Origin of the sequence: Acidovorax sp. YS12 (genome assembly GCA_021496925.1) — a bacterium.
In the GTDB taxonomy this organism is placed as follows: Bacteria; Pseudomonadota; Gammaproteobacteria; order Burkholderiales; family Burkholderiaceae_C; genus Paenacidovorax.
Map to the genome: position 1 here is coordinate 56045 of CP053915.1, position 56642 is coordinate 112686.

At 69.0% G+C, this 56642-nt stretch carries 51 protein-coding genes, 2 tRNA genes and 1 pseudogene (2 of these 54 running past the window's edge); 36 read left to right on the forward strand and 18 right to left on the reverse strand.

The genetic code is table 11. The features are described 5' to 3' along the window. On the forward strand, window positions 1-352 hold the 3' portion of the coding sequence (locus YS110_00285; GenBank protein ID UJB63312.1) for a hypothetical protein. The gene continues 269 nt to the left of window position 1, outside the view; 352 of the gene's 621 nt are visible here — the last part of the coding sequence; its start codon lies beyond the left edge, outside the window; it ends in the stop codon at window positions 350-352. A gap of 61 nt (window positions 353-413) precedes the next feature. Next, entirely contained in the window at window positions 414-1055 is a 642-nt protein-coding gene (locus YS110_00290; GenBank protein UJB63313.1) for a hypothetical protein, read from the forward strand. Window positions 1056-1059: 4 nt separating this feature from the next. Here the strand turns inward: YS110_00290 and YS110_00295 are convergent, their stop codons facing one another. Both YS110_00295 and mfd read right to left on the reverse strand, forming a co-directional pair. Further along, complete coding sequence (locus YS110_00295; GenBank protein UJB63314.1) at window positions 1060-3660, reverse strand: helix-turn-helix transcriptional regulator; 2601 nt, start codon at window positions 3658-3660, stop codon at window positions 1060-1062. 8 nt (window positions 3661-3668) lie between these two features. Then, the gene (gene mfd / locus YS110_00300; GenBank protein UJB63315.1) at window positions 3669-7139 is read right to left on the reverse strand and encodes a transcription-repair coupling factor; all 3471 of its coding nucleotides are present in this window, start codon (window positions 7137-7139) and stop codon (window positions 3669-3671) included. A 70-nt stretch (window positions 7140-7209) separates the two neighbouring features. Between mfd and YS110_00305 the strand changes: the two genes are divergently transcribed. Both YS110_00305 and YS110_00310 read left to right on the forward strand, forming a co-directional pair. Next, entirely contained in the window at window positions 7210-8034 is an 825-nt protein-coding gene (locus YS110_00305) for a 2-C-methyl-D-erythritol 4-phosphate cytidylyltransferase (protein UJB63316.1), read from the forward strand. A gap of 10 nt (window positions 8035-8044) precedes the next feature. Beyond that, window positions 8045-8536: a 2-C-methyl-D-erythritol 2,4-cyclodiphosphate synthase gene (locus YS110_00310; GenBank protein UJB63317.1), complete on the forward strand. Its 492-nt coding sequence runs from the start codon at window positions 8045-8047 to the stop codon at window positions 8534-8536. Between the two features lie 81 nt (window positions 8537-8617). On the opposite strand, the gene YS110_00315 is transcribed toward YS110_00310, so the two are convergent. Both YS110_00315 and ompR read right to left on the reverse strand, forming a co-directional pair. Beyond that, complete coding sequence (locus YS110_00315; protein UJB63318.1) at window positions 8618-10114, reverse strand: HAMP domain-containing protein; 1497 nt, start codon at window positions 10112-10114, stop codon at window positions 8618-8620. 65 nt (window positions 10115-10179) lie between these two features. Beyond that, window positions 10180-10911, reverse strand: coding sequence for a two-component system response regulator OmpR (gene ompR, locus YS110_00320; protein ID UJB63319.1), 732 nt, complete (start codon window positions 10909-10911; stop codon window positions 10180-10182). Between the two features lie 217 nt (window positions 10912-11128). On the opposite strand from ompR, the gene YS110_00325 reads away from it, so the two are divergent. Next, complete coding sequence (locus YS110_00325; protein ID UJB63320.1) at window positions 11129-11845, forward strand: SIMPL domain-containing protein; 717 nt, start codon at window positions 11129-11131, stop codon at window positions 11843-11845. Between the two features lie 70 nt (window positions 11846-11915). On the opposite strand, the gene YS110_00330 is transcribed toward YS110_00325, so the two are convergent. Next, on the reverse strand, window positions 11916-12698 hold the full coding sequence (locus tag YS110_00330; GenBank protein UJB63321.1) for a 3-hydroxybutyrate dehydrogenase: 783 nt from the start codon (window positions 12696-12698) through the stop codon (window positions 11916-11918). A gap of 70 nt (window positions 12699-12768) precedes the next feature. Here YS110_00330 and YS110_00335 point away from each other — a divergent pair, with 70 nt between their 5' ends. From YS110_00335 to YS110_00350, 4 genes and pseudogenes are all read left to right on the forward strand, one after another. Then, window positions 12769-13698 carry an alpha/beta hydrolase gene (locus YS110_00335; protein UJB63322.1) on the forward strand — a complete coding sequence of 310 codons (930 nt, stop codon included), beginning with the start codon at window positions 12769-12771 and terminating at the stop codon, window positions 13696-13698. Then, window positions 13695-15923 (forward strand): bifunctional (p)ppGpp synthetase/guanosine-3',5'-bis(diphosphate) 3'-pyrophosphohydrolase, encoded by a 2229-nt coding sequence (locus YS110_00340; GenBank protein ID UJB63323.1) that lies wholly within the window; start codon window positions 13695-13697, stop codon window positions 15921-15923. The genes YS110_00335 and YS110_00340 overlap by 4 nt, the downstream gene beginning before the upstream one ends. A gap of 55 nt (window positions 15924-15978) precedes the next feature. Further along, a tRNA-Val gene (locus tag YS110_00345) sits at window positions 15979-16055 on the forward strand. A 429-nt stretch (window positions 16056-16484) separates the two neighbouring features. Beyond that, window positions 16485-16733 (forward strand): annotated as a pseudogene (locus tag YS110_00350) (ATPase). 79 nt (window positions 16734-16812) lie between these two features. Here the strand turns inward: YS110_00350 and mnmC are convergent. The 3 genes from mnmC to YS110_00365 all read right to left on the reverse strand — a co-directional run bounded on the left by mnmC (window position 16813) and on the right by YS110_00365 (window position 19746). Continuing rightward, window positions 16813-18696: an FAD-dependent 5-carboxymethylaminomethyl-2-thiouridine(34) oxidoreductase MnmC gene (gene mnmC, locus YS110_00355; GenBank protein UJB63324.1), complete on the reverse strand. Its 1884-nt coding sequence runs from the start codon at window positions 18694-18696 to the stop codon at window positions 16813-16815. 96 nt (window positions 18697-18792) lie between these two features. Then, on the reverse strand, window positions 18793-19461 hold the full coding sequence (locus tag YS110_00360; GenBank protein UJB63325.1) for a trimeric intracellular cation channel family protein: 669 nt from the start codon (window positions 19459-19461) through the stop codon (window positions 18793-18795). Between the two features lie 12 nt (window positions 19462-19473). Then, window positions 19474-19746, reverse strand: coding sequence for an oxidative damage protection protein (locus YS110_00365; GenBank protein ID UJB63326.1), 273 nt, complete (start codon window positions 19744-19746; stop codon window positions 19474-19476). Between the two features lie 132 nt (window positions 19747-19878). Between YS110_00365 and YS110_00370 the strand changes: the two genes are divergently transcribed. The 12 genes from YS110_00370 to sufS all read left to right on the forward strand — a co-directional run bounded on the left by YS110_00370 (window position 19879) and on the right by sufS (window position 30469). Next, window positions 19879-20907 (forward strand): sulfate ABC transporter substrate-binding protein, encoded by a 1029-nt coding sequence (locus tag YS110_00370; GenBank protein ID UJB63327.1) that lies wholly within the window; start codon window positions 19879-19881, stop codon window positions 20905-20907. 79 nt (window positions 20908-20986) lie between these two features. Next, window positions 20987-21586: an NADPH-dependent FMN reductase gene (gene ssuE / locus YS110_00375; GenBank protein ID UJB63328.1), complete on the forward strand. Its 600-nt coding sequence runs from the start codon at window positions 20987-20989 to the stop codon at window positions 21584-21586. A gap of 113 nt (window positions 21587-21699) precedes the next feature. Continuing rightward, a complete protein-coding gene (locus YS110_00380; GenBank protein ID UJB63329.1) occupies window positions 21700-22692 on the forward strand; it encodes a sulfonate ABC transporter substrate-binding protein in 993 nt (330 codons plus the stop codon). Window positions 22693-22699: 7 nt separating this feature from the next. After that, window positions 22700-22840, forward strand: a complete 141-nt coding sequence (locus YS110_00385) for a hypothetical protein (GenBank protein ID UJB63330.1) — start codon at window positions 22700-22702, stop codon at window positions 22838-22840. Next, window positions 22837-23691: an aliphatic sulfonate ABC transporter permease SsuC gene (gene ssuC / locus YS110_00390; protein ID UJB63331.1), complete on the forward strand. Its 855-nt coding sequence runs from the start codon at window positions 22837-22839 to the stop codon at window positions 23689-23691. The genes YS110_00385 and ssuC overlap by 4 nt, the downstream gene beginning before the upstream one ends. A 55-nt stretch (window positions 23692-23746) precedes the next feature. Further along, a complete protein-coding gene (locus YS110_00395; protein ID UJB63332.1) occupies window positions 23747-24559 on the forward strand; it encodes an ATP-binding cassette domain-containing protein in 813 nt (270 codons plus the stop codon). Between the two features lie 33 nt (window positions 24560-24592). Continuing rightward, entirely contained in the window at window positions 24593-24808 is a 216-nt protein-coding gene (locus YS110_00400; GenBank protein UJB63333.1) for a TOBE domain-containing protein, read from the forward strand. A gap of 82 nt (window positions 24809-24890) precedes the next feature. Continuing rightward, window positions 24891-25859: a CysB family HTH-type transcriptional regulator gene (locus tag YS110_00405; protein ID UJB63334.1), complete on the forward strand. Its 969-nt coding sequence runs from the start codon at window positions 24891-24893 to the stop codon at window positions 25857-25859. Between the two features lie 104 nt (window positions 25860-25963). Continuing rightward, window positions 25964-26428 (forward strand): rhodanese-like domain-containing protein, encoded by a 465-nt coding sequence (locus YS110_00410; GenBank protein UJB63335.1) that lies wholly within the window; start codon window positions 25964-25966, stop codon window positions 26426-26428. 93 nt (window positions 26429-26521) lie between these two features. Beyond that, window positions 26522-27463 (forward strand): serine acetyltransferase, encoded by a 942-nt coding sequence (locus YS110_00415; GenBank protein ID UJB63336.1) that lies wholly within the window; start codon window positions 26522-26524, stop codon window positions 27461-27463. A 53-nt stretch (window positions 27464-27516) separates the two neighbouring features. Then, complete coding sequence (locus tag YS110_00420) at window positions 27517-28452, forward strand: hypothetical protein (protein UJB63337.1); 936 nt, start codon at window positions 27517-27519, stop codon at window positions 28450-28452. Between the two features lie 70 nt (window positions 28453-28522). Then, complete coding sequence (gene sufS, locus YS110_00425) at window positions 28523-30469, forward strand: SufS family cysteine desulfurase (protein UJB63338.1); 1947 nt, start codon at window positions 28523-28525, stop codon at window positions 30467-30469. A 19-nt stretch (window positions 30470-30488) separates the two neighbouring features. Here the strand turns inward: sufS and YS110_00430 are convergent, their stop codons facing one another. Next, on the reverse strand, window positions 30489-31715 hold the full coding sequence (locus YS110_00430; GenBank protein ID UJB67300.1) for an IS110 family transposase: 1227 nt from the start codon (window positions 31713-31715) through the stop codon (window positions 30489-30491). Between the two features lie 438 nt (window positions 31716-32153). Between YS110_00430 and YS110_00435 the strand changes: the two genes are divergently transcribed. Then, complete coding sequence (locus YS110_00435) at window positions 32154-32393, forward strand: hypothetical protein (protein UJB67301.1); 240 nt, start codon at window positions 32154-32156, stop codon at window positions 32391-32393. A gap of 7 nt (window positions 32394-32400) precedes the next feature. Here the strand turns inward: YS110_00435 and psd are convergent, their stop codons facing one another. After that, window positions 32401-33264 (reverse strand): phosphatidylserine decarboxylase, encoded by an 864-nt coding sequence (psd, locus tag YS110_00440; GenBank protein ID UJB63339.1) that lies wholly within the window; start codon window positions 33262-33264, stop codon window positions 32401-32403. Between the two features lie 133 nt (window positions 33265-33397). On the opposite strand from psd, the gene YS110_00445 reads away from it, so the two are divergent. From YS110_00445 to rlmD, 4 genes are all read left to right on the forward strand, one after another. Beyond that, complete coding sequence (locus YS110_00445; protein ID UJB63340.1) at window positions 33398-34549, forward strand: HPP family protein; 1152 nt, start codon at window positions 33398-33400, stop codon at window positions 34547-34549. 237 nt (window positions 34550-34786) lie between these two features. After that, a complete protein-coding gene (gene infA / locus YS110_00450; GenBank protein UJB63341.1) occupies window positions 34787-35038 on the forward strand; it encodes a translation initiation factor IF-1 in 252 nt (83 codons plus the stop codon). A 78-nt stretch (window positions 35039-35116) separates the two neighbouring features. Beyond that, window positions 35117-35193, forward strand: a tRNA-Pro gene (locus tag YS110_00455). 443 nt (window positions 35194-35636) lie between these two features. Beyond that, window positions 35637-37106: a 23S rRNA (uracil(1939)-C(5))-methyltransferase RlmD gene (gene rlmD / locus YS110_00460; protein ID UJB63342.1), complete on the forward strand. Its 1470-nt coding sequence runs from the start codon at window positions 35637-35639 to the stop codon at window positions 37104-37106. Between the two features lie 48 nt (window positions 37107-37154). Here the strand turns inward: rlmD and YS110_00465 are convergent, their stop codons facing one another. Together YS110_00465 and YS110_00470 are read right to left on the reverse strand one after the other, a co-directional pair. Then, the gene (locus YS110_00465) at window positions 37155-37505 is read right to left on the reverse strand and encodes a hypothetical protein (GenBank protein ID UJB63343.1); all 351 of its coding nucleotides are present in this window, start codon (window positions 37503-37505) and stop codon (window positions 37155-37157) included. A gap of 75 nt (window positions 37506-37580) precedes the next feature. After that, a complete protein-coding gene (locus YS110_00470; GenBank protein UJB63344.1) occupies window positions 37581-38132 on the reverse strand; it encodes a TetR/AcrR family transcriptional regulator in 552 nt (183 codons plus the stop codon). 154 nt (window positions 38133-38286) lie between these two features. Between YS110_00470 and YS110_00475 the strand changes: the two genes are divergently transcribed. The 4 genes from YS110_00475 to YS110_00490 all read left to right on the forward strand — a co-directional run bounded on the left by YS110_00475 (window position 38287) and on the right by YS110_00490 (window position 44950). Next, entirely contained in the window at window positions 38287-39474 is a 1188-nt protein-coding gene (locus YS110_00475; GenBank protein ID UJB63345.1) for an efflux RND transporter periplasmic adaptor subunit, read from the forward strand. A 3-nt stretch (window positions 39475-39477) separates the two neighbouring features. Next, complete coding sequence (locus YS110_00480) at window positions 39478-42591, forward strand: multidrug efflux RND transporter permease subunit (protein ID UJB63346.1); 3114 nt, start codon at window positions 39478-39480, stop codon at window positions 42589-42591. A 5-nt stretch (window positions 42592-42596) separates the two neighbouring features. Next, the gene (locus YS110_00485) at window positions 42597-44033 is read left to right on the forward strand and encodes an efflux transporter outer membrane subunit (GenBank protein ID UJB63347.1); all 1437 of its coding nucleotides are present in this window, start codon (window positions 42597-42599) and stop codon (window positions 44031-44033) included. A 152-nt stretch (window positions 44034-44185) separates the two neighbouring features. After that, entirely contained in the window at window positions 44186-44950 is a 765-nt protein-coding gene (locus YS110_00490; GenBank protein ID UJB63348.1) for a DUF1624 domain-containing protein, read from the forward strand. A gap of 74 nt (window positions 44951-45024) precedes the next feature. Here YS110_00490 and YS110_00495 read toward each other — a convergent pair whose 3' ends face one another. The 6 genes from YS110_00495 to YS110_00520 form a co-directional block, all read right to left on the reverse strand. Continuing rightward, window positions 45025-45810: a peptidylprolyl isomerase gene (locus YS110_00495; GenBank protein UJB63349.1), complete on the reverse strand. Its 786-nt coding sequence runs from the start codon at window positions 45808-45810 to the stop codon at window positions 45025-45027. Window positions 45811-45876: 66 nt separating this feature from the next. Beyond that, window positions 45877-46149, reverse strand: a complete 273-nt coding sequence (locus tag YS110_00500) for a BolA family transcriptional regulator (protein ID UJB63350.1) — start codon at window positions 46147-46149, stop codon at window positions 45877-45879. Then, a complete protein-coding gene (locus YS110_00505) occupies window positions 46146-46700 on the reverse strand; it encodes a septation protein A (protein UJB63351.1) in 555 nt (184 codons plus the stop codon). The genes YS110_00500 and YS110_00505 overlap by 4 nt, the downstream gene beginning before the upstream one ends. A gap of 1 nt (window position 46701) precedes the next feature. Beyond that, window positions 46702-47115, reverse strand: a complete 414-nt coding sequence (gene msrB / locus YS110_00510) for a peptide-methionine (R)-S-oxide reductase MsrB (protein ID UJB63352.1) — start codon at window positions 47113-47115, stop codon at window positions 46702-46704. Further along, window positions 47112-48602 carry a YdiU family protein gene (locus YS110_00515; GenBank protein UJB63353.1) on the reverse strand — a complete coding sequence of 497 codons (1491 nt, stop codon included), beginning with the start codon at window positions 48600-48602 and terminating at the stop codon, window positions 47112-47114. Before YS110_00515 ends, msrB begins: the two co-directional genes overlap by 4 nt. 43 nt (window positions 48603-48645) lie before the next feature. Continuing rightward, the gene (locus tag YS110_00520) at window positions 48646-49332 is read right to left on the reverse strand and encodes a Crp/Fnr family transcriptional regulator (protein ID UJB63354.1); all 687 of its coding nucleotides are present in this window, start codon (window positions 49330-49332) and stop codon (window positions 48646-48648) included. Between the two features lie 135 nt (window positions 49333-49467). On the opposite strand from YS110_00520, the gene YS110_00525 reads away from it, so the two are divergent. From YS110_00525 to YS110_00550, 6 genes are all read left to right on the forward strand, one after another. After that, window positions 49468-50616, forward strand: coding sequence for an ABC transporter substrate-binding protein (locus YS110_00525; protein ID UJB63355.1), 1149 nt, complete (start codon window positions 49468-49470; stop codon window positions 50614-50616). A gap of 51 nt (window positions 50617-50667) precedes the next feature. Next, window positions 50668-52305, forward strand: a complete 1638-nt coding sequence (locus tag YS110_00530) for a fatty-acid--CoA ligase (GenBank protein ID UJB63356.1) — start codon at window positions 50668-50670, stop codon at window positions 52303-52305. Between the two features lie 149 nt (window positions 52306-52454). Then, window positions 52455-53690: a branched-chain amino acid ABC transporter substrate-binding protein gene (locus YS110_00535; protein UJB63357.1), complete on the forward strand. Its 1236-nt coding sequence runs from the start codon at window positions 52455-52457 to the stop codon at window positions 53688-53690. A gap of 232 nt (window positions 53691-53922) precedes the next feature. Further along, complete coding sequence (locus tag YS110_00540) at window positions 53923-54876, forward strand: branched-chain amino acid ABC transporter permease (protein ID UJB63358.1); 954 nt, start codon at window positions 53923-53925, stop codon at window positions 54874-54876. Between the two features lie 148 nt (window positions 54877-55024). Continuing rightward, window positions 55025-56341, forward strand: coding sequence for a branched-chain amino acid ABC transporter permease (locus YS110_00545; GenBank protein UJB63359.1), 1317 nt, complete (start codon window positions 55025-55027; stop codon window positions 56339-56341). A gap of 3 nt (window positions 56342-56344) precedes the next feature. Continuing rightward, window positions 56345-56642: the 5' portion of an ABC transporter ATP-binding protein gene (locus tag YS110_00550; protein UJB63360.1), read on the forward strand. Its footprint extends 485 nt past the window's final position; only the first 298 of its 783 coding nucleotides appear in the window; it begins with the start codon at window positions 56345-56347; its stop codon lies off the right edge, out of view.

Below are 56642 nucleotides of genomic sequence, written 5' to 3' on the forward strand. Positions count from 1 at the left end.
CGCCACCTCTGCAGGCTGCAATACCTATAGTGTTTCTACTGCCCACCTGAACTTCAGCAATATCGGCATTCCTGTCGGTGCTACCTGCCAGATCACCTATGAAATCACGGCCAATGCGGCGGGTTCCTACGTCTATAACGACGCTGGCAATGTGTTCAGCGCCAGTGATCCCGATGTGGTGATCGGCGCGGTAGCCAATTTGACCGTCACCGCTACCGGCGCAACCGCTGTCCAGCCCGTGCCCACGCTGTCTGAATGGGGGGGGCTGCTCACGGGCGGCTTGCTGGCTGCCGTGGCGCTGTGGGGCGCGCCCGCGCTGCGCCGCAGGAAAATGGCGAAAAAATCAACATGAAATTGGCTTCCGGCGCTTATATGGCAAGCGCTGGTAGCTATCATTTTTGAGTTTTATGGCAATGACAGAACTCAAGGGAATGGGCGGGCACCGGGCATGCCTGTGGGGGGTGATGGCGCTGTGGGCTGTGTCTGCCGGGGCGCAGGATGTGCGCGTGCAGCTGCACGATCTGGGCCAGCGCGCCTGCCACCGGGTGTGGGATGCGGGCGGTTTGGGCGGTATCCCCTTTGCTGCGCAGGCAGTGAAGGCCGGGCGCGAACGCGGCGCGTACTGCGCCTGCGTGGGTGAATTTTTCGAAACGCAGACCGGCGGGCCGGGCAAGGAGGATACCGAGGTGTTCATGGCCCGCCTCATCCGCAACGCCATGACGGCCTGCCTGGAGCCGCCTGAGAAGGTCCGCAAAGCAGAGGTGACGGATGGCGATCTGGCCCCGGAGCGTGTGGACTATGACCGCAGCGATGCCGACATGTGCGCAATGGCCTTGCGCGACGATTTCCCCATGCCGGGGTTCGACGCCAACGCGGTGCGGGCCCAGCTTCGGCGCACCGGGCAAAAGCGCGATGACCTGTGCGTTTGCGCGGCCCGCTACTTCACCGCAGGGGGCGAGCCGCTGCAACAAGCCTTGCAAAGCGCCAACAACCCCGCCGTGGTGTACGGCAGCACGATGGCCGGGGCCATCAACGCCTGCCTGCGTGTCAAATAGCGCGTCAAATAAGCAGCAGCTCACGCGCGCGGCGAATGGCCTGCGAGCGGGTGGTAACGCCGAGCTTTTCGTGGATGCCCTTGCGGTGGGTTTTGACCGTGCCCTCGGAGATGCCCAGGCGCGTGGCAATCTCTTTGTTGATGAGTCCCTCGGCCATCAGCGCAATGATCTGGCCCTCGCGCGGACTCAACGCGCCGTGGGGCTGGCAGCCCCGAGGGGAATCCAAAGCGGCTTGCGGGGCCAATTGCGGTTTGATGAGCGGTTTGAGCACTTCGTCCACATAGCGCATTGCGCTGTCGGGCAGCGCATGCGCCGCAGCCGTGCAGTTGGCGAGGATGTCCACCACCCGGTGCGCATCCTCCAGCATCTGGCGCAGCAGGCCGCCCAGCCGGGCGATCTCCACGGCCTCACGCAGATGGGCCAGGGCCGCGCCGGTGCGGCGCTGGGCATGGTGCGTGCGCATCAGCAGCACATGGTGGCGCAGCCTCAGGCGGTTGCTGGCCCCGCCGATGAAGGCTGCGGGCATGCGCGCCAGATGGCGCTGCGCCTCGCGTGGCTGGCCCAGCTCCAGCATCAGCTGTGCCGCTGCATGCAGCGCGGGGGCACGGGCCAGCATGGCGCGGCCATCTTCGTCATCGGATGCCAGCAGCGCCGCCAGCGGTTCGGTGTCTAGCCATTGCCGGGCGGGCTGCCATTGGCCGCTGCGCGTCAGCTCGCGCAGCCGGATGACGGCCAGCGCATCGCGCAGGCGGGGCAGGTGGCGTTCGTGCGCGAAGGCTTCGCCTGCCCGCAGGATGGCCTCTGCCGCTTCCCATCCTCCTTGCTGGCAGGCCATGGCAGCGGCTGCGGCGTAGCTGTCGGCATACAGCCTGACCCAGCCGTTGACGGTGCGGATGCGTGCCAGCGCCGGGGCGATCAAGGCCATCGCCGCGTCGGGCTGGTTGCCCTCGTACAGCACGATGCCCTGGTGCAGTTGGGTGCTGAGGACTTCATAGCTTTCAGGGTGGCCCTCGATGTGCGCCAGACGCCAGGCGTCTTCGATGCAGCGCTGCGCATCGGCCACGCTGTGCAGCGCCAGCATGGCCGATGACTGGTGTTGGCGCACCCACATTGCGGCCTTGTTCCGCACGGGCTGGGGCAGGGCGGCCATGCCCGCGTTGCATACGTCCAGCGCCTCGGCGTAACGCGCTGCATCCAGATGCGCCAAGGCCAGCACCGATGCGATGCTGGCTGCCAGCACGGGCTGCGGGTCTTGGTGGCGCTCCATCGCCTGCGCCAGTTGCGACAGGCCGCAGGGCGCGACGGGTTCATCGAACACCAGCCGGAAGACGGCGCACATCATGTCCGCCCACGTTTTGGCGGTGGCGGCGTCGCAGCCTGCATCCAGCCGGGTGAAGCCATCGGTCAAGGCCCACGCCTGCCGGAACGCGGTGTGCGCCTGCCGCTGTCTGCCGCGCCGGATGCGCTGGTAGGTCTGCCCCAGAAACAGCAGTGGCCACTGCGCCGCGCTGGCCGGGGGCAGCAGGCGCGGTGCGAGTGTGTCGGGTCCGTCGTCCACATCGACGTTGATGGCGCCGACATGTTCGATGATGCGTGCGGCCTGCTGCGGGTCATCCAAAGCAGCGGCATGGCGCACGGCCTCTGCGCCAAAGCCGTGCTGGCGGAACCAGTCGGCGGCGAACTGCTTGAGCTGGGCGTGCCGCGCAGGGCGGCTGCGCCGCAGGCGCTGGCGCAGGTGCTGGCCGAAAGCCGGGTGGAACATGGCCCATTCGCGGGCGGCATCGCGCCAGCGCAAAAACAGCCCGGCGCGAATGTGCGCGTCCACCAGTGGCCAGGCGCAAGGCGGCTCGGGCAGGGCGTGGAGCAGGGCGGGGGTGAAGCGTTCCAGCACCGCCAGTTGGGCCAGTGCATCGAGCGTGGGCGGCGCGATGCGCAGGCACACCACGTCGTCGAAGTACTCGGCCATCGCTGCGGGCAGGGGCCAGTCGCCTTCCGCGCTGGTGTCGATGGCGATGGGCCATTCAGTGAAAAACCGCAGGCCCGCCGCCCAGCCTTCCAGAAAGCGGTTCAGGTGCCGCGCCTGCAGAGCGTTGTACGCGGGCGCCAGCAGCGCGGCTGCCTCGTCATCGTCCAGCCGCAGCGCATCGGGGCCGATGGCGCGCACCAGCCCGCGCAGGCGCGCATCCTGCAGCGCCGCACCGCGCAGCGGCAGGCCAGCGGCGATCACGCGCGCCGTGGGCGGCAGGCCCGCCAGCAGCCCTTCCACCAGGGTTTGCGCGGCGGGCGCGGGCAACTGGTCCAGTCCGTCGATGAAGGCGCTGGCGCCTGCGGCCAGGGGCGTGCACAAGGCCTGGTGCAAATCCGCCTGCAGCCGCGCCGGGTCGCCGTGCGCAGGCGAGAGCATCAGCCACGCCACGGCGGCGCCCTCGGCATGCAACTGGGCGTGGGCGTTGGCGAGCAGCACTGTCTTGCCGCTGCCCGGCAGGCCGTGCACCAGCGTGAGCCGACCCAGGCCGCCGTCCAGCAGTTGCCGGGTCAGTGCGGGCCGGGGGAGGGTGGCGGCTGCCAGCGCAGGGGGCGCCAGGTGCGATGCGGTGAGGGGCACGGGGTGTTTCAGCCGCTAAAAACGGTAAGCGGCTGCCCCAGGCTGCGCAGCAGGTCGCGCACCATCTGCGCGCGCGCGGCGGGGTCGGGCAGGGCGCGTTCGATGCGCAGCTTCTCGTTGCCCGCGAGCTTGATGTGCTTGTTCTTCTGGATCAGCCCGATGATGGCCATCGGGTCCACCGGCGGCTGCGGCTTGAAGGTGATGGTGATGACGCCGGGCGCCGCGTCCACCTTCTGCACGCCGTAGGGCTGGCTCAGCACGCGCAGGCGGTGCACGTCGATCAGGGTCTGCGCCTGCGCGGGCAGCTTGCCGAAGCGGTCCACGATCTCTTCGAGCAGCGCGTCGATCTGCGCGCTGGCCTTGGCGGTGGCCAGCTTCTTGTAGAACGACAGGCGCAGGTGCACGTCGCCGCAGTAGTCGTTCGGCAGCAGCGCCGGGGCGTGCAGGTTGATGTCGGTGGCGGCCTGCATGGGCGCCAGCAGGTCGGGTTCCTTGCCGGCCTTGAGGCTGTTCACGGCCTCGGACAGCATCTCGTTGTAGAGCTGGAAGCCGACTTCCAGCATGTTGCCGCTCTGGCTCTCGCCCAGCACCTCGCCGGCGCCGCGGATCTCCAGGTCGTGCATGGCCAGGTAGAAGCCGCTGCCCAGCTCCTCCATCTGCTGGATGGCTTCCAGGCGCTGCGCGGCCTGCTTCGTTAACCCCTCGGTGTCGGGCACCAGCAGGTAGGCGTAGGCCTGGTGGTGGCTGCGGCCCACGCGCCCGCGCAGCTGGTGCAGCTGCGCCAGGCCGAACTTGTCGGCGCGGCTGATGACGATGGTGTTGGCGCTGGGCACGTCGATGCCGGTCTCGATGATGGTGGAGCACAGCAGGATGTTGTAGCGCTGCGCCACGAAGTCGCGCATCACCTTTTCCAGCTCGCGTTCGGGCATCTGGCCGTGGGCCACGGCGATGCGCGCCTCGGGCAGGAATTCCTCCAGCTTCTGGCGCCGGTTCTCGATGGTTTCGACTTCGTTGTGCAGGAAGTAGCACTGCCCGCCGCGCTTCAATTCGCGCAGCACGGCTTCGCGGATCACGCCCTGGCCTTCGTTGCGCACGAAGGTCTTGATGGCCAGGCGGCGCTGCGGCGCGGTGGCGATGACGGAGAGATCGCGCAGGCCCTCCAGCGCCATGCCCAGCGTGCGCGGGATGGGCGTGGCGGTGAGTGTGAGCACGTCCACCTCGGCGCGCAGCTGCTTCATGGCCTCCTTGTGGCGCACGCCGAAGCGGTGCTCTTCGTCGATGATGAGCAGGCCCAGGTTCTTGAACTGGGTGGACTCGGAGAGCAGCTTGTGCGTGCCCACCACGATGTCCACCGAGCCGTCGGCAATGCCCTTGATGGCGGCATTGATCTCCTTGCCCGAGCGGAAGCGCGAGACCTCGGCGATCTTCACCGGCCATTTGCTGAAGCGGTCCACCAGCGTCTGGTAATGCTGCTCGGCCAGCAGCGTGGTGGGCGCGAGGAAGGCCACCTGCCTGCCGCCCGTGACGGCGACGAAAGCGGCGCGCAGCGCCACCTCGGTCTTGCCGAAGCCCACGTCGCCGCACACCAGGCGGTCCATGGGGCGCGGCGAGACCATGTCCTGGATGACGGCATGGATGGCGGCGTTCTGGTCCGCCGTTTCCTCGAAGCCGAAATCGGCCACGAACTGCTCGTAGTCCTGCGGGCTGTAGCGGAAGGCGTGGCCTTCACGCGCGGCGCGGCGGGCGTAGATGTTGAGCAGCTCGGCGGCGGCGTCGCGCACCTGCTCGGCGGCGCGGCGCTTGGCCTTGTCCCACTGGCCGCTGCCCAGCTTGTGCAGCGGCGCTTCGTCGGCGGACACGCCCGTGTAGCGGCTGATGAGCTGCAGTTGGCTCACGGGCACGTAGAGCGTGGCCTTGTCGGCGTACTCCAGGTGCAGGAATTCCTGCAACGCGGGCGAGCCGTCGGGGTTCTGCTGCCCCATGTCCATGTGCACCAGCCCGCGGTAGCGGCCAATGCCGTGCTGGCTGTGCACCACGGGGTCGCCCACGTTGAGCTCGGACAGGTCCTTGATCAGCGCCTCGACGTCGCTGACCTGCTCCTGCTTCCTGCGCCGGCGCGTGGTGGGGCCGGCGGCGAACAGCTCGGTCTCGGTGACGAAGTCGATGCCCTGCTCGGCCCAGGCGAAGCCCTGCGCCAGCGCGGCGGTGGCGATGCCGGTCTTTTCGTCGCCATGGGCCTCGAACTCGGCCAGCGAATCGAAGGCGGGCGGGTTCAGGCCCGAGGCGCGCAGGAAGTCCAGCAGGCTCTCGCGCCGCCCGTTGCTCTCGGCCAGCAGCAGCACGCGCTGCGGCGTGGCGCGGATGTGCGCCTGCAGCCGCGCCAGCGGGTCCTCGGCGCCGCGCACCACGGTCAGCTCGGGCAGCTTCTGGGCGAAGGCGTTGTCCTCCACGTCGGCCGTGCCCTCGCGCAGCGCGAGCTGGGCGCAGTCGCGCGCGCGCTGGTAGAACTGCTCGGCGCTGAGGAACAGCGCATCGGGCGGCAGCGCGGGGCGCTCGGGGTCGCCGGCCAGCATGCGGTGGCGCTCGCGCGTGTCCTGCCAGAAGCGCTGGAAGGCGCCCTCCAGCTCGCCGTGCAGCACCAGCGTGGCGTGTTCGCCCAGGTAGTCGAACACCGTGGCGGTTTCGTCGAAGAACAGCGGCAGGTAGTACTCGATGCCGGCCGTGGCCACGCCGTTGCCCATGTCCTTGTAGATGCGGCTCTTGGTCGGGTCGCCTTCGAGCAGCTCGCGCCAGCGGTTGCGAAAGCGCGCGCGCGCCGCGTCGTCCATGGGGAATTCGCGCCCGGGCAGCAGCCGCACCTCGGGCACGGGGTAGAGGCTGCGCTGGCTGTCGGGGTCGAAGGTGCGGATGGAGTCGATCTCGTCGTCGAACAGGTCCACGCGGTAGGGCTGCAGCGAACCCATGGGAAACAGGTCGATCAGCCCGCCGCGCACCGCGTATTCGCCGGGGCTGACCACCTGGCCCACGTGCTGGTAGCCCGCCAGCGTGAGCTGGGCGCGCAGCTTGGCTTCATCCAGCTTCTGCCGGGTCTTGAAGTGGAAGGTGTAGCCCGCCAGGAACGACGGCGGCGCCAGCCGGTACAGCGCCGTGGTGGCGGGCACCAGCACCACGTCGGCCTCGCCCTGGGAGATGCGCCAGAGCGTGGACAGGCGCTCGCTGATCAGGTCCTGGTGCGGCGAGAAGGCGTCGTAGGGCAGCGTTTCCCAGTCGGGGAACATGGCGCAGCGCAGTTCGGGCGCGAAGAACGCCATTTCGTCGATCAGGCGCCGGGCGTCGGATGCGTCGGCGGTGACGATGGCGACGGTGCGCCGCGCGGCTTTTTCGCGCTCGCCCAGGCGGGCGAGCAGCAGGGCATCGCTGCTGCCTGCCGGGCGGGGCAGGGCGAAGCGTTTGCCGGGGGAGAGTTTGGGCAGTTGCATGCGGGCGGCCTGGTGCGCGCGCAAGGGCGGCAGGCGTTATTTGGAGCGGGGCAATTCTAGAATGGCGCGCATGACCGAGATGCCAGCACCGCCATCCTTCGCCCCCGGCACGCCCGGGCGTTTCTGGGCCCTGGTGCCCTGCGCGGGCACGGGCTCGCGCGCCGTGCCCGCGGGCGCGGCGGCAGATTTGCCCAAGCAGTACCAGGTGGTGGCGGGCCACCCGCTGGTGCTGCACACGCTCACGGCGTTCGCCGGCGTGGCGCGGCTCGCGGGCACGCTGGTGGCGGTGGTGCCGGGCGACACATTCCTCGACGCCTACCCGCACGCCAGCTACGCCACCGAACCCTGCGGCGGCCCGACGCGCGCGGCCACGGTGCTGGGCGGGCTGCGCGCGCTGCTGGCGCGCGGCGCCGTGCCCGCCGACTGGGTGCTGGTGCACGACGCGGCGCGCTGCCTCATCACCGCCGAGCGCATCGACGCGCTCATCGACGCCTGCGCGCACGATGCCGTGGGCGGCCTGCTGGGCCACAAGCTGGCCGACACGCTCAAGACCGCCACCGACGGCCCGGGCGGTGTGCGCGTGGCCAGCACCGTGGAGCGCAGCGACAAGTGGCTGGCGCAGACGCCGCAGATGTTCCGCATCGGCACGCTGCTGGGCGCCATCGAGCGCGCCGGGCTGTCGGTGACGGACGAGGCCAGCGCCATCGAGGCGGCGGGCCTGCACCCGCGCCTGGTGCCGGGCGGCGCGCAGAATTTCAAGGTGACCTATCCCGACGACTTCGCCCTGGCCACGGCGGTGCTCATGCTGCGCATGCACAGCGGCACGCTGGAGCGCTTTGGCGGCGGGCGTGGCGTGGCGGCGGGCGATCCGCACAACAATCCTTTTTTCTCCTGAGTTTTTTCCAATGACCAATTTCCGCATAGGCGAGGGCTGGGACATCCACGCCCTGGTGCCGGGGCGCCGCCTCGTGCTGGGGGGCGTGGAGGTGCCGCACGCCCTGGGCCTGCTCGGCCACTCCGATGCCGACGTGCTGCTGCACGCCATCACCGACGCGCTGCTGGGCGCGGCGGCGCTGGGCGACATCGGCACGCACTTTCCCGACAGCGATGCGCAATTCCGTGGCGCCGACTCGGTCGTGCTGCTGGCCGAGGCGCTGCGGCGCGTGCGCGCGGCAGGCTGGGAGGTGGGCAACATCGACAGCACCATCGTGGCGCAGGCGCCGCGCCTGGCGGCGCACATTCCGGCCATGCGCACGCGCATCGCCGACGCGCTGGGGCTGGAGGCGGGCCAGATCAACATCAAGGCCAAGACCGCAGAGCGCCTGGGGCCCGTGGGCCAGGGCCTGGCGATCGAGGCGCGCGCGGCCGCGCTGCTGGTACGGCGCGGGGGCGGCTGAGGTTTTGCTATCTATCGGATAGCTCCTGGCGCTTTCTGGGTAAGGGCTGGAGGCCGTTTTTGCTGAAAATCCGGTGCGTCCTCAGTCCTTGTCCTCGGCGGGCGGGCGCCGGGGCAGGTGGCGCTTGATCTGCGGGCGCTGCAGGCGCTGCTTGGGGTCCTCGCCCTTGGGCTGGTTGCGCGCGCGCTCCAACTGGATGTGCGCCGCCAGCCCGCCGGTGCTGGAATTGGCCAGCGCGAACATGCCGCCCATGCGCTGCACCGTCTTGTCCACGATCGACAGGCCCAGGCCCGCGCCCGCGGCGGCGGTGCGCGCCGAGTCGCCGCGGAAGAAGGGCTTGGTCAGGTTGGCCAGTTGCTCGGGCGGCACGCCCTTGCCCCGGTCGCGGATCTTGATGAGCACCCAGTTCTCGCGCCCCTTGGCGGCGATGTCCACGCTGGTGATGTCGGTGTCGGGCGTCTTGCCGTAGCGGCGCGCGTTCTCTAGCAGGTTGGAGATGACGCGCGCCAGCTCCACCTCGTCGGCCATGACGTTCAGGTCCTCGGGCACGTTCATGGTGATCTGCAGCTCGCGGTGGTCCTGCACGGCGTAGACGCAGGACGACACCACGGCGTGCAGGTTCACCGGCGTGAGCGAGACGTGGTCGGGGCGCGCGTAGTCGAGGAACTTGTCGATGATGGCGTCGAGCTGCACGATGTCGGCCACCATGTGCTCGCGCGCCACGTCATCGTTCACGCTCATCTCGGTTTCCAGGCGCAGGCGCGCCAGCGGCGTGCGCAGGTCGTGCGAGATGCCGGCGATCATCACGGCGCGGTCCTGCTCCAGCTTGGCGAGCTTTTGCGCCATGCGGTTGAAGCCGATGTTGACCTCGCGGATCTCGCTGGTCACGGCCTCTTCGTCCAGGTGGCTGGCGGCGAAGTCGCCCTCGCGCACGCGGTTGGCGGCGTTGGAGAGCTGCTTGAGCGGCCGGTTGATGAGCCCGGCGATGGCCGCCGCGCCCACCAGCGACAGGATGGTGGCCGTGGCCAGCCACACCAGCCAGGTCTTGCCGCCGGCGGGGCTGAAGCGCGAGCGGTCCATGAGCAGCCAGTTGGGGTCGTCGTTGATGGTGAAGCCCACCCACAGCCCCTCTTCGCCGTTGACGCTGCGCGCCACCACGGTGCCCGGGCCCAGGCGCTCGGTGAGCGCCTCGGTCAGGCGCAGGCCCAGGTCGGTGGCGTCGAGCAGCTCGAAATGGTCGCCCGGCTCGCGCGGCAGGATGCGCACGCCCTCCTGGTCGGCCATGGTCTTGATGAGCGAGACGCGCGCGATGGCGTCGGCGTGCACCAGCGCCGCGCGGCTCAGGTTGACCATGGAGGCAATCTGCTGCGCCGTGTGCAGCGTGCGCGGCTCGAACTCCAGCGCGCGCAGCGTCTGCAGCCACGCCAGGATGGAGCCCACCAGCAGCAGCGCGAGCAGGAAGAAGGTTCGCCAGAACAGGTTCAGCCCCATGCGCGACCCCTGGACGGGCGCGTGCACGGTGGACTCCAGCGGGGCCGGGCTGGTGGCTTCGGAAGCGGCGTCTTGGGTGGCGTTCATGGGGTGCGCGGTGGAACGGGCGCCCGCCTGCGGGCGGGCGCCGCAGGCGGTTCGGGGTGGGGGCGTCAGTTCGTTCCGTCAGGGACGAACACGTAGCCCACGCCCCACACGGTCTGGATGTAGCGCGGCGCGGCGGCGTCGACCTCGATCAGCTTGCGCAGGCGCGAGACCTGCACGTCCAGGCTGCGGTCGAAGGGCTCGAACTCGCGTCCGCGCGCCAGCAGCGCCAGCTTCTCGCGCGACAGCGGCTGGCGCGGGTGGCGCACCAGGGCCTTGAGCATGGCGAATTCGCCCGTGGTCAGGGGCAGCTCCTCGCCGTTCTTCTGCAGCGCGCGCGTGCCCATGTCGAAGGTGAAGGGGCCGAAGCTGACCACCTCGTTGTCGCCCGAGGGCGCGCCCGGCGCCTCCTGCGGCGGGCGGCGGCGCAGCACGGCGTGGATGCGCGCCAGCAGCTCGCGCGGGTTGAAGGGCTTGCCCAGGTAGTCGTCGGCGCCCACTTCCAGACCGACGATGCGGTCCACGTCCTCGCCCTTGGCGGTGAGCATGATGATGGGCGTGCGGTCGTTGGCGGCGCGCAGGCGGCGGCAGATCGACAGGCCGTCCTCGCCGGGCATCATGAGGTCGAGCACGATGAGGTCCACTGTCTCGCGCAGGAGGATGCGGTTCAGCGCCTTGCCGTCTTCCGCGATCATCACCTCGAAGCCTTCCTGCGTGAGGTAGCGGCGCAGCAGGTCGCGGATACGTGCATCGTCATCCACCACAAGAATCTTGTCGGTACGGTTGGCGGTTGTGGCCATGGTTCTTCCCCAGTCCAATTTGTAACAGAGCCGATTCTGACCAGCTTGCGCCGGGAAGTTCATTCATTCGGCCCGTACCTGACCAACTGTTACATGTTTTGCCCGGGTGCGCCAGCGTGTTGCGGGGGCTTTGCACAGACAGCGGCGGGAGCGGTTAACGTGGCGTCCATGCCGTGCGCGGGGTGCGCGCGGGTGCCATGAAAGGATGCTTCCGCCCATGCGAAAAATATCGAAAATCATAGCTGCTGGCGCAATGCTGGCATGCGCTGGCGCCAGTTTTGCTCAGTCTTCGACGGTGCAGCCGCCGCAGAACGTGCTGCAGTTGTCGGCCACCGGCAGCACCGAGGTGGTGCAGGACTGGCTGGTGCTCACGCTGGCCACCAGCAAGGAGGGCAACGACGCCGCGGCCGTGCAGGCGCAACTGCGCCAGGCGCTCGACGCCGCGCTGGCCGAGGCCAAGCGCCAGGCCCAGCCAGGGCAGCTTGACGTGCGCACCGGTGCGTTCGGCCTGTACCCGCGCTATGGCAAGGACGGCAAGATGTCCGGCTGGCAGGGCCGCGCCGAGCTGGTGCTGCAGGGGCGCGATTTCGCGCGTATCACCGGCGCGGCGGCCAAGGTGCAGAGCATGGCCATCAGCCAGATCGGCTTCGGGCTCTCGCCCGAGGCGCGCACGCAGGCCGAGGGTGAAGCCCAGGCCCAGGCCATCGAGCAGTTCAAGGCGCGTGCGGCCACGCTGGCGCGCAGCTTCGGCTTTGGCGGGTACACGCTGCGCGAGGTGGCTGTGCAGAGCAGCGAGGGCGCGTCCGGGCCGCACCCGCGCATGATGGCCATGGAAGCCAAGGCCATGGCACTGGGCGATGCCGCCCCGGTGCCGGTAGAGGCGGGCAAGGCGCAGGTGGAGGTCAGCGTCTCGGGCTCGGTGCAGATGCGCTAGTTCTTGAGGTGAAAAAAGGCTCTGGCGCTTGCCAGGTAAGCGCCAGCAGCTATGTTTTCAGGAGCGGCGTTTACTGCGCGGCCCAGCCGCCGTCCATGTTCCAGGCCACGCCGCGCACGTTGTTGCCAGCGGGGGAGCAGAAGAACACCGCCAGCTCGCCCAGTTCCTCGGGGGTGGTGAACTGCATTGACGGTTCCTTCTCGCCCAGCAGCACCTTCTTGGCCTCCTCGTTGGAGACGCCCAGTTGCTGCGCCTTGGCGTCCACCTGCTTTTGCACCAGCGGCGTCAGCACCCAGCCGGGGCAGATGGCGTTGCAGGTCACGCCGGTGGGGGCGGTCTCCAGCGCGGTCACCTTGGTCAGGCCGATGATGCCGTGCTTGGCCGCCACGTAGGCCGACTTCTGCGCCGAGCCCACCAGGCCGTGCACCGAGGCCACGTTGATGATGCGGCCCCAGTTGGCCGCCTTCATGGCGGGCAATGCCAGGCGCGTGGTGTGGAAGGCGCTGGTGAGGTTGATGGCGATGATGGCGTCCCAGCGCTCGACCGGGAAGTCTTCCACGCTGGCCACGTGCTGGATGCCGGCGTTGTTCACCACGATGTCGATACGGCCGAACCGGTCGGCGCCGTACTTCATCATGTCTTCGATGTCGGCCGCGCGACTCATGTCGGCCGCGTGGTAGGCCACCTGGATGCCCGCCGCCTGGCCCGCGGCCAGCACTTCGGCGCGCGGGCCGTCCACTTCGCCAAAGCCGTTCATGACGATGTTGGCACCCTGGCGCGCCAGCGCCTTCGCGATGCCCAGACCGATGCCACTGGTGGAGCCGGTGACCAGCGCCGTTTTGCCTTTCAGCATAAGAGACTCTCCGGATGAATTAGGATGGAACCCGGCAATTATTGAGCCATGCTTCCCCGCTCACGCACCCATGATTGAACCTAGGCTGAACTACGTATGGTGCGCAGGCGCTGCGCACACCGCCACCGCAGGGCACGAGGCCCAGCACCGCATGGCCTATTGGGAGTGGAACGCCACCGGCGACGCGCGGCATCCCCATGTCATCGTCTGCGTGCACGGGCTGACGCGCCAGGGGCGCGACTTCGACGTGCTGGCACAGCGGCTGGCACGCCAGGCCCGGGTGGTCTGCCCGGACGTGGCGGGGCGCGGCCACAGCGATTGGCTGGCCGACCCGATGGCCTACCAGGTGCCGCAATACGCCGCCGATATGCTGGCCCTGCTGGCGCAGGTGCACCAGGAGGCCCCCATCGGCACGCTGGACTGGGTGGGCACCAGCATGGGCGGACTCATCGGCATGGCCATTGCCGGGCAGCCCGGGCTGCCCCTGCCGGTGCCGGTGCGCCGCCTGGTGTTGAATGACGTCGGCCCGGCCATCGCCTGGCAGGCGCTGCAGCGCATCGGTCAGTACCTGGGCCAGCCGGTGCGCTTCGATTCGCTGGAGCAGGGGGCCGCCGCGCTGTGGGCCATCTCCACGCCGTTCGGGCCCCACACGCCGGAGCAGTGGCTGGCGCTGTCGCGGCCCATGCTGCGGCCGCTGCCCGGCGGCGGCTTCGGACTGCACTATGACCCGGCCCTGGCTACGCCGTTCAAGGCCATGACCGAGCAGGCCGCCCAGGCCAGCGAGGCGGTGCTGTGGCAGCTGTACGACCAGATCCAGGCGCGCACGCTGCTGCTGCGCGGAGCGGACTCCGACCTCCTCGCCGTGGCCACGGCCGAGGCCATGGCGCAGCGCGGCCCGCGCGCGCAGCGGGTCGAGTTCGCCGGTGTCGGCCATGCCCCGACGCTGGTGGCCGACGACCAGATGGCGGCCGTGCAGGCCTTCTTGGAGGAGGCCGCATGAGGAGCATTGCCGCCGGGACGCCATCCTCGGGCGCCACGCAGGGGGGCGAGGCGGTCTCGCCGCTCATCGCCGCCACGGCGCAGTCGCTGCCCGAACAGGCGCACGCGCTGGTGCGCGCGCGCGCCTTCGCCGAGCCGCTGCTGGCCAACGAAACCATGGAGACCGGAGAGAACACGCTGGCGCATGCCGATGCCGTGGCCTCCATCCTCAAGGGCATTGGCGGCTCTGAGGCCATGCAGGCGGCCAGCTACCTGGTCCATGCCTGCGTGCACCTGAACCGGCCCGAGGAGGTCATCGCCAAGGCCTTCGGCGAGAACTTCGCCACGCTGGCGGTCGAGACCACCAAGCTGATGCGCGTGCAGGAGCAGGCGCGCGGGGCCGAGACCTCGGGCCAGCGCCTGGACGACGTGGCGCTGCAGACCGAGAACGTGCGCAAGATGCTGCTGGGCTTCTCGCGCGACCTGCGCGTGGTGCTGCTGCGCCTGGCGTCGCGCCTGCAGACGCTGCGCTTCTACGCCGCGAGCAAGCGCGCCGTGCCGCCGAGCCTGGCGCGCGAGGCGCTGCACGTGTTCGCGCCACTGGCCAACCGCCTGGGCATCTGGCAGATGAAGTGGGAGCTGGAGGATCTGTCGTTCCGCTTCCTCGAACCCGAGACCTACAAGGAGATTGCGCGGCTGCTCGATGAAAAACGCATCGAGCGCGAGGTCTACATGGAGCAGCTGCGCGGCCGGCTGGAGTCGGAGTTGCGCGCGCGTTCGATCAGCGCCAGCGTGTCGGGGCGGCCCAAGCACATCTACAGCATCGTCAAGAAGATGCGTGGCAAGTCGCTGGGTTTCGACCAGGTGTTTGACATCCGGGCGCTGCGCGTGATCGTGCCCTCCGTGAAGGACTGCTACGCCGCGCTGTCGTGGGTGCATGCGCAGTTCGAGTCGATCGAGGAGGAGTTCGACGACTACATCGCCAAGCCCAAGCCCAACGGCTACCAGTCGCTGCACACGGTGGTGCGCGACGAGTCCGGGCGCGCCATCGAGATCCAGATCCGCACCCAGGCCATGCACGACCACGCCGAGCACGGCGTGGCCGCGCACTGGGCCTACAAGGAGGCGGGCACCAAGGGCTACGCCGGGGTTTCCGCCAGCGGCGAGTACGACGCCAAGATCGCCGTGTTGCGCCAGCTCCTGGCCTGGGGGCGCGACATGGCCGACTCCAGCCACAGCGACCTGTTCGACGACCGCATCTACGTGCTCACGCCCGATGCCGCCGTGATCGAGCTGCCCAAGGGCGCCACGGCGGTGGACTTCGCCTATGCGGTGCACACCAGCCTGGGGCACCGCTGCCGTGGCGCGCGCGTCGATGGCGCCATGGTGTCGCTGAACACGCCGCTGCAAAGCGGGCAGACGGTGGAGATCGTCACCGTCAAGGAAGGCCGGCCCTCGCGCGACTGGCTCAATGCCGAACTGGGCTACCTGGTGAGCCCGCGCGCGCGCGCCAAGGTGCGCGCCTGGTTCAACGCGCAAGCCACGCACGAAACCGTGGCGCGCGGGCGCGAGGCGGTGGAAAAGCTGCTGCAGCGCGAGGGCAAGACGGCGTTCAAGCTCGACGACCTGGCGGTGCAGCTGGGCTTCAAGACGGCTGACGCCTTGTTCGAGGTCGTCGGCAAGGACGAGTTTTCCCTGCGCAACATCGAGAACCTGCTGCGTCCGCCTGAGCCCGAGCAGCCGCTGGACGAGCAGATGCTGATCCGCAAGGCGCGGCCCGATGCGGCGCCCAAAGGGGGGGTGCTGGTGGTCGGCGTCGATTCGCTGATGACGCAACTGGCCAAGTGCTGCCGCCCCGCGCCGCCCGATGAGATCGCTGGCTTCGTCACGCGCGGCAAGGGCGTGAGCGTGCACCGCGCGGATTGCAGCAACTTTCGCGAGATGGCTGCGCGCAGCGCCGAGCGCGTGATCGAGGTGACCTGGGGCCTGCCCAAGCCGACGGCCGTGGCCTCCATCGTCTATCCCGTCGATGTGGCCGTGGAGGCGGCGGACCGCCAGGGCCTGCTGCGCGATATCTCGGAAGTGTTCGCCCGCGAGAAAACCAACGTGATCGGCGTGCAGACCCAGTCGGTCAAGGGCACGGCCTGGATGACCTTCACCGTCGAAGTGGCGGATTCCGGCCGGCTTAACAAGGTGCTGGCGATCGTGGCCGGTGTGTCCGGCGTGCGCTCCGCGCGCCGGCGTTGACGGATTCTCGGAGCGTGCCGTTTTACTGCTATACTCTTGCTTCTCGAACAAACACAGGCGCGTAGCTCAGCTGGTTAGAGCACCACCTTGACATGGTGGGGGTCGTTGGTTCGAGTCCAATCGCGCCTACCAATAAAATCAATAGATTACGCAAGTTTCTTTCGATTTTTTGGTCCATACAGAAAAGTACGGAAATCAAAGTAGCCCCGCAAGGGGCTATTTTTTTGTCTGCACGCATCCTGGCTCGGGTTTTCCGTGCATCGCCGGGCCGTGCTGTACGTGCTGCGCATCGAGCCGACTGCGTTGTCTCGCCCCTTTGGCTCTCATCACTGATGCCTCCGCGGCAAGGCTGCTGCGCGCTGCGCTTGTTGCCAATGCAAGCGAGGTGCGTGGTGGACTGGCTTGCTGGTTCCCGTCATCCTTGCACACCGTTCTCGCGCTCACGGCCTGCGTGTGCCTTGCACGCGGGCGTCCTGTTGGCCGTCTTTGAACCTCTGACCGCTGCGCTGCGCTGCGGCGTGCCGGTCCCGGGCAATTCCGCCCGAGCAACCGGAGATCATCATGGAAGAGAAATCGCACGTTTCGCTGGAACAACATGCATGCCTGGCATGTGGTGTCAGCTTCGGTACCGGCAGCATCCTGCTGGACAAGTGTCTGCGCGCGACCATGAAGCGCTGCACAGGGATGGGCTGGGGCCTGTGTCCTGAACACCAGAAGCTTTCCGATGACGGCCTTGTCGCGCTGATCGAATGCGATCTGCAGCGCAGCGGTTCGCCGTCCGGCAACGGCAATCTGACGCCGGACCAAGCGCCAAGTGCGCCGTTTCGCGGGGCTGCGCACTTCGTGGGCTGCGGGTGACGCTATGGATAACTGGAACGCCCCGGGCCGTCTACCCCCGCAGCCGCTGCGCCGCCAGCGCCTGCGCCACCTTGGCCTCCAGCGGCAGTGGCTCGGCGTGCACCTGCGCGGCCAGAAGTTCGCCGCACAGCAGCGCGTTGGTCAGCCCGCGCGCGCCCAGCGCGGTGCTGATGCACAGGCCCGGCAGCGCCTGCGGGTCGATGGGGCCGACGACGGGGCGGCGGTCGGGCGCGGCGCAGCGCACGGCGGACCAGTCGTGCACGGCGCCGGGCGTCTGGAAGCGTTGCGCCATCGGCGCTCGCAGGCCCGGCAGCAGGCCGCGCAGGCGCTCCAGGTTGTAGGCGCGGCCGGCGGCCAGTTCGTCGGCAGTCTTGGGCAGTGCTGTCTGGCCGCGCTCGAAGGTCGAGCCCAGCACCCAGATCGGGCCGTCCGCGTCCGGCACGCAGGGCACCAGGTTGCCGTGGCCGTTCACGGGGAAGGGGGGCAGGGCGGGCGCGTCGGCGCAGCGGCCCCAGCTCACCTGCCCGCGCAGCGGGCGCAGCGACGCGGCGGGCCAGTAACCGGCGCACAGGCCGATGCTGCCCGCGCCGGTGGCGATGACGGCCAGCGGCACCTCGGCCAGCAGGGCGCCCTGCGCATCGAACAGGCGCCAGGCGCCATCGCCCGCGCGCGTGATGCGCGCCACCGCCGCGCCGCCGCGCCAGGTGATGCCGGGCCGGGCCAGCAGCGCCGCGATGAGCCGCGCGGGCCGTATCCAGCCGCCGCGCGCGTGCCAGTGGCCGACGGCGGCGGCGGGCAGGCCTGCGGCGGCCAGTTGCGCCGCATCGGCGTAGCGGCACCAGTCGCTGCCGGGGTCTTCGCTCCAGGCGGCGGGCAGGCCGCGCTTCCCGTCTACGCAGTGCTCCAGCACGCCGCTGGGCGCCCAGTCCACGCCTTCGGCGAGCAGGTCCTGCGCGGTCTGGCGCGTCAGGCGCAGGCCGGCGCGGCTCAGGCGCGATTGCGGGGCGTCGTCGGGCGAGACGTGCAGGCCGAACACCCCGGCGGGCAGGCCCGAGGCCCCGGCGGCGGGCGCCGCGCCCTGGTCCAGCACCTCGACCTGCCAGCCGCGCCGCGCCAAGCTGGCGGCGGCGCCCGCGCCCGCCAGGCCGGCGCCGATGACGACGCAGCGCGCGGGCGCGCTGAACAGCGGCGCGGGTGCGTCGGCGGCGCCCCGGGGCTGCCAGGGCGGGTCGAAGGTGGCCTGCAGGTTGTCGCGCTTCGGATGTACGCCGGGCACCTTGCGCACTTCGAAGCCGCACTGCGCCAGCCCGGCGCGCACGGCGCTGGCCACGCTCCAGGTGGCCAGGCGCGTGCCGCGGCGGCAGCAGCGCGCCACGGCCTTGAGCAAGCCTTCGCCCCACATGTCGGGGTTGCACTGCGGGCTGAAACCGTCCAGGTACACCGCGTCGGCCACGGGCTGCTGCTGGCGCAGCATGGCCTGGGCGTCGCCGATGTAGAGCGTGAGCAGCACCTGCCCGCCCTCGAACGAGAGGCGATGCACGCCGGGCAGCAAGCCCCAGAACTGCGCGGCCAGTTGCTGGGCCAGCGGCTGCAGTTCGGGCGCCTGCGGCGCGGCGCGCAGCAGGTCGGCCGCGGCCACGGGCCAGGCCTCGCACGAGACGAAATGCAGCACGCGCGGGCGTGCCGGGTCGGCGCGCCAGGCCGCCCAGGTCACGAGGAAGTTCAGTCCCAGTCCGAAGCCGGTTTCCAGGATGCGCCACTGCGCCTGCCCGGCCCAGGCGGCGGGCAGGCCGCAGCCGCCGAGGAAGGCGTCGCGCGCCTGGTCCACGCCGTGGTTGGCGCTGCTGTGGTAACGGTCGCCGAAGCGCGGGCTATAGGGGGCTCCGTCAGGGAGCCAGTCGATGGGTTCGGGCATGGGGGGCGATTGTCCACGCCCTGCGCGCGGCGGCCAGGGCCGCGGGAGGGGTCTTTGCGCCGCGTCAGCAAGAGCCTTCGCGCCTTGCAGGGCCGGTCACTCCTCCCAGCGCCCCTGGTACGAGAAAACCGGCAGGCGCCAGTGAAAACGGATGGCGAGCAGCCGCAGCGTCAGGCCGCTGGCGAAGCAGAGGGCGATGCCGAGGTCGGAACCCACGCCGAGCCGCTGCAGCGCCAGGAACAGCAGGCACACGGCCAATGACACGCTGGCATACAGCTCGCGCCGGAACACCACCGGCACCTGGTTGCACAGCACGTCGCGCAGGATGCCGCCGCTGATGCCGGTGAGCATGCCGGCCATCACCACCACCACGGGCGGGTAGCCCAGCTCCAGCGCCACGTTGCAGCCGATGAGCGAGAAGGCGATCAGCCCCATGGCGTCGAGCACCAGGAACACGCGCTGGAGCCGGTGCATGTAGCGCGCCACCAGCGTGGTCAGCAGGCCCGCCGAGATCACCAGGTAGACGTATTCGGGGTGCTGGGTCCAGCCGATGGGGTAGTGGCCCAGCACCATGTCGCGCAGGGTGCCGCCGCCCAGCGCGGTGACGAAGGCGATCACGGCCACGCCGAAGATGTCCATGTCGCGCCGGCCCGCGGCCAGCGCGCCGGACATGGCCTCGGCGGTGATGGCCACGAGGTAGATCACCAGCAGGGCGCTGAGCTGGGAGGCCTGGAACGAGTCCAGCAGCGAAGCCGACGGCAGCACGTTTCTTTTTCTTTATGCGCTGGGCGGGACATATCCCGCCGCGGCGTCCGCGCCGCCGCCGAAGAAATGGTTCTCCATCTGCCGGGCCAGGTACTGGCGTGCGCGCGCGTCGGCCAGGTTCAGGCGGTTCTCGTTCACCAGCATGGTCTGGTGGCGCAGCCAGTCGGCCCAGGCTTGCTTGCTGACGTTTTCATAGATGCGCTTGCCCAGCTCGCCGGGGTAGGGCGGGAAGTCGAGGCCTTCGGCTTCCTGGCCGAGCTTGATGCATTGAACGGTGCGTGCCATGGGGCAATTCCTTTGTGATCTGGGGTTCTTAGTTGATTTTCGAATAACGAACTGAAATCTTATTGGTTCCAGTTTTTATGGGCTGCTTCCAGAATGCGCTGCATCGACACATTCACCGCAACGGAAGCACCCATGAAAAATCGCCGCCACTTTATCAAGTTTCCCCTCGCCGCCGCCCTGGCGGCCACGCTCGGGTGGGGCTTTTCGCTGCCCGCCCTGGCACAGCAGCCGGTGACGCTGCTCAACGTCTCCTACGACCCGACGCGCGAGCTGTACGTGGAGTTCAACGCGGCCTTCGCCAAGTACTGGAAGGCGCAGGCGGGGCAGGACGTGGCCGTGAAGCAGTCGCACGGCGGCTCGGGCAAGCAGGCGCGCTCGGTGATCGACGGGCTCGACGCCGACGTGGTGACGCTGGGCCTGGCGCCCGACGTGGACGCGCTGGTGAAGAACGGCGGCCTGGTGGCGGCGGACTGGCAAAAGCGCCTGCCGCACAACTCGGCGCCCTATACCTCGACCATCATTTTCCTGGTGAAGAAGGGCAACCCCAAGGCCATCAAGGACTGGGACGACCTGGTCAAGCCCGGCGTGGCCGTGATCACGCCCAACCCCAAGACCTCGGCGGGCGCGCAGTGGAACTACCTGGCCGCGTGGGAATACGGCAAGCGCAAGAGCGGCAGCGAGGCCGGCGCCAAGGAGTTCGTGGGCAAGCTCTACGGCAACGTGCCGGTGCTCGACACGGGCGCGCGCGGCTCCACCATCACCTTCGCCCAGCGCGCCGTGGGCGACGTGCTGATCGCCTGGGAGAACGAGGCCTTCCTGGTGCTCAAGGAGTTTGGCAAGGAGAAGTTCGAGATCGTCGTGCCCTCGGCCAGCATCCTGGCCGAGCCCACGGTGGCCGTGGTGGACAAGAACGTGGACAAGAAGGGCACGCGCAAGGTGGCCGAGGCCTACCTGCAGTACCTGTATTCCGACGAAGGCCAGGACATCGCGGGCAAGAACTACTACCGCCCGAGCAGCGAGAAGGCGCGCGCCAAGTACGCCGCGCAGTTCCCCAAGCTGACGCTGTTCACCATCGACCAGGCCTTTGGCGGCTGGCCCGTGGCGGGCAAGACGCACTTTGCCGACGGCGGCACCTTCGACCAGATCTACACCAAGCGTTGAGATCGGCACGAAAAGCGGCTCCGGCGCTTGCCAGTCAAGCGCTGGAAGCTATCGAAACATGAGCATGCAGGAACCCACCATGTCCACCTTGCTGTTGGCCGGAAGCCCCTCGGAGCGCTCGCGCTCGGCGGCGCTGCTCGACGCCGTGGCCCTGCGCCTGACGGTGCGGGGCGTGCGCGCGGCGCGCCTGCACATCCGCGACCTGAACCCGCAGGCGCTGCTGCTGGCCGACACCGGCCACCGCAGCATCGCCCAGGCGGTCAGGCAGGTGGAGGACGCCGGCCTGCTCGTGGTCTCCACGCCGGTCTACAAGGCCGCCTACAGCGGTGTGCTCAAGGTGTTCCTCGACCTGCTGCCGCAGGCCGCGCTGCAGGGCAAGACCGTGCTGCCGCTGGCCACGGGCGGCAGCCCGCACCACATGCTGGCGCTGGACTACGCGCTGCGGCCGGTGCTGCAGTCGCTCGGGGCCAAGCACATCCTGCCCGGCATCTACGCCACCGAGGGGCAGGTTTACCTCACTCCCGAGGGCGCCTATGCCGTGGCGCCCGAGATCGGCCAGCGCATCGACGAAGCCGTGCACCAGCTGGTCAGCGAAGTGCTGCACGCCCCGGCCATGTCGGCCGCGGCGGCGGGGCGCTTCGCGCCGGTGCCTTTCTCGCAGGTGCGCTGCAGCGTGTGAAACCGCCCGGAATTTCCTGACCCTCCCTCCATCGACCGAACCGCCGCCGGGGCGGCCTGGGCGCAGCCTTGCCTGCGCCCGGCCCCGGGGCCCCAGCCCAAGGACACACTGACATGAAGAACCCGACGAACACCGCCGCGCAGCGCGCGGCCTCCGCCCCCGGCCTGCCGCGCCGCCGCGTGCTGGCCACGGCCCTGGGCCTGGCCGGGGCCTGGAGCGCAGGCGGCGCCTGGGCGCAGGCCCCGGCCCGCGTGCTGCGCGTGGGCCACCAGAAGGGCTGGCTGTCGCTGCTCAAGGCGCGTGGCACGCTGGAGAAGCGCCTGGCGCCGCTGGGCGTGAAGGTCACCTGGACCGAATTCAACGCCGGGCCGGTGCAGCTGGAGGCGCTGAACGTCGGCTCCATCGACTTCGGCGACGTGGGCGAGGCGCCGCCGATCTTCGCCCAGGCCGCCGGCGCGCCGCTGGTGTATGCCGGCGCCTCGGTGCCGCGCCCCGAACTGGAGGCGCTGCTGGTGCCCAAGGACTCGCCCATCCGCAGCGTGGCCGACCTCAAGGGCAAGCGCGTGGCCTACAACAAGGGCTCGAACGTGCAGTACTTCCTGGTCAAGCTGCTGCAAAAGCACGGCCTGGCCTATGGCGACGTGCAGTCGGTCTTCCTGGCCCCGGCCGATGCGCGCGCCGCCTTCGAGAAGGGCGCGGTCGATGCCTGGCTGATCTGGGACCCGTTCCTGGCGGCCGCGCAGAAAACCCTGCAGGCGCGCGTGCTGGCCGATGCCAACGGCGTGGCCAACAACCGCTACTACTACTTCAGCTCGCGCGACTACGCTACGCGCAACCCCGACGTGCTGCGCATCGCCATCGAGGAGATCAACCGCATCGACACCTGGGTGTCGCAAAACAAGGACGCCGCCGCCGCCGAGCTGGCCGGCGTGCTCGGGCTGGACAAGGAGATCACCGCGCTGTACGTGGGGCGCGTGCGCTTCGGCACCGCGCCGGTCACGCGCGACATCCTGGCCGAGCAGCAGGAGATCGCCGACACCTTCCATGCGCTCAAGCTCATCCCCAAGAAGCTCAACCTGCTGCACGCCGCCCCGGTGGATCTGTGAGGACGCCATGCCCGCCACGCCTGCCCGTCCCGCCTTCGTCCCCCAGCGCCAGCCCCTGGTGCGGCGCCTGCGCCGCGTACTGCGCGTGACCGAGCGCGCCTGGGGCCTGCCGCCGCAGCACCCCGCACCCGCCCGGAGCGCGCCATGACCGGGGCCGTGCGTGAACTCCAGGCCGGCGCCGCGCTGGCTGCCACCCCCGATGCGCCCGGCGCGCTCGCGGCCGTGCAGCGCCTGGCCGCCCAGGCCGGCCGGCGCCTGCTGCCGTGGCTGGTGCCGCTGCTGCTGGTGGCCGTGTGGCAGGCGGCGTCGGCGCGCGGCTGGCTCTCCACCCGCGTGCTGCCCGCGCCGCTTGACGTGCTGCAGGCCGCGTGGACGCTGGCCGAATCAGGCGAGCTGTGGACGCACGTCAAGGTGAGCGCCGTGCGCGCGCTCAGCGGGCTGGCCATCGGCGGCGGGCTCGGCCTGCTGCTGGGGCTGCTCACGGGCTCGCTGCGCTGGGCCGAGACGCTGCTCGACTCCACCATCCAGATGGTGCGCAACATCCCGGCGCTGGCGCTGATCCCGCTGGTCATCCTGTGGTTCGGCATCGACGAATCGGCCAAGCTGTTCCTCATCGCCGTGTCGGTGTTCTTCCCGATCTACCTCAACACCTACCACGGCATCCGCAACGTCGATCCGGGCCTGGTCGAGATGGGGCGCACCTACGGCCTCACGCGCTGGCAGCTGTACCGCGACATCATCTTGCCCGGCGCGCTCTCCTCCATCCTGGTGGGGCTGCGCTTCTCGCTCGGCCTGATGTGGGTGATCCTGATCGTGGCCGAGACCATCTCGGCGCAGTCCGGCATCGGCTACCTGACCATGAACGCGCGCGAGTTCCTGCAGACCGACATCGTGCTCGTGGGCATCCTGCTGTACGCGCTGCTGGGCAAGCTGGCCGACGTGTTCGCCAAGGTGCTGGAGCGCTGGTGGCTGCGCTGGCATCCGGGCTACCAGGCCTGATCCACTATCAACAACGTAGCTGCTAGCGCTTGCTACATAAGGGCTGGAGCCTGTTTTGACCTCTATTTCATCTTCACCATCGCCCGGCGGTCTGCGCCTGCAGGTGCGCGGCGTGGACAAGCACTACGGCGCGCGCCATGTGCTGCGCCATGCCGACCTGGACATCGAACCCGGCGAATTCGTCGCCATCGTGGGCCGCAGCGGCTGCGGCAAGAGCACGCTGCTGCGGCTGGTGGCGGGGCTGGAAACCGCCTCGGGCGGCAGCATCCGCATCGACGGACAGGACGTGCAGGGCCTGAGCGCGGACACGCGCATCATGTTCCAGGACGCCCGCCTGCTGCCCTGGAAGCGCGTGGCCGACAACGTGGCCCTGGGCCTGCCGCCCGGCCAGCGCGGCGCGGCGGCCGAGGTGCTGGCCCGCGTGGGCCTGGGCGACCGGCTGGCCGAGTGGCCGGCGCGCCTGTCGGGCGGCCAGCGCCAGCGCGTGGCCCTGGCGCGGGCCCTGGTGCATGGGCCGCGCCTGCTGCTGCTGGACGAACCGCTGGGCGCGCTGGACGCGCTCACGCGCATCGAGATGCACCGCCTCATCGAAGGGCTGTGGCAGGCCAGCGGCTTTACCGCGCTGCTGGTCACGCACGACGTGCAGGAAGCCGTGGCCCTGGCCGACCGCGTGGTCCTCATCGAGGACGGGCAGATCGCGCTGGACCAGCGCATCGACCTGCCGCGCCCGCGCGTGCACGGCGACGCGGCCTTCGCGGCGCTGGAAAAACGCATCCTCGACCGCGTGCTGCAAAAGCCCGGCGCGGAGCCCACGCCCGAACCCCATTGGCCCGGCGTGCCTGCCCACGGCCTGCGCTGGGCCATCTGAATTTTTTAACTGCGATCCTGAAAGGAGCAACCCATGTCCATCCAAGCCATCAACGTGCGCAACCAGTTCAAGGGCAAGGTGCGCGAAATCATCCGTGGCGACGTCGTCTCCGAGGTCGACGTGGAGACGCCCTGGGGCGTCGTCACCTCGGTCATCACCACGCGCTCGGTGGACGAGCTGAAGCTGGTGGTGGGCTCCGACGTGGTGGCGCTGGTCAAGTCCACCGAAGTCTCCATCGCCAAGCTGTGACGCGGCGCCGGATTTGAAGAAAAAAGGGCGCCAGCCCTTGCGGGACAAGCGCTGGCAGCTCACTGAAAGATAGCAAGACACCATGAACTTCCAGCAATTGCGCTCGGTGCGCGAGGCCGTGCGCTGCGGCTACAACCTGACCGAGGTGGCCGCGCGGCTCTACACCTCGCAGCCCGGCGTGAGCCGCCAGATCCGCGAGCTGGAGGAGGAGCTGGGCGTGGACATCTTCGTGCGCGCGGGCAAGCGCCTCACGGGGCTGACGCCGCCCGGCGCGTCGCTGCTGCCCATCGTCGAGCGCCTGCTGCTGGAGTCGGAGAACCTGCGCCGCGCGGGCGACGACTTCGTCGCCGCCGACCGCGGCGGCCTGGTGGTGGCGGCCACGCACTCGCAGGCGCGCTACGCGCTGCCGGCGGTGGTGCGCGACTTCCGCCAGCATTTCCCGCGCGTGTCGCTGCACCTGCGCCAGGGCTCGCCGCGCCAGGTGGCCGAGATGCTGCTCTCGGGCGAGGCCGACATCGGCGTGGCCACCGAGGCGCTGGCGGGGTACGAGCAACTGGTCACGCTGCCATGCTACCGCTGGTCGCACAGCATCATCGTGCCGCCAGGCCACCCGCTGCTGGGGCTGGAGCCGCAGGCCGTGACGCTGCAGGCGCTGGCCAGCTACCCCATCATCACCTACGAGGCGGGCTACACCGGGCGCTCGCACATCGACGAATCGTTCGCCCAGGCGGCGCTGGCGCCCGACGTGGTGCTCACCGCCATGGACGCCGACGTCATCAAGACCTACGTGGAGCTGGGCATGGGCGTGGGCATCGTGGCCTCGATCGCCTTCGACGCCGAGCGCGACCGCCACCTGCGCGCCATCGACGCGCGGCATCTGTTCGAGGTCAACCTCACGCGCCTGGGCCTGCGCCGCGGCGGCTGGCTGCGCGGCTACGCCTTCCGCTTCATCGAGACCTTCGTGCCCACGCTCACGCGCGAGGAGGTGCTGCGCGCGCTGGCCCAGGGCGATGGCAAGGGGGAGGGCGAAGGAGGTTCCGTGGCCCTTTGAACCCTTGTGCGTTTTTCGCATAAGCAAGCCATTTTTCATTCGTTCTCCGGCCGCTGGCGCCGGGGCACCATGCGGCACATCGCTACCGACTCAGTGAACCCACCATGACGGACATCTCCAATCTCCCCGCCTTGCAAGAAGCCGCCGCCCGCGCCGCTGCCGAGGGCCTGCCCCACGCGGGCTCGGTGGCGCCGCGCCAGGCCTGGCAACTGGTCAGCCAGGGGCTGGCGCTGCTCGTGGACGTGCGCACGGCCGAGGAACGCAAGTTCGTCGGCCACGTGCCCGGCAGCGCGCACGTGCCCTGGGCCACGGGCACGGCGCTGGCGCGCAACCCGCGCTTCGTGCGCGAGCTGGGGGCGCTGCTGGCCAGGCAGCCGCAGCCCGCCATCGCGCTGCTGCTGTGCCGCAGCGGCAAGCGCTCGGCCCTGGCCGCGCAGGAGGCCGCCAAGGCCGGGCTGGCCTGCGTGTTCAACGTGAGCGAGGGCTTCGAGGGCGAGCTCGACGCTGCCCAGCAGCGCGGCCACGCCGACGGCTGGCGCTTCCACGGCCTGCCGTGGGTGCAGGACTGAAGGCGCCCTTCCGGTAACTCCTGAATTGATAGCTGGCAGCGCTTGCCCCGCAAGCGCTGGGGGCTGATTTCGTTCAAAAAAAGGCACGCAACCATGAGCGACTTTCCCATTCCCGAAATCGTGGCCGAGCTGCGCCACGTGCGCGCCCAGTGGCGCGGCCAGCAGGGCCGCACCGATACGGCGCAGCGTGAATTCCCCTCGCGTGACGCCGTGGCGCGCGCCGTCGATGCGCTCAAGGGCGTGCTCTACCCGCTGCGCCTGGGGCCGCCCGAGCTGCGCCAGGCGGGCGAGGATTTCTACATCGCCCACACGCTCGACAGCGCGCTGCAGGCGCTGCGCACGCAGGCCGCCATCGAGCTGGGCTACCGCGCGCGCCACGACGGCGAGGCGCTCGATGGCGAGGCGCTGGCGCGGCGCGCCACCCAGGTGGTGCGCGAGTTCGCCCAGTCGCTGCCCCGGCTGCGCCAGTGGCTGGACGCGGACGTGCTGGCCGCCTTCCACGGCGACCCGGCCGCGCACAGCGTGGACGAGGTGGTGCTCTCCTACCCCGGCGTGCTGGCGCTGATCCACCACCGCGTCGCGCACGTGCTGTACGGGCTGGAGCTGCCGCTGCTGGCGCGCATGGTGGCCGAGCTGGCGCACGGGCAGACGGGCATCGACATCCACCCCGGCGCGCGCATCGGCGCGGGCTGCTTCATCGACCACGGCACCGGCGTGGTGGTGGGCGAGACGGCGGTGATCGGCCGCAACGTGCGCATCTACCAGGCCGTGACGCTGGGCGCCAAGCGCTTTCCGCGCGACGCCCAGGGCCACCTGCAGAAGGGCTGGCCGCGCCACCCCATCGTGCAGGACGACGTGGTGATCTACGCCGGCGCCACCATCCTCGGGCGCGTGACCATCGGCCGGGGCGCCGTCATCGGCGGCAACGTCTGGGTGACCGAGGACGTGCCGCCGCTGGCCCACGTCACCCAGGCCAGCGTGCGCCAGGCCATCGCCACGCCGCCCGACGCCGGCCCGCTGCCCGTGGCGGCCTGAGCTTCCCCTTCACCGTTTCCCGTTTTCTTCCACCCTCCGTAGTACGACAGTCCATGACCACCATCCACCACACCCTGGGCGACAACGCCGCCCGCCAGTTGGCCAACGCCACCAAGACCGCGCCCCAGCTCGCCACCATCACGCCGCGCTGGCTCACGCACCTGCTGCAGTGGGTGCCGGTGGAGGCGGGCATCTACCGCGTCAACCAGGTGAAGAACCCGCAGGACATCAAGGTGACCTGCACCAGCAAGCAGTTCGAGAACCAGTTGCCGCGCACCTTCGTCGATTACGACGAAGCGCCGCGCGAGTACTTCCTGAACGCCGTCTCCACGGTGCTGGACGTGCACACGCGCATCTCCGACCTCTACAGCAGCCCGCACGACCAGATCAAGGAACAGCTGCGCCTGACCATCGAGACCATCAAGGAGAACCAGGAGAGCGAGCTCATCAACAACGCCTCCTACGGCCTGCTGGCGCAGGTGGCGGACGAACAGCGCATCTTTCCCCTGAACGACAGCGGCGCGCCCACGCCCGATGACCTGGACGAGTTGCTCACCAAGGTGTGGAAGGAGCCGGCCTTCTTCCTGGCGCACCCGCTGACCATCGCCGCCTTCGGCCGCGAGGCCACGCGCCGCGGCACGCCGCCGCCCACGGTGAGCCTGTTCGGCTCGCAGTTCATCACCTGGCGCGGCGTGCCGCTGGTGCCTTCGGACAAGATCCCGGTGGCCGACGGCAAGAGCAGCATCCTGCTGCTGCGCGTGGGCGACCGGCGCCAGGGCGTGGTCGGCCTGTTCCAGCCGGGGCTGCCGGGCGAGCAGAGCCCGGGGCTGTCGGTGCGCTTCATGGGCATCAACGACCAGGCCATCAGCTCGTACCTGATCTCGCTGTACTGCTCGCTGGCCGTGCTCACGCCGGACGCGCTGGCCGTGCTCGACGACGTGCGCATCGACCGCTACCACGACTACGCGGCGCTCGATACCTACAAGTAAAAATCCCTTCAAACGCTGATGTAGCAAGCGCTGGCAGCTATGCTTTTGAAAGCTGCCGGCGGTCAAGGAGATGCTCTTGAGTACCACCCCCGCAATCCCCGTGCCGCAGAGCGCCGCGCCCATCGACCCGGCCACGCTGGCGCAGTGGGCCACCAGCCTGCTGCGCAGCCTGCCCGGCGGCGCACCCGCCGTGCCGGTGCCCGGCGCGCAGCCGCCCGCCAACTGGGCGCCGGGCGGCTCGCCGCTGGCCGCGCCTTCGGGCTTCTCGCCCAACGTGCCGGGCACGCCCGTCCCGCTGGGCCAGGTGCCGGGCAGCAACCTGCTGCCCTCCAGCCCCGGCACGCCGCTGGCGCTGCTCAACCGCGCCGCCGTGGCGCTGCCGCATGCGCAGGCGGGCAACGGCGTGCCCGACAACGCCTTCGGCGCGCTGCCCGGCTACGAGCCGCGCCTGGCCAGCCTGACCGGCGGCGTGGCGCCGCACGAGGCGCCCGTACCCTCCGCGCCACTGCTTCCCGCCGTGCCCGGCGACGGCCTGGATGCGCTGAGCCAGCAGGCCGTGGCCGCCCTGGCCGCCGGCGCGGGCGCGCCGGTGTTCGCCGAGGTGCCCCGCGTCACGGCGCCTGATGCGGCACTTGCCATTCCTGCCGCGCCTGCCGTGCCGGAGCAGGGCGTGGCGGGCACCGCGCCGCAGTTCTACTTCGTTGATGCGGTGCGCCTGCCCAGCGGCTACGTCACGCCGGCCAAGCCGCACCCGCATCCGCAGGGCGCGCCGGCGGCCCAGCAGGACCGCCACCCGGCCTTCGACGTGCACGCCGTGCGGCGCGACTTTCCCATCCTGTCCGAGCGCATCAACGGCAAGCGGCTGGTGTGGCTGGACAACGCCGCCACCACGCACAAGCCCAGGCAGGTGATCGAGCGCATCGCGCATTTCTACGCGCACGAGAACTCCAACATCCACCGCGCCGCCCATGCGCTGGCGGCGCGCGCCACCGATGCCTACGAGCACGCCCGCGAGGTGGTGCGCCGCTTCATCCACGCGCCCGAGGCGCAGGAGGTGATCTTCGTGCGCGGCACCACCGAGGCCATCAACCTGGTGGCGCAGAGCTGGGGCGGGCGCAACGTGGGCGAGGGCGACGAGATCATCGTCAGCCACCTGGAGCATCATGCCAACATCGTGCCCTGGCAGCAGCTCGCGCAGGCCAAGGGCGCGAAGCTGCGCGTGATCCCGGTCGACGACCAGGGGCAGATACGGCTCGACGAATACGAGAAGCTGCTGAACGACCGCACGAAGATCGTCGCCATCGGCCACGTCTCCAACGTGCTCGGCACCGTGGTGCCGGTCAAGGAGGTGGTGGCGCGCGCCCGCGCGCGCGGCATCACGACGCTGGTGGACGGCGCGCAGTCCATCGCGCACACGCCGGTGGATGTGCAGGACATCGGCGCGGACTTCTTCGTCTTCTCGGGCCACAAGATCTTCGCGCCCACCGGCATCGGCGTGCTCTGGGGCCGCCGCGAAGTGCTCGAAGCCATGCCCCCGTGGCAGGGCGGCGGCAACATGATTGCCGACGTGACCTTCGAGAAAACCCGCTACCAGGGCCTGCCCAATACCTTCGAGGCGGGCACCGGCAACATTGCCGACGCCGTGGGCCTGGGCGCGGCGCTGGAGTACGTGGAGCGCATCGGCATCCATGCCATCAGCCAGTACGAGCACGCGCTGGTCGATTACGGCATGCAGCAGCTCGCCACCATCCCCGGCCTGCGCCTGATCGGCACCGTGCCGGGCAAGGCCAGCGTGCTCTCGTTCGTGCTCGCCGGCTACACCACCGACGAGGTGGGCCAGGCGCTGAACGAGGAGGGCATCGCCGTGCGCACCGGCCACCATTGCGCCCAGCCCATCCTGCGCCGCTTCGGCGTGGAGACGGCGGTGCGGCCCTCGCTGGCGTTCTACAACACCTTCGAGGAAATCGACCAGCTCGTGGCCGTGGTGCGGCGCCTGGCGGGCCAGCGCCGGGGCTGAAGTGAAACTCAGGCGCAGATCAAGCGGGAGCAACCTGGACGGTGTATCCGATTTGTTGTAGTCGCCGAATGAGCCGGTTGGCGGTTTTTTCGGCGTCAGCGCGGTCAAAGTGCGCAGCCCCCAGGTCATGCCATTCGGTGCCATCTTTGAGCATGTGCCATGCAGCGGTGAGCATGGAAGCGGCCACGGCGATGATGGCCTTCTTGGCACCCCGACGGGCTCGGATGCGGTGGAACTGCGCCTGCAGGTAGCTGCCCTTGACCTTAACCGCGGCCCATGCGGCCTGCACCAAGGTGGTCTTGAGCCACACGCCCCCACGGCGCAGCCGTGTGCTACGCCGCTTGCCCGCGCTCTCGTCGCTGCGCGGGCACAGGCAGGCCCATGACAGCAGGTGGCCTGCCGTTGCAAAGCGCGACATGTCGATGCCGATCTCGGCGACCACCACGTTGGCGCTGACCTGACTCAAGCCGGGCATCGTGCTCAGCAACTTGGCGGCTTGTCGAAACGGCTCGAGCCCCAGGCCCACCTCCTTCTCGATGTCGGCAATGGCCTTGTCCAGAGCGTCGATATGGCCCAGGTGCAGCTTGAGCATGAAGCGGTGGTGGGCACGCACGCGCCCGCTCAATGCCTCGACCAACTCGGCTCGGCTGGCCTTGAGGCGGTTGCCCACGACATATGAAGCCAGACGCTGGGGATCGCTGCGGCCGTCAATGAGCGCCTGCAGCACCGCACGCCCACTCTTGCCCAGGATGTCGCTCAGGACGCTGGTGATCTTGATGTTGGCGTCTTCGAGCACCTTCTCGATGCGCTGCACGTGCGAGGCGCGCTCGCGCACGAACTGCTTGCGCGTTCGCGTCAGGGTGCGCAGCTCCTGCACCGCCACCGGCGGCACGAAGCTGGCGCGGATCAAGCCATGAGCCAGCAGATCGGCCAGCCACATCGAATCGTTCACGTCAGTCTTGCGCCCGGGCATGTTCTTCACGTGCGCGGCATTGGCCAGCACCAACTCGAAGTGGCCTTCGAGCACATGCCACACCGGCTTCCAGTACACGCCCGTAGCTTCCATGGCGACGTGCTCGACGCCGAAGGATTCGAGCCAGTCGGCCAGCTCCAGCAGGCCCGAGGTGGTCGTGGCAAAGGTGCGGACCTCTTGCACCAGCGGGCCTGGGCCCGCAATCCGTGCGCAAGCCACTACGCTTTGCTTGTGCACGTCCAGTCCCGCACAGAGCGGATGAATCACGTCCATGATCGCCTCCTCATCAAAGAACAGCAGCGACACCGGCGTGCGACCCACGTCATCGAAGTCTGAAGTGCGTGCTCAGGCACGCCAGTGCCTGGCGACAGTTTGGGGTGCTCGTGAGGCCGCGGGTCCAACTGATACACGGGTTCGGGACACCAAGTACGAACCGACCTCTGTGCCGGACGCCGCACCCAAATTACACCCTCGTTTCATGCGTCGCGGGTGCTGCGACGCAGCATGAAAAACTGATACGGATTTGCCTTCAACCGTCTAACGTCGTTGGTTCGCCTTGCCGTGCTACAGCACTGTCTGCGGCTTCCCGCCTAGTTATACGGTTGAATGCAAACCCGTATGAAGCCCTGTGCGGGCCACGCCCCCGTGCAACCGGGCGTGGCTTGCGCTAGCATTCGACCTATGACTGAAATGCATTCGAGCAGTGAAACGCTGGCCGACGTGTCGGCGCAGAGTGGCGAGCAAGGCCACTGCTTTCGCATGCCTTTGTTCCACCCCGGCACCAAGGTGCGCCTGGCCGGGCGTGACGAGGTCGTGAGTCATATCGTCGTGCGCAAGCAGTTGCTGGCCGTGCACCTCGTGGGGCGCGACGGTGCCGTGCGGCCCGATCAGCTGGAGCTTGAGCCCACGCTGTTCAGTACCGCGCGGCGGCCCGAACCCCTGATGACCTGAGAAACCGTTACGCCTGCAGCATCGGCGCGGCGCGCATGGCCATGCTCTGGCCCAGGCGCACCGGGTGGGCGGGCGCCCAGGCTTCGTTGAAGCGAAGCCGCCCCTGCGGAAACAGCAGCACGACCGTGGAGCCGAGCAGAAAGCGGCCCATTTCGTCGCCTTGCTCCAGAACGATGGATTGGTTCGCGTAGTCCCAGCTGCGCAGTTCGCCCGTGCGCGGCGGGTTGACCACGCCATGCCACACCGTGGCCATGCTGCCGACGATGGTGGCACCCACCAGTACCAGCACGAACGGCCCCTGCTCCGAGTCGAACACGCACACCACGCGCTCGTTGCGCGCGAACAGGCCGGGCACGCCCCGGGCGGTGGTCGGGTTCACCGAGAACAGCTCCCCCGGCACGTGCACCATGCGCCGCAGCCGGCCCGTGCAGGGCATGTGGATGCGGTGGTAGTCGCGCGGACTGAGGTAGATGGTGGCGAAGTGGCCGTCCTGGAACTGCGCCGCCAGGGCGGCGTCGCCCCCAAGCAGTGCGGTGGTGCTGTAGCGGTGGCCCTTGGCCTGGAAGATCTGGTCCCGCTCGATGGCGCCGAACTGGCTCACCGCGCCATCCACGGGGCAGATCAGGTCGGCCGCGGCCAGCGGGCGCGCGCCGTGGCGCAGGGCGCGGGTGAAGAACTCGTTGAAGGTCGGGTAGGCCGCGGGGTCGGGGTTGGCGGCCTCGCCCATGTCGACGCCGTAGCGCGTGATAAAGCGGCGGATCACGGCGGTGGTCCAGCGCCCGCCGCGCAGGCCGGCCAGCCGGCCCATGAGGGTGGTGAGGGCCTGCTTGGGCAGGAGGTATTGCGGGAGAACGGCGAGGCGGTCGGACACGGCGGCGGGAGGTGAATGCTGGGCGCGCCATTCTATCGGCGGCCCCCGCCGGCCCAGGCCGTGCGCTCCGGCGACCGTGCGTGGGACGGGGGCATGCCTGGCGCGGCACAATGCGGCCCCTGCTGGACGCACCATGCCGTTGACCGACCCTCACGAACCGTCCCCTGCCGCCGCGCTGCGCCGCTGGCTGCGCAATTTCTGGCCCATGCCGCTGGGCATCAACCGGCGCGAGCACCTGCGCATGGCCTGCGGTGCCGCCCTGGGCGTGCTGCTGGCGGCGCTGCTGGGCCGCTGGTGGACCGACGCATGGGGGATCGAGGCGCCGTGGATGGTGGCCTCCTTCGGCGCCAGCGCGGTGCTGGTGTTCGGCCTGCCCTCCAGCCCGCTGGCCCAGCCCTGGCCTGTGCTCGCGGGCAGCACCCTGTCCGCCCTGGTGGGGGCGCTGTGCGCGTTGCTGGTGCCGGATGCCGCCTGGAGCGGGGCGCTGGCGGTGGGGCTGGCCCTGGCGCTCATGGTGCAACTGCGCTGCCTGCACCCGCCGGGCGCGGCCCTGGCCCTGTTCGTGGTGCTCAACCATGGCGGCGGGGTGCACCTGGCCGTCTTTCCGGTGCTGTTCAACGTACTGGTGCTGCTGGTGGTGGCGGTGGCCTACAACACGCTGACGGGGCGCAGCTACCCGCATCCCCAGCGCGCGCCGCAGGCCGCCGCGCCTGCCGGAGGGTTCACCACGGCCGACGTGGACGCCGCGCTGGCGCACTACAACCAGGTACTCGACATCAGCCGCGCCGACCTGGAAGGGCTTTTGCACCAGGTGGGCCATGCCGCGTTCCAGCGCACCCTGGGGGAGTTGCGCTGCGCCGACATCATGTCCAGTCCGCCGTTCGCGGTGGAGCAGGGCGTGGCCCTGAAGGAAGCCTGGGCGCTGCTGCGCCGCGAGCAGATCAAGGCGCTGCCGGTGGTCGATGGCCAGCGGCAGGTGGTGGGCATCGTCACGGTGGCCGATTTCATGCGCCTGGTGAACCTGGACGTGCACGAGGGGCTGGGCCAGCGCCTGCGCGCCCTGGTGATGGGGCGCGGCCAGCAGCCCACGCAGGTGGAGGGCATCATGACGCGCTCCGTGCAGGTGGCCGGGGCGGGCCAGCACGTGATGGATCTGGTGCCGCTGTTTTCGCAAGGGGGGCACCACCACATCCCCATCGTCGATGAGGACCGGCGCCTGTCCGGGATCATCACCCAGACGGATCTGGTGCGTGCCCTGGCCAAGGCGGTGCAGGCCGCCCAGTAAGCAATCTGTACCGTAACGCGCTACAATTAGAAGGCTTTACGCACAGCGCCTTGCCTGTCCATTGAAGCCGTCTCCCCCCGGCCATCGTCCGATCTGCGCCCCGGGTGCAGCGACTCCCTCCGCCCGCATGCACGCCCCGTGCTTTCGAGTCCTGGTTCAGGACGGCGCCTGCCGTGGCGGACATGCGGCCGTGCCAGTGCTGTACACAGAAAGTATTTGTCTTGAGAGATTGATGAAATGGCCAAAGAAGAACTGATTGAAATGCAGGGCAGCGTGACCGAGGTGCTGCCCGATTCGCGTTTTCGCGTGACCCTGGACAACGGCCACCAACTGATCGCCTACACCGGCGGCAAGATGCGCAAGCACCACATCCGCATCCTGGCGGGCGACAAGGTGTCGCTGGAAATGTCGCCTTACGATCTGACCAAGGGCCGCATCACCTTCCGCCATCTGGCCGGCCGCGGCCCGGCGCCTTCCTCGTCCCGCTGAGTATTTCGCAGGTCGCATGGCGCAAATTTGCGGTGCGAGCCAGGGAAAACGTCTGTTGCAGGTTAGAATGCCAGCTGTCGGAGCGTAGCGCAGCCTGGTAGCGCATCTGCTTTGGGAGCAGAGGGTCGCGAGTTCGAATCCCGCCGCTCCGACCAATGAAATCAAGGGCTTGCATCGTTGTGGTGCAAGCCCTTTTGTCTAGCGGAATGGGCCTTGTCTAACGCCTCGCCGCGTCGCATCGATGTTGAGAGGGTGGCAACGGCTATTGAGGCCGATGCTGGCGAGGCCTTCCTGATCTGCAGCAAGCGCTCGCAGAGGCGAAGGCACGGCTTGGGTGTGTCACAACGCCGGAGCAGATCATCGTGCGTTGCGCGATTGGGAGCAAGGCCGGTTCGCACATCCTGGGGGCTGTGCCTGCTGCGGCTCACCATTAAGCATCCCCAGTTGTCCCAAGAGTTGGGCGCAGCATGAATTTTTCTGAACGTGGTACTTTCTATGGCATCGAGTGCAGATATATCTGCAACTTGTTGTCTCATAACGACTTTTTCCACTCATTTATGGCTGAGTGGGAATAGGCCGGCGCCGAGGTATTTCCCCCATGAGCGAAACGAACAAAGACGACCGCGCGGCCCTGCTGGCCGAAGCGGCGGGCCCCGCAACCGAACTGCCGCCAGGCTGGCTCGAAGTGGTGTCCATGGACATGGACGCCCAGGGCGTGGCGCGCAAGCCCGATGGCAAGGTGGTGTTCATCGACGGCGCCCTGCCCACCGAATGGGTCAGTGCCAACACCCACCGCAAGAAGAACAACTGGGAGGCCGCCAGCCTGACGGCGATCCACCGCGAATCCGCCCAGCGTGTGCGGCCGGGCTGTCCGCACTTCGGGCTGCACGCGGGCGCCTGCGGAGGCTGCAAGATGCAGCATCTGCACGTCGGCGCCCAGGTGGCCGTCAAGCAGCGCGTGCTGGAGGACAACCTCTGGCACCTGGGCAAGGTCAAGGCCGAGACCATCCTGCGCCCGATCGAGGGCCCCGCGTGGGGCTACCGCTACCGCGCGCGCCTGTCGGTGCGGTTCGTGCCCAAGAAGGGCGTGGTGCTGGTGGGCTTCCACGAGCGCAAGAGCCGCTACATCGCCGACATGCAGACCTGCAAGATCCTGCCGCCGCACGTCGATGCCATGCTGATGCCGCTGCGCGCGCTGATCGGCGCGCTGCAGGCGCGCGACACCTGCCCGCAGATCGAACTGGCCTGCGGCGACACGGTGACGGCCCTGGTGTTGCGCCACCTCGAGCCCCTGGGCGAGGGCGACCTGGCCAGGCTGCGCGCCTTCGCCGCCGAACATGGCGTGCAATGGTGGCTGCAGCCCAAAGGGCCCGATACGGTGCACTTGCTGGATGCCGAGGGCGCGGCGCAACTGGCCTACGGCCTGCCGGATTTCGGCATCACCATGCCGTTCAAGCCGACCGACTTCACGCAGGTGAATCCGCACATCAACCGCGTCCTGGTAACGCGCGCGCTGCGCCTGCTGGAGGCCCGTAAGACCGAGCGCGTGATCGACTGGTTCTGCGGCCTGGGCAACTTCACCCTGCCGATCGCCACGCAGGCGCGCGAGGTGCTGGGCATCGAGGGCAGCGAGGCCCTGGTGGCGCGCTCGCGCGAGAATTATGAGAAAAATCAGGCCCAAAGGCCCACGCAGCAAGCGCTGGCAGCTACCAGTTTCGTAGCGCGCAACCTGTTCGAGATGACACCGGAGATGCTGGTGGCCGATGGCACGGCCGACAAATGGCTGGTCGATCCGCCGCGCGAAGGGGCGTTTGCCTTGTCGAAGGCACTGGCCGACATCCACCAGGCGCGCCTGGGCGCGGAGGGCGCGCCGCCCTTGCCTGCGGGCGCCGCGCACTGGGCGCCGCCCCAGCGCATCGTGTACGTGAGCTGCAATCCCGCCACCCTGGCGCGCGATGCGGGGCTGCTGGTGCACCAGGCGGGCTACCGCTGCGTGGCGGCGGGAGTGGTCAACATGTTCCCGCACACGGCACACGTCGAAAGCATGGCCGTCTTCGAGCGCGCCTGACGGCGCACGCTGCCCAGGCCCGCGTGCGGCGGCGGGCGGGCAGCCTGCTCAGGAGTTGTCGTCGTCGGCGCTGCTGGCGCGGCTGCGCCGGGTTTCGGCCTTCGGCTCGGCCTTGCCCAGTACCGAGGGCGCGCCTTCCAGCTTGTTCTCGCGCATGTAGGCATCCATGTCCTTCCAGCCGGCGAACACGGCGGCCTTGGGTGCCTTCGGGTTGAGCGTGAAGCAGTCTTCCAGCCCGCGCAGCGCGTGCCGGCAGGCACCGCCTATCGCCTTGGCCTCGGCCTCGCGCTGCACCGCGCGCGGATCGGGCCCCAGGCCTGGAATGTCGCAGGCCGAGAGCAGCACGGGCATGGCGGCAGCGAGCGCAAGGCGTCGCAGGGTGATGGAGTGGGGCGTCATGTCCTCTCCATTATCGGCACCCCGTGTCCAGTATTGATGGGGGTGCTGCAAATTGTCTTCATGCCGTGCACTGGATCAGGTGTCTGCCTGCGCCCCGTGCAGGAACGCGCGGTTCACCTGCGCCGCCAGCCCGGCCCTGGCGACCCGGCCGCGCCGCTCGGCGTCGGCCAGGCCCACGAAGATAGAGAGCCAGATTTCCGTCAGTGCCGCTGCGCTGAAGTCGATACGGAATATCCCTTGCTGCTGGCCGTGCAGGAAAAAGGCGTCCAGTTGGTCTTCCATGTGCGTGCTTTCGGCGAGTTCGGCGCCCGCATCCTTCCAGTAGTAAGTCAGGAAGGCCGCCAGTTCGCGGTGTTCGAGGAAGAGGACTGCCAGGCGTTGCAGGGCCTCGTGCGGGGCGCCGCTGTCCAGCTGCGCCTGCTCCAGTGCGCCGCGCATGGTGTCGATGCTGTACTCCAGCAGCCGTTCGACGAGTTGCTCGCGCGTGCGGCAAAAGCGGTACAGCGTGGCCTTGCTGACGCCGACGGCCCTGGCCAGTTCCTGCAGTGAAGCCCTGGGGTGGTTGACCATGGCCAGTGCGAGGGCACAAAGAATGGCGCTGTCTTGCTGTGAGCCTGTGGTGGCCATGCCGGGCGTCCTGTGGGTGAAGCAAAGAAGATTCAAATTTAACAAAACAAAAATTGTTGATGGGCATGCGCAGTTTTCTTCTCCTTGTGAATCAAAAAAGGTTCATTTGATGTTTTTTGTTATCATGCGGCTCTGTTTTGAGTTTGGAGCTGAAATGGTGGCAACGACGACGGTGCATCGGGAGGGGCCTTGGCGGCTGGTGGCCGCTGTGGCCTTGGCGGTGCTGGTGGCTGGCTGCGGGCAGGGCCAGCCTTCTGGCAACGGGCAGGATGCGGAACCTGCGGCCGTGGACGTGGTGGCGGTGCAGCCGCAGCCGCTGCCGGTGCGCAGCGAGTTGCCGGGCCGGGTGGAGCCGATGCGCCTGGCCGAGGTGCGGGCGCGGGTGGCGGGCATCGTGCTCGGCCGCCATTTCCAGGAAGGCGCGGACGTCAAGGCGGGGGATGTGCTGTTTTCCATCGACCCGGCGCCGCTGCGCACGGCGCTGGCGCGCGCCCAGGGCGAGCTGGCGCGGGCCGAGGCGGCCTTGGGCGAGGCGCAGGCGCTGGTGCGCCGCTATGCGCCGCTGGCGGAGGTCGAGGCCGTGAGCCGGCAGGACTTCGAGACGGCCCAGGCCGGCCTGCGCAGCGCCCAGGCAGTGCGCCAGTCGGCGCAGGCCGAGGTGGACGCAGCCCGGCTGAACCTGGCGTACGCCACGGTCAGGGCGCCGATCTCCGGGCGCATCGGCCGCGCCCTGGTGAGCGAAGGCGCCCTGGTGGGCCAGGGCGAGGCCACGCCGATGGCCGTCATCCAGCAACTGCACCCCATCTACGTCGACTTCCAGCAGCCGCTGGCCGAGGCCCAGCAGTGGCGTGCCGCCATGGCCCAGGGGCAACTGATGCCGCACGCGGGCCAGGGCGCCCAGGTCACGCTGACGCTTGACGGCGCCGGGCTGCAGCGCGAGGGGCGCCTGCTGTTCTCCGATGCGACGGTGGACCGCCAGACCGGCCAACTGGCGTTGCGCGGCCAGTTCGACAACCGCGACGCTGCGCTGCTGCCCGGCATGTACGTGCGGGTGGGCATGCGCCAGGGCGTGAACCCGTCTGCCATCCTCGTGCCGCAGCGGGCGGTGCGGCGCGATGCCGAGGGCAAGGCACTGGTCATGGTGGTGGATGCGCAGGGTGTGGTGCAGGCGCGGCCCGTGCAGACCGGCGCCATGCAGGGCGCGCAATGGCACATCAAGCAAGGGCTGCAGCCGGGCGAGCTGGTGGTGGCGGGGCGCCTGGCGGCCGCGCAGCCGGGCGCCAGGGTCAAGCCCGAGGTGGTGGCCGATGCCGCGGCGGGCCTTGGCGTGGCCAAGGAATAGGCCATGTCCCAGTTCTTCATCCGCCGCCCCAACCTGGCCTGGGTGACGGCCATTTTCATCCTGCTGGCCGGGCTGCTGGCCATTCCGGCGCTGCCCGTGGCCCAGTTTCCCGACGTGGCACCGCCCCAGATCGCGATTGCGGCGACGTACCCGGGCGCTTCCGCCACCACGGTGATGGAGTCCGTGACCAGTGTGATCGAGGAGGAGCTGAGCGGCACCAAGGGCTTGCTCTACTTCGACTCGTCGAGCAGCTCCACCGGCATGGCCGAGATCACCGCCACCTTCGCCCCAGGCACCGATCCGGCACTGGCGCAGGTGGAGGTGCAGAACCGCATCAAGAAGGCCGAGCCGCGCCTGCCGGCGTCCGTGCTGCAGCAGGGCCTGCAGGTGGAGCAGGCCAGCGCCAACTTCCTGCTGATCTATTCGCTGACCTACCGGGGCGACGACAGCGGCAAGAACGAGGTGCGCCTGTCGGACTTCGCCGTGCGCAACATCAACAACGAGATCCGCCGCGTGCCCGGCGTGGGCAAGGTGCAGTTCTTCGGCGCTGACGCGGCCATGCGGGTCTGGGTCGATCCGCAGAAGCTCCTGGGCTACGGCCTGTCGGTGGCCGACGTGAACGCGGCCATCGCCGCGCAGAACGCGCAGGTGCCGGCCGGCAGTTTCGGCGGCCAGCCGGGCACGCCGCAGCAGGAGCTGACGGCCACCATCGCGGTGCGCGGCACCCTGGCGTCGCCGCAGGAGTTCGGACAGATCGTGCTGCGTGCCCAGGCCAATGGCGCCGTGGTGCGCCTGGCCGACGTGGCGCGGCTGGAGCTGGGCCAGCTCGACTACAGCTTTTCCTCGCGCGAGGATGGGCGCAAGGGCGTGGCCGCCGCCGTGCAACTGGCCCCCGGCGCGAACGCGCTGAAAACCGCCGAGGCCGTCAAGGCGCGCCTGGCCGAGCTGTCGCAGAATTTCCCGGACGACATCCAGTACATCGTGCCGTACGACACCTCGCGGTTCGTCGGCGTGGCCATCGGCAAGGTGCTGCAGACCCTGGCCGAGGCCGTGGTGCTGGTGTTCCTGGTGATGTGGCTTTTCCTGCAGAACCTGCGCTATACGCTGATTCCCACCATCGTCGTGCCCGTGTGCCTGGCGGGCACGCTGGCGGTGATGTATGCGCTGGGCTTCTCGGTGAACATGATGACCATGTTCGGCATGGTGCTGGCCATCGGCATCCTGGTGGACGACGCCATCGTGGTGGTGGAGAACGTCGAGCGCCTCATGGCCGAGGAGGGCCTGGGCCCGTTCGACGCCACGGTCAAGGCCATGCAGCAAGTGTCGGGGGCCATCGTCGGCATCACGCTGGTGCTGGCGGCGGTGTTCCTGCCGCTGGCCTTCATGAGCGGCTCGGTGGGGGTGATCTACCGGCAGTTCTCGCTGTCGCTGGCGGTGTCCATCCTGTTCTCGGGCTTTCTGGCGCTGACCTTCACGCCCGCGCTGTGCGCCACGCTGCTCAAGCCCGTCCCGGCAGGCCACGCGGCGCCACGGCGCGGCTTCTTCGGCTGGTTCAACCGCCGCTTCGCGGGGCTGACCGGGCGCTTCGCCGGCCTCAACCAGCGGCTGGTGCGGCGCACCGGGCGCTGCATGCTGCTCTATGCCGCCATCGTCGGGCTGCTGGGCACGCTGTACGTGCGCATGCCCGAATCCTTCGTGCCCTACGAGGACATGGGCTACTACATCGTCGGCGTGCAGTTGCCGCCGGGCGCCACCGAGGCGCGCACCACGGCCATGGTGCGCGAGATGGAGGACTACGTGAAAAGCCGCCCCGCCACCGACAAGGCCGAGTTCCTGCTGGGCTACAGCTTCTCCGGCATGGGGCAGAACGCGGCGCTGGCCTTCGTCACGCTCAAGGACTGGTCGCTGCGCCCGCCCGAACAGGCTTCGTGGTTCGAGGTGCAGGCGTTCAACGCGCGTTTCGCCAGCCTGCGCGACGGCACGGCGATGGCGGTCGATCCGCCGCCCATCGATGGCCTGGGCAACTCGGGCGGCTTCGCGCTGCGCCTGCAGGACCGGGCCAACCTGGGCCGCGCGGCGCTGATCGCCGCGCGCGACGAGGTGCTGCAAAAGGCCAGCGCCTCGCCGGTGATCGCCTACGCCATGATGGAAAACCTGGAGGACGCGCCGCAGCTGCGCCTGGACATCGACCGCCACAAGGCCCAGGCGCTGGGCGTGGGGTTCGAGGCCATCAACGCGGCCCTGTCCACGGCCTACGGCTCGGCGGTCATCAACGAGTTTCCCAACGCCGGGCGCCTGCAGCGCGTGGTGGTGCAGGCCGATGTGGGCGCGCGTGCGCGTCCCGAAGACCTCCTGCGCCTGCACGTGCCCAACGCCCAGGGGGGGCAGGTGCCGCTGGCGTCCTTCGCCACGCTGGCATGGGAGAGCGGCCCGGTGCAGATCTCGCGCTACAACGGCTATCCGGCCTTCCGCATCGCGGGCGATGCCAAGCCGGGCTACACCACCGGCCAGGCCATGGCCGAGCTGGAACGCATCATGGCCGGGCTGCCCCGGGGCATCGGCTACGAATGGACGGCGCTGTCCTACCAGGAGCGGGCCGCCGGCGCGCAGGCGCCCAGGCTGTTCGCGCTGGCCATCCTGGTGGTGTTCCTGCTGCTGGTGGCGCTGTACGAGAGCTGGAGCATTCCCGCCGCGGTCATGCTGATCGTGCCCATCGGCGCGCTGGGCGCGGTGCTGGCCACCTCGGCCGTGGGGCTGGCGAACGACGTGTACTTCAAGGTCGGGCTGATCACCATCATCGGCCTGGCGGCCAAGAACGCCATCCTGATCGTCGAGTTCGCCAAGGAACTGCACGCGCAGGGCCACACGCTGGCCGATGCGGCCTGCCAGGCCGCGCGGCTGCGTTTCCGGCCGATCGTCATGACCTCGCTGGCCTTCATCCTGGGCGTGGTGCCGCTGGCGCTGGCCTCCGGCGCGGGCGCGTCCAGCCAGGCGGCCATCGGCATCGGCGTGATCGGCGGCATGCTCTCGGCCACGCTGCTGGGCGTGGTTTTCGTGCCGGTGTTTTTTGTCTGGGTGCTGTCGCTGGCGCGGCGCAAGGCGCCCGCTGTGGAGTAAGCACCATGTTTCCACGCTTTTCGCCCCGGGCCTGGAGCGCCCTGGCCGCCAGCCTGGCGCTGGCCGGCTGCGCCCTGGCGCCTGTCCAGCAGTTGCCCGAAGCGCCCATCCCGGCGCAGTGGCCCGGCCAGGCCGCTGCCGAGGCCGTGGCGCCGAGCGCCGCCGCCACGCTGGACTGGCAGACCTTCATCACCGACGGGCGGCTGCGCCAGTTGACCGCGCTGGCGCTGGAGCACAACCGCGACCTGCGCCAGACCCTGCGCAACGTCGAGGCGGCGCGTGCGCTCTACCGCGTCGAGCGGGCCGGGCGCTTGCCGGGCATCGACGTGCAGGGCAGCGCCATGCGCCAGCGCCTGCCGGGCGACCTCGGCGGCACCGGGCAGGCCGCCGTGCAGAGCAGCTACCAGGCCGGCGTCGGGCTGGCGGCCTTCGAGCTGGACCTGTTCGGCCGGGTGCGCAGCCTGTCGCAGGCGGCGCTGTCCGAGTACCTGGCCACCGAGGAGGCGGCGCGCAGCGCCCGCATCAGCCTGGTGGCGGAGGTGGTACAGGCCTACCTGGCGCGCGATGCGGCGCTGCGCCAGCGCCAACTGGCCACGCGCACGCTGGAGAGCCGCGAGGCATCGCTGCGCCTGGTGGCCGAGCGCCGCAAGGCCGGCGCGGCTTCGGCGCTGGACCACCAGGAGGCCCTGGGCCTGGCCGACCAGGCGCGCGCCGAGCGCGAGCGCAGCGAGCGCGAGGTCCGCCTGGCGGGCAACGCCCTGGTGCTGTTGGCCGGGGCCGCCGCGTGGGGGCCGGATCTACAGGATCTGCCCGCGCCACCGGACTCCGCGCCCGTGCTGGTGCAGGACATCGCACCCGGCACGCCCTCCGAGCTGCTGGCCCTGCGGCCCGACATCCTGGCCGCCGAGCACCGGCTGCGCGCGCGCAATGCGGACATCGGGGCGGCGCGGGCGGCGTTCTTTCCGCGCATCACGCTGACGGGCTTCCTCGGGTCGTCGAGCGCCGAGCTGTCCGGCCTTTTCGGGGCCGGGCAGCAGGCGTGGTCGTTCGCGCCCCAGCTCTCGCTGCCAATCTTCGATGGCGGGCGCAACCGTGCCGGCCTCGACCTGGCGGCCGCGCGCCGGGATGCGGCGGTGGCAGCCTACGAGCAGGCCATCCAGGCCGCGTTCCGCGAAGTGGCCGACGCCCTGGCCGCCACCGACACGCTGCGCCGCGAGGAAGCCGCGCGCCTGGCGCTGGTGGAGCGCAGCCGCCAGGCCCTGCAGCTCGCCCAGGCGCGCTACCGTGCCGGCGTGGACGACCACTTGCGCTACCTGGACGCGCAGCGCAGCGCCTTCGCCAGCGAAAGCGCGTGGATCGAGGTGTCCAGCCAGCGCCAGATGGCCCTGGCGGGGTTGTTCCGGGTGCTGGGCGGCGGCTGGCCGGCGGAGGCCACGCCGTAAGCGTGTGAGGATGCTCTTGATTCGATAGCTGCTAGCGCTTTCCTGGTAAGCGCTAGAGGCCATTTTTATGCATATTCCGTGCATGGGCATTTGCGCTGGAAGCTGTCCTGGCGGGCGATAGACTTGCACGGCTTTTCCCATTTTTCCGATCCATGCACCCGCCTGCCCCCAGCCGCCCGTCCCTGCGTTTCGATCGCGTCGATGCCCTGCGCGGCCTGGCCATGGTGTGGATGACGGTGTTCCATTTCTGCTTCGACCTGAGCCACTTCGGCCTGTGGCCGCAGGACTTCCTGGGCGATCCGTTCTGGACCTGGCAGCGCACCGCCATCGTCAGCCTCTTTCTGCTGTGCGCCGGCATGGGGCAGGCGATCGCGTGGGACCAGCGGCAGGCCTGGGGCCGCTTTCGCCGGCGCTGGCTGCAGGTGGCCGCGGCGGCGCTGCTGGTCAGCGCCGGATCCTACCTCGTGTTCCCGCGCAGCTACATCTATTTCGGCGTGCTGCACGGCATGGCGGTGATGCTGGTGCTGGCGCGCTGCATGGCCGGCTGGGGGCGCTGGCTATGGCTGGCCGGAGGGATGGCGCTGGCGCTGCCCTGGGCGATGGCGGCGCTGCTCGCCGGCCCCTGGGCGGCCGCGGCGCCGTGGTTCGATGCGCGCTGGCTCAACTGGCTGGGCCTGGTCACGCACAAGCCGTTCACCGAAGACTATGTGCCCGTCTTTCCCTGGCTGGGCGTGATGTGCTGGGGGCTGGCCATGGGGCAGTGGCTGCTGCGCCGCCAGCGCGCCTGGCTTGCAGCCGCGTTGCCCGGGCCGGCGCGCGGACTGGCGCTGATGGGGCGCTGGAGCCTCAGCTACTACCTGCTGCACCAGCCGGTGATGATGGGGGGCCTGATGCTGTGGCTTTGGCTGCGGGGGTGAAGCCGCCTGCACCATGAAAAGCACAACGCGGCCCGGGGGCCGCGTTGTGCAGAAGGGGGAGGCGCCGGGTGGCGTTATTCCACCTTGGCCTTGGTGCGCAGGTCTTCCTGGAACTGGCCGAGCTTTTGCTGTTGCAGCTGCTGGGCGATCTGCGGCTTCACTTCGTCCAGCTTGGGCAGCTGGGCCTGGCGCTCGTCGTCCAGGCGGATGATGTGCCAGCCGAACTGGCTCTTCACGGGCTCGGCCGTCATCTCGCCCTTCTTGAGCTTGAGCAGGGCCTCGGTGAACTCGCTCACGTAGCTGTTCGGGTTGGCCCAGTCGAGGTCGCCGCCGCGCGCGCCGGAGCCGGGGTCCTTGGACTGCTTCTTGGCGATGTCCTCGAACTTGGCGCCCTGCTTGATGGAGGCGATGATGGCCTTGGCCTCGTCTTCCTTCTCCACCAGGATGTGGCTGGCCTTGTATTCCTTGCCGCTGTTGGCGGCAGCGAACTTGTCGTACTCGGCCTGGATCTCGGCGTCGCTGACCGGGTTCTTCTTCTGGTAGTCGGCGAACAGCTCGCGGATCAGGATGGTCTGGCGCGCCAGCTCCATCTGGCTCTTGAAGTCCTTCGAGGCTTCGAGGCCGCGCTTCTTGGCTTCCTGCAGGAAGATTTCACGCGCGATCACTTCTTCCTTGATCTGGCTTTCGACTTCCGGCGTGATCGGGCGGCCCGAGCGTTCCACCTGTTGCTTGAGCAGCTCCGCGCGCTCCTTGGGTACGGGCTTGCCGTTGACGATGGCCAGGTTTTGTGCGGCGACGGGCAGCGCGACTGCGCCCAACACAGCGGCGGCCACGAGGCCGGACAAGAGCTTTTGCTTCATGAAAAATCCAAAAAACAAGGAATGTTTGCGGGCATGCCGCCTGAAGGCAGGATAGAGGGGGCCCGCTCAGAGAAGTTCAATCGCCAGCGCATGCAGGCCCTGGTCGATGAATTCTTGCAGCGCATCATACACAAGCCGATGCTGCGCCACGCGCGACTTTCCAGCGAATTGCGGCGCTGCGATGCGCACGCGGAAATGGGTGCCGAAACCCGTGCCGTTGGCTCCGGCGTGGCCTTCGTGCAGGCCGCTTTCGTCGATGACTTCAAGCCGCGTCGGCGCCAGGCGTTCGCGCAGGCGCGCTTCCAGCAGGGCGGCGCTGGTGGAGAAAGGATTGTTCATGGCTGGGCCCCCGTGGTGTCGTCGGTTTCCTTGATATGGCGGCTCAGGTACAGGGCCTGGGCGACCACGAACACCACCATCAGCCCCATGCCACCGAACAGCTTGAAGTTGACCCAGGTGTCGGTGTCGAAGTGGTAGGCCACCCACAGGTTGAGCAGGCCCATGGCGGCGAAGAAGCCGGCCCAGCTCCAGTTCAGGGTGCGCCAGACGGCGTCGGGCAGCTCGATCTGCGCCTGCATCAGCGAGCGGATGAGGTTCTTGCGAAACAGCAACTGGCCGACGGCCAGGGCGCTGCCCATGAGCCAGTACAGCACCGTGGGCTTCCACTTGATGAAGGTTTCGCTGTGCGCCAGCAGCGTGGCGCCGCCGAACACCACGATGACCCCGAGGCTCACCCACTGCATGGGCTCCACCTTGCCGTGGCGCAGGCGCAGGTAGGCGATCTGCGCCACCGTGGCGGCGATGGCCACGGCGGTGGCCGTGTAGATGCCCCAGACCTTGAAGGCCGCGAAGAACAGGATGATGGGGAAGAAATCGATCAGGAGTTTCATGCTAGGACGTGGGGGGCTCGAAGGCCAGCGACGCGGAATTCATGCAATAGCGCAGGCCCGTGGGTGCCGGGCCGTCTTCAAACACGTGGCCCAGGTGGGCGCCGCATTGTGCACACACGGTTTCGGTGCGCACCATGCCGTGGCTGCGGTCCACATGCTCGGCAATCGCGCCGGGCACGGCCTGCCAGAAGCTGGGCCAGCCGCAGCCCGCGTCGAACTTGGTGCCGGACTGAAACAGCAGGGCGCCGCAGCAGACGCAATGGTAGCGGCCTTCGGCCCAGTGCTGTTCGTAGCGGCCCGTGAACGGGCGCTCGGTGGCCGCGTGCCGCGTGACCTGGAAGGCCGCGGGTTCGGCCGCCTTGTCCCGCAGCAGGGCCTGCCATTCTTCGTCGGTTTTCTGGATCGGGTAGGTCATGAGGAGCAGCTGATGGCAAGGTGGGCCGCCCAGCCGGGCGGAAAGTCGGCCCAGGCGTCGTGGCCCGGGTGCTCGTCGAAGGGCCGCGCGAGCAGCCCTTGCAGGGTATGCAGCGGCGCCATGTCGCCCTGCGCGGCGGCGCGGATGGCCTGCTCGGCCAAGTGGTTGCGCAGCACGTACCTGGGATTGGTTTTCAGCATCAAATCGGCCGCAAGCGCTTTATCCATGAGCGCTAGGCGCTCTGAATACAATAGCAACCAGCGCGCCCATGCGGCGCCGTCCTTGAACAGCGCGGCCACGGGGCCGAAGTCCCCGCCGGCCACGGCGTGCGCCAGACGGCGCCAAAAGATGGTGTGGTCCACCGCGTCCTGCGCCAGCAAGGCCAGCAGGGACTGCACCAGGGCTTCGTCGCCTTCGTGCGGGCGGTCCAGCCCGAGCTTGGCCCGCAGGCGCCGCGCCAGGGCGTCCTGGAAGGTGCGCGGGTAGGCCTGCAGCGCGGCGCGCACGGTGTCCACGTCGCCCGCCAGCGGGTGCAGGGCCTGGCCCAGGCACAGCAGGTTCCAGTAGGCCACGCCGGGCTGGCGGTCGAAGGCGTAGCGGCCCTGGGTGTCGCTGTGGTTGCAGACGTGGCCGGGGTCGAAGGCGTCGAGGAACTGGAACGGCCCGTAGTCGATCGTCAGCCCCAGGATGCTCATGTTGTCGGTGTTCATCACGCCATGGCAGAAGCCCACGGCCTGCCACTGGGCGATCAGTTCCGCCGTGCGCTCCGCCACCGCTTGCAGCAGCGCCGCGTAGGCGTTGCCCTCGAAGTCCGGCGTGGCGCGGCAGGCGGGGTAGTAGCGGTCGATGACGTAGTCGGCCAGCTGGCGCAGCTCCGCGGTCTGTCCGCGCGCGGCGAAATGCTCGAAATGCCCGAAGCGGATGAAGCTGGGCGCCACGCGCGTGAGCACGGCGGCGGTTTCCACGCTTTCGCGCAGCACGGGCGCGGGCGAGCCCGTGAGGCACAGGGCGCGCGTGGTCGGGATGCCCAGGGCATGCATGGCCTCGCTGCACAGGAACTCGCGGATGGACGAACGCAGCACGGCGCGCCCGTCGCCCATGCGCGAGTACGGCGTGCGGCCCGCGCCCTTGAGCTGGAGCTCCCAGCCCTGCGCCGTCTCGCCGAGCAGCAGCGCGCGTCCGTCGCCGAGCTGCCCGGCCCACACGCCGAACTGGTGGCCGCTGTACACGCTGGCCAGCGTGTCGCCGCCCGCGGGCAGGGCGTTGCCGCTGAACAGCTGCAGGGCGTCGTCGCTGGCCAGCCAGGCGGGGTCGAGGCCGAGCAGGCGCGCTACCTCGGGGCTGTGCGCCACGGGATAGGGGGCGGGCAGCGGCGTGGGCGGCAGCCGCGTGTGGAACGCCGGGCCGAGGCCGGCGAAGCGGTGGTTCCAGGCCAGGCCGGTGTCCACGGCGGGCAGGGCGGTCGATGCGGTCGATGCGGGGGGCATCGGGCCATTGTGTGGCAGGCGCGTAGCCCGTGCGCGGCTGGGGTCAAGCTGCGGCGGTGCGGGCCAGGTAGGCCTCCAGCGCGGCGTCGTCGAGGATAGCCACACGGCCGAAGTCGAGGGTGACGATGCCTTCGGCCGCCAGGGCCTGCAGCACGCGGTTGATGGTCTGGCGCGACAGCCCCGCGAGCTGGCCCAGCTCCTCCTGCGTGAGGTTCAGCCGGCGCTGGCGGCGCCAGAACAGGCGGCTGAGCTGCAGGGCCACGCGGTGCTCGGCGCTGCGCGTGCGGCCGGCCTCGATCATCGTCATGGCCTGGCCCAGGCGCAGGTTCATGTGCTGCGCCAGGTACTGCGTGAAGGCCAGGCTGGTGTCGTACAGGTGGTTGAACACCGGCAGCGGCAGGCACAGCAGCCGGGTCGGGCGCAGGGCCACGACCTCGTACTGCAGCGGCTCGCCCTTGAGCGCCGTGCCCTCGCCGAACCATTCGCCGTCGGGGATGCCGATGAAGGCCGAGGCGCGCGTGCGCCGGGGCGGGCTGCGCAGCATCACCAAACCGCTGAGCACCGCGTGCCAGCCCTGCGCCGGGCTGCCTGTCGGCAGCATGACCTCGCCCTTGGCGCCCTCGGCCTGGCGGACGCTGGCGCGCACCTGTTGCTGCAACTGCGCGCCGAGGCCGCCGAACCACGGCTGGGAGCAGATGAAGCGCTCGGCGGGGTCGGAAATGCAGAACATGCGCGGATTCTCGCAGAGCCGCTAGGGAAAGCCCGCGGGAGATGTCAGCCTGGCGACAGGTATTGGCAGCAAGCCAGGGGGGCGTGACACTGCGGGCTTTTTCCGGCGGGTATAACCAGGGCAGGGGAGACAACCATGCTGAACAAACGCGAATTCCTGGCGGGCGTTGGTGCGGCGGCGCTGGGGCCGTGGACGCTGGCGCACGCCGCCCAGGGCGTGAGCGACACCGAGATCGTGATCGGGCAGTCGCTCGACCTGAGCGGCCCGCTGGCCCAGATGGCGCCCGACATGGTGCACGCCACCAAAGCCTGCTTCGACGCGGTGAACGCGCAGGGCGGCGTGCATGGCCGGCGGCTGCGCGTCGTGACGCTCGACGATGGCTACCAGCCCGACGCCACGGTGAAGAACGTCGAGAAGCTGATCGCGGAGAACGATGTCTTCGCCCTGTGCAATCTGACCGGCACGGCCAACGTGGCGGCCATCCTGCCGCGCCTGGCCAGGGAGAACCCGCCGGTGCCGCTGGTTTCGCCGTTCACCGGGGCCGACGTGGTGCGCGTGCCCGCGATCGACCACGTCTTCAACATCCGCGCCAGCTATGGCGACGAGGTGGAGAAGCTGGTGCAGCACCTGACCACGCTGGGCGTGCCGCGCATCTCGGTGCTGTGGACGAACAATGCCTTCGGCAAGGACGGCCTGGAGGGCGCGCGCCGCTCCATGCAAAAGCGCGGCCAGGCGCTGCATTCCGACGCGCCCATCGCCCCGGACCTGTCGGACGTGCAGCAGGCCGTGGCCACGCTCAGCGCCACCGAGCCGAACTCCATCATCATGATCACCGCCGGTGCGCCGACGGTGGCGTTCATCAAGGCCTACCGCAAGGTGACGCGCGGCGCGCGCTTCTACACCCTGTCGGTGATGGGCACGCAGTCGGCGCTGCGCGCGCTGGGCGCGGACGGCGTGGGCGTGGTCGTCACCGCCGTGGTGCCCTTCCCCTGGAGCCAGAGCCTGCCCGTGGCGCGCGAGTACCGGGCCGCGCTGGAGAAGTCGGGCGCTGCGGGCCATGTGTCGTTCATCGGCCTGGAGGCCTATATCAACGCCAAGGTGCTGCTCGAAGGCCTGCGCCGCGCGGGGCGCGACCTGACCCGTGCGCGCTTCATCCAGGCGCTGGAGTCGCTGCGGCACTTCGACATCGGCGGGTTCGAGGTGGACTACGGCAAGGGCGTGCGCCAGGGCTCGAAGTTCGTCGATCTCACCATCATCGGCGCGGGCGAGAAGTTCACCCGCTAGGATGCCATTCGCTATTCGCCACCATTCATTTGATACCTCGAAGGAGCTTTTATGCTGGGTTTGATGCAGAGCCAACCGCTCTTGATCTCGTCGCTGATCACGTTCGCGGAGCGCCACCACGGTGACGGCGAGATCGTCTCGCGCCGGGTCGAAGGCGACATCCACCGCTACACCTACCGCGAGTTGGCCCAGCGTTCGCGCCAGCTGGCCAACGCGCTCGAGGCGCTGGGCCTGCAGCAGGGCGAGCGCGTGGCCTCCATCGCCTGGAACGGCTACCGCCACATGGAGATGTACTTCGGCGTCTCCGGCTCGGGCCGCGTGCTGCACACCATCAACCCGCGCCTGCACCCCGAGCAGGTGGCGTGGATCGTCAACCATGCCGAAGACCAGGTGCTGTGCTTCGACATGACCTTCCTGCCCCTGGTGCAGGCCGTGCATGCCAAGTGCCCCACGGTGAAGAAGTGGGTGGCCCTTTGCGACGCCGACAAGCTGCCCGCGGACAGCGGCATTCCCGGCCTGACCAGCTACGAGGACTGGATCGGCGCGGCCTCCAGCACCTACGCCTGGCCGCAGATCGACGAGAACAGCGCCTCCAGCATGTGCTACACCAGCGGCACCACGGGCAACCCCAAGGGCGTGCTGTACAGCCACCGCTCCACCACGCTGCACGCCTACGCAGCGGCGCTGCCCGACGTGATGAACCTGTCGGCGCGCGACGCGGTGCTGCCGGTGGTGCCGATGTTCCACGTCAACGCCTGGGGCATTCCGTATTCCGCCGCGCTCACGGGCTGCAAGGTGGTCTTCCCCGGCCCGGCGCTCGATGGCAAGTCGGTCTACGAACTGGTCGAGGCCGAGGGCGTGACCTTCGCCGCCGGCGTGCCCACGGTGTGGCAGATGCTGCTGACCCATGTGCGCAGCAACGGCCTGAAGTTCAGCACCCTCCAGCGCACGGTGATCGGCGGCTCGGCCTGCCCGCCCGCGATGATCACTGCGTTCCAGGAGGAATTCGGCGTGCACGTGCTGCATGCCTGGGGCATGACCGAGACCAGCCCGCTGGGCACGCTGTGCACCCTCAAGAACAAGCACCTGCAGCTGCCGCGCGCGCAGCAGGAGCAGCTGCAGCAGAAGCAGGGCCGCGCCATCTGCGGCGTGGACCTGAAGATCATCGGCGGCGACGGCAGGGAACTGCCCTGGGACGGCAAGACCTACGGCGACCTGCTGGTGCGCGGGCCGTGGATCCTGGACAGCTACTTCAAGGGCGACAGCCCGCTCATCAAGGACGAAAACGGCGTGGGCTGGTTCCCCACGGGCGACGTGGCCACGATCGACGCCGACGGCTTCATGCAGATTACCGACCGCAGCAAGGACGTGATCAAGTCCGGCGGCGAGTGGATCAGCTCCATCGACGTCGAGAACATCGCCATGGCCCACCCGGCCGTGGCCATGGCGGCGTGCATCGGCATGCCGCACCCCAAGTGGGACGAGCGCCCGATCGTGGCCGTGTCGCTCAAGCCGGGCGCCAGCGTGACGCGCGAGGAACTGCTCAAGTTCTACGAGGGCAAGACGGCCAAGTGGCAGATCCCGGACGACGTGGTGTTCGTCGAGGCGATTCCGCTCGGCGCCACCGGCAAGATGCTCAAGACCAAGCTGCGCGAGCAGCTGCAGGGCTACAAGCTGCCCGGCTTGTGACCCCGGGAGAGGGGCGCGCGCCCGGGGGGGCGCGGCACCTCGACAGTGCGCGCAGTCGCATGGGCGATAGCCGGTAGGGGCAATCCCTGTGCGATGGCGCAATGCAACCTTGTACGCTGCGGCGTGTTGATCAATAAAGGAGACAAAGCATGAAATTCGCTATCAAAGCAGTAGCTGCTGGCGCAATCCTGGTAAGCGCTGGAGGCGCTTTTGCCCAAAAAGGCGAGACCGTCAAGATCGCCTGGCTGGACCCGCTCTCGGGCCTGATGGCGGCCGTGGGCACGAACCAGCTCAAGAGCTACCAGTTCATCGCCGAGGAGTTCAACAAGAAGAACACCTCGGGCGTGAAGTTCGAGATCATCGGCATCGACAACAAGCTCAGCCCGCAGGAGACCACCAGCGCGCTGCGCTCGGCCATGGACCAGGGCGCGCGCTACGTGGTGCAGGGCAACGGCTCGGGCCCGGCCCTGGCCATCATGGATGCGCTGGAAAAGCACAACGCGCGCAATCCCGGCAAGGAAGTGCTGTTCCTCAACTACGCCGCCGTGGACCCCGACCTGACGAACAGCAAGTGCAGCTACTGGCACTTCCGCCTGGACGCCGACACGTCGATGAAAATGGAGGCGCTGACCACCTACATGAAGGATCTGCCCGAGGTCAAGAAGGTCTACCTCATCAACCAGAACTACTCGCACGGCCACCAGGTCTCGAAGTTCGCCAAGGAAATGATGAAGCGCAAGCGCCCCGACGTGCAGTTCGTCGGCGACGACATGGCGCCGCTGGCCCAGGTGCGCGACTTCTCGCCCTACATCGCCAAGATCAAGGCCTCGGGCGCCGACAGCGTGATCACCGGCAACTGGGGCTCCGACCTGGCGCTGCTCATCAAGGCGGCCAACGACGCGGGCCTGAACAACGTCAACTTCTTCACCTACTACGGCTCCGTCTCCGGCACGCCCACGGCCATGGGCGCGGGTGCCGCGGGCCGCGTGTACATGGTGGCCTACGCCCACATGAACCTGCCGGGGCCGCTGCACCAAATCGTCGTGGACTACAAGAAGAAGTTCAACGACGACATGTACACCGGCGCCGTGTACCACGCCTTCACCATCCTGGACACGGCCTTCGCCAAGACCAAGTCCACCGACCCCGTGAAGGTGGCGGCTGCCATGGAAGGCATGAAGTTCAACAGCTTCAACGGCGAGGTCGAGATGCGCAAGACCGACCACCAGCTGCAGCAGGGCCTGTTCATCTCCAAGTGGGAGAAGGCGGGCGGCAAGTACCCCATCGACTCCGAGAGCACGGGCTACACCTTCGTGCCGGTGAAGTACTACGAGCCCTACGTGGCCAGCACGCCCACGTCGTGCCAGATGAAGCGTCCGTCCTGAGAACGTGTGAAAGAACCCGCCATGCCCGCTCATTCCGCCAAAACACACCCGCCCGTCGTTGCAAATGCTCGCCATGGCACGCGCCATGGCTGCGCTTTGCGCCTAGGGCGGGCGCGTTTTCACGGCCTGCTCGGGCACGCCGGATTCATTCACACGTCCTGACCCTGGCGGTTTTCCTGGGAGGCCCGGGTTTGCCTCGGGCCTTTTTTTTACCCTGCAACCAAGAGTTCCGATGAGCCTGGAATTTTTCACGATCTCGTTGCTCAACGGCGTCAGCTACGGGCTGCTGCTGTTCATGCTCAGTTCGGGCCTGACGCTGATCTTCAGCATGATGGGCGTCCTGAATTTCGCGCATACGAGCTTCTACATGCTCGGCGCCTATTTCGCCTACACGATCTCGGGCGTGGTGGGCTTCTGGCCCGCGCTCGTCCTGGCGCCGCTGTGCGTGGGGGCGCTAGGCGCCGTGTTCGAGCGCTACAGCCTGCGCCGCGTGCACAAGTTCGGCCACGTGCCCGAGCTGCTGGTGACGTTCGGCCTGTCGTACCTGATCCTGGAGCTGGTGCAGCTGGTGTGGGGCCGCTCCACCGTGCCCTACGGGCTGCCCGAGCAGCTGCAGGGGCCGCTGTTCACGCTGTACGGCACGCAGTTCCCCAAGTCGCGCTCCTTCATCATGCTGGTGGCCGTGCTGATGCTGCTGGCGGTGTGGCTGCTGCTCACGCGCACGCGCATCGGCCTGGTGATCCAGGCCGCGCTCAAGCACCCGCACATGGCCGAGGCGCTGGGCCACAACGTGCCGCGCGTGTTCATGCTGGTGTTCGGCGGCGGCTGCGCCCTGGCCGGGCTGGCCGGCGTGATCGGCGGCAACACCTACGTGACCGAACCGGCCATGGCCGCATCGGTCGGCTCCATCATCTTCGTGGTGGTGGTGGTCGGCGGCATGGGCTCGCTGACCGGGGCCTTCCTTGCCTCGCTGCTCATCGGCGTGGTGCAGACCTTCGCCGTGGCGCTGGACTACTCGGCGGCCAGCGTGCTGGCGCAGTTCGGCGTCACCGTGGGCGAGCAGACCGTGGGCTGGCCGCTGCTCAAGCTCACCGTCTCGCAGGTGGCGCCCATCCTGCCCTACCTGTTCCTGGTTCTGATCCTGATTTTCCGCCCGAAGGGCCTGCTGGGCACGCGGGAGGACTAGCAATGAAACACCCCCTGAGTCGCCTTCGGCGCCTTCCCCCTCTCTCTGCGCGCTGCGCGCTCCGGGAGGGGGACGCAGCCCTCGCGGCGGGGCGGCCCTTGCGCGGCTGCCCGCGCCTGGGACGCGCCAGTTTCCTGCGTTGCGGGTAATGGATGGCCAATACATGACTTCTTCTACTTCTTACTACCGCTTCAAGCCGCTGAACATCGGGCGCTTCGTGATCTGGACGCTGTTCGCGGCCATGCTGATCGCCGCCCCGCACCTGTTCACGAGCAGCCTGGCGCTGACCATGCTCTCGCAGATCGGCTACCTCATCATCATCTGCCTGTCGTACAACATCCTGTTGGGGCAGGGCGGCATGCTCTCGTTCGGCCACGCGGTGTACACCGGCCTGGGCTCGTTCATCACCATCCACGCGATGAACATGGCCGGGCGCGGCGAGCTGCCGCTGCCGCTGTGGCTCATGCCCATCGTGGGCGGGCTGGCGGGCATGTTCTTCGCCACGCTGCTGGGCTTCGTCACCACCAAGAAGTCGGGCACCACCTTCGCCATGATCACGCTGGGCATCGGCGAGCTGGTGGCCTCGATGGCGCTGATGTTTCCCGAGTTCTTCGGCGGCGAGGGCGGCATCACCACCGACCGCGTCTATGGCAAGGGGCTCTTCGGCATCACCTTCGGGCCCGCGCTGCAGGTGTACTACCTGATCGCGGTGTACTGCTTCATCTGCACCGCGCTCATGTTCGCCTTCACGGGCACGCCGCTGGGCCGCATCCTGAACGCCGTGCGCGACAACCCCGAGCGTGTCGAGTTCATCGGCTACAACACGCAGCGCGTGCGCTACTTCGCCTTCATCATCGCGGGCTTCTTCGCGGGCGTGGGCGGGGCGCTGGCGGCCATCAACTTCGAGATCGTCACCGGCGCCGACAGCCTGAGCGTGATCCGCTCGGGCGGCTACCTGCTGTTCACCTTCCTCGGTGGGGCCACGTTCTTCTTCGGCCCCATCATCGGCGCGGTGCTGCTGGTGTTCGCCTCGGTGCTGCTGTCGGAGCTGTCCAAGGCCTGGCTGCTGTACCTGGGCCTGGTGTTCCTGTTCATGGTGATGTATGCGCCCGGCGGCATCGCCAGCCTGATCATGATGAACCTGCGCCTGGCCAAGTTCGGCAAGCTGCGCCAGCTCTGGGTGTCGTACCTCGGCCTGGCGGGCACGGGCCTGGTGGTGGTGCTGGGCGCCGCCGCCATGGTGGAGATGACCTACCACCTGCAGCTCAACGCCGCGCTGGGGCCGCAATTCAATTTCCTGGGCGCCACGCTCGATGTCACGGGGTTGGCGAGCTGGTTCGGCGCGGGCTTCGTGCTGCTCACGGGGCTGGGCCTGTTCGAGCTGTGCCGCCGGCAGTTCCTGCAGCAGTGGGGCCGCATCCAGGAAGAAATAGAGCATGAAATCCAGCGTGGGGAGGCGCTGTAAGCCATGGCGAATCCATCCACCTGTGCGCTGGAGCTGCGCGAGCTGCGCAAGAGCTTCGGCAAGACCGAGATCATCCGCGGCGCCAACCTGGCGGTGCACGCCGGCGAGCGCGTGGCCATCATCGGCCCCAACGGGGCGGGCAAGTCCACGCTGTTCAACCTCATCAGCGGGCGCTTTGCCCCCACCAGCGGCGAAGTGCGGCTGCACGGCGCGCGCATCGACGGCAAGGCGCCGTTCGAGATCAACCGCATGGGCCTGTCGCGCAGCTTCCAGATCAGCAACATCTTTCCCAAGCTGAGCG

Bases quoted from the DNA above. Each gene is read 5' to 3' on its own strand.
- YS110_00290 (UJB63313.1), top strand. From the start codon at position 414: ATGACAGAACTCAAGGGAATGGGCGGGCACCGGGCATGCCTGTGGGGG.
- mfd (UJB63315.1), bottom strand. From the start codon at position 7,139: ATGCAACTGCCCAAACTCTCCCCCGGCAAACGCTTCGCCCTGCCCCGC.
- YS110_00305 (UJB63316.1), top strand. From the start codon at position 7,210: ATGACCGAGATGCCAGCACCGCCATCCTTCGCCCCCGGCACGCCCGGG.
- YS110_00310 (UJB63317.1), top strand. From the start codon at position 8,045: ATGACCAATTTCCGCATAGGCGAGGGCTGGGACATCCACGCCCTGGTG.
- YS110_00315 (UJB63318.1), bottom strand. From the start codon at position 10,114: ATGAACGCCACCCAAGACGCCGCTTCCGAAGCCACCAGCCCGGCCCCG.
- ompR (UJB63319.1), bottom strand. From the start codon at position 10,911: ATGGCCACAACCGCCAACCGTACCGACAAGATTCTTGTGGTGGATGAC.
- YS110_00325 (UJB63320.1), top strand. From the start codon at position 11,129: ATGCGAAAAATATCGAAAATCATAGCTGCTGGCGCAATGCTGGCATGC.
- YS110_00330 (UJB63321.1), bottom strand. From the start codon at position 12,698: ATGCTGAAAGGCAAAACGGCGCTGGTCACCGGCTCCACCAGTGGCATC.
- YS110_00335 (UJB63322.1), top strand. From the start codon at position 12,769: ATGATTGAACCTAGGCTGAACTACGTATGGTGCGCAGGCGCTGCGCAC.
- YS110_00340 (UJB63323.1), top strand. From the start codon at position 13,695: ATGAGGAGCATTGCCGCCGGGACGCCATCCTCGGGCGCCACGCAGGGG.
- mnmC (UJB63324.1), bottom strand. From the start codon at position 18,696: ATGCCCGAACCCATCGACTGGCTCCCTGACGGAGCCCCCTATAGCCCG.
- YS110_00365 (UJB63326.1), bottom strand. From the start codon at position 19,746: ATGGCACGCACCGTTCAATGCATCAAGCTCGGCCAGGAAGCCGAAGGC.
- YS110_00370 (UJB63327.1), top strand. From the start codon at position 19,879: ATGAAAAATCGCCGCCACTTTATCAAGTTTCCCCTCGCCGCCGCCCTG.
- ssuE (UJB63328.1), top strand. From the start codon at position 20,987: ATGTCCACCTTGCTGTTGGCCGGAAGCCCCTCGGAGCGCTCGCGCTCG.
- YS110_00380 (UJB63329.1), top strand. From the start codon at position 21,700: ATGAAGAACCCGACGAACACCGCCGCGCAGCGCGCGGCCTCCGCCCCC.
- YS110_00385 (UJB63330.1), top strand. From the start codon at position 22,700: ATGCCCGCCACGCCTGCCCGTCCCGCCTTCGTCCCCCAGCGCCAGCCC.
- ssuC (UJB63331.1), top strand. From the start codon at position 22,837: ATGACCGGGGCCGTGCGTGAACTCCAGGCCGGCGCCGCGCTGGCTGCC.
- YS110_00400 (UJB63333.1), top strand. From the start codon at position 24,593: ATGTCCATCCAAGCCATCAACGTGCGCAACCAGTTCAAGGGCAAGGTG.
- YS110_00405 (UJB63334.1), top strand. From the start codon at position 24,891: ATGAACTTCCAGCAATTGCGCTCGGTGCGCGAGGCCGTGCGCTGCGGC.
- YS110_00410 (UJB63335.1), top strand. From the start codon at position 25,964: ATGACGGACATCTCCAATCTCCCCGCCTTGCAAGAAGCCGCCGCCCGC.
- YS110_00415 (UJB63336.1), top strand. From the start codon at position 26,522: ATGAGCGACTTTCCCATTCCCGAAATCGTGGCCGAGCTGCGCCACGTG.
- YS110_00420 (UJB63337.1), top strand. From the start codon at position 27,517: ATGACCACCATCCACCACACCCTGGGCGACAACGCCGCCCGCCAGTTG.
- sufS (UJB63338.1), top strand. From the start codon at position 28,523: ATGCTCTTGAGTACCACCCCCGCAATCCCCGTGCCGCAGAGCGCCGCG.
- YS110_00430 (UJB67300.1), bottom strand. From the start codon at position 31,715: ATGGACGTGATTCATCCGCTCTGTGCGGGACTGGACGTGCACAAGCAA.
- YS110_00445 (UJB63340.1), top strand. From the start codon at position 33,398: ATGCCGTTGACCGACCCTCACGAACCGTCCCCTGCCGCCGCGCTGCGC.
- infA (UJB63341.1), top strand. From the start codon at position 34,787: ATGGCCAAAGAAGAACTGATTGAAATGCAGGGCAGCGTGACCGAGGTG.
- rlmD (UJB63342.1), top strand. From the start codon at position 35,637: ATGAGCGAAACGAACAAAGACGACCGCGCGGCCCTGCTGGCCGAAGCG.
- YS110_00465 (UJB63343.1), bottom strand. From the start codon at position 37,505: ATGACGCCCCACTCCATCACCCTGCGACGCCTTGCGCTCGCTGCCGCC.
- YS110_00470 (UJB63344.1), bottom strand. From the start codon at position 38,132: ATGGCCACCACAGGCTCACAGCAAGACAGCGCCATTCTTTGTGCCCTC.
- YS110_00475 (UJB63345.1), top strand. From the start codon at position 38,287: ATGGTGGCAACGACGACGGTGCATCGGGAGGGGCCTTGGCGGCTGGTG.
- YS110_00480 (UJB63346.1), top strand. From the start codon at position 39,478: ATGTCCCAGTTCTTCATCCGCCGCCCCAACCTGGCCTGGGTGACGGCC.
- YS110_00485 (UJB63347.1), top strand. From the start codon at position 42,597: ATGTTTCCACGCTTTTCGCCCCGGGCCTGGAGCGCCCTGGCCGCCAGC.
- YS110_00490 (UJB63348.1), top strand. From the start codon at position 44,186: ATGCACCCGCCTGCCCCCAGCCGCCCGTCCCTGCGTTTCGATCGCGTC.
- YS110_00495 (UJB63349.1), bottom strand. From the start codon at position 45,810: ATGAAGCAAAAGCTCTTGTCCGGCCTCGTGGCCGCCGCTGTGTTGGGC.
- YS110_00500 (UJB63350.1), bottom strand. From the start codon at position 46,149: ATGAACAATCCTTTCTCCACCAGCGCCGCCCTGCTGGAAGCGCGCCTG.
- YS110_00505 (UJB63351.1), bottom strand. From the start codon at position 46,700: ATGAAACTCCTGATCGATTTCTTCCCCATCATCCTGTTCTTCGCGGCC.
- msrB (UJB63352.1), bottom strand. From the start codon at position 47,115: ATGACCTACCCGATCCAGAAAACCGACGAAGAATGGCAGGCCCTGCTG.
- YS110_00515 (UJB63353.1), bottom strand. From the start codon at position 48,602: ATGCCCCCCGCATCGACCGCATCGACCGCCCTGCCCGCCGTGGACACC.
- YS110_00520 (UJB63354.1), bottom strand. From the start codon at position 49,332: ATGTTCTGCATTTCCGACCCCGCCGAGCGCTTCATCTGCTCCCAGCCG.
- YS110_00525 (UJB63355.1), top strand. From the start codon at position 49,468: ATGCTGAACAAACGCGAATTCCTGGCGGGCGTTGGTGCGGCGGCGCTG.
- YS110_00530 (UJB63356.1), top strand. From the start codon at position 50,668: ATGCTGGGTTTGATGCAGAGCCAACCGCTCTTGATCTCGTCGCTGATC.
- YS110_00535 (UJB63357.1), top strand. From the start codon at position 52,455: ATGAAATTCGCTATCAAAGCAGTAGCTGCTGGCGCAATCCTGGTAAGC.
- YS110_00540 (UJB63358.1), top strand. From the start codon at position 53,923: ATGAGCCTGGAATTTTTCACGATCTCGTTGCTCAACGGCGTCAGCTAC.
- YS110_00545 (UJB63359.1), top strand. From the start codon at position 55,025: ATGGATGGCCAATACATGACTTCTTCTACTTCTTACTACCGCTTCAAG.